Origin of the sequence: Isoptericola sp. NPDC058082, assembly GCF_042885055.1 — a bacterium.
Taxonomy (GTDB): Bacteria; Actinomycetota; Actinomycetes; order Actinomycetales; family Cellulomonadaceae; genus Isoptericola.
This window is the reverse complement of record NZ_JBHVSQ010000015.1, coordinates 45,923-101,381: the sequence shown is the minus strand read 5'-3', so window position 1 is coordinate 101,381 and position 55,459 is coordinate 45,923. Positions and strand designations below refer to the sequence as shown.

Genomic DNA, 55,459 nt, shown 5'->3' with positions numbered 1-55,459 from the left:
TCTTCGTTGGTTGGGTATGGGGAGGGTAGAAGAGGGGGGCGGGGGGGGGGCCAAACCCCCGCTTTGGGCCCCCCCCCCCGCGGTGGTGGGAGGTCAGGCGGGCGACGGCCCGAGCGAGCGGACCAGGCGGCCCATCTCGCTGTACGCCTTGTTGCGGTGGGCGACCAGCGCCTTGACCTGCTCGGGCGTGTAGTCCTTGAGGAGGCCCTTGCCGTTCTTCACGCCCCGGCGGTCGCCGGCGACGGCGTCCTGGATGAGCGCGGGCGTGCTGAGCCGCTCGCCGAACGCCTCCTCGAACGTCCGGAAGCCGCCGGCGTACACGTCGAGGCCCGCCTGGTCGGCGATGGCGAACGGGCCGAAGAAGCCCAGGCGGAAGCCGAACGTCGTGCGGACGACGGTGTCGATGTCCTCGGGCGACGCGATGCCCTCCTCTGCGATCGACATCGCCTCCTTGAGCAGCACGTACTGCAGCCGGTTGAGGACGAAGCCGGGCACGTCGGCGACGATCGCGGCCTCCCGGCCGGCCTTCGCCAGCAGCTCCTTGACCACGGGCACGACGGCCTCGTCGGTCCGCTCCCCCAGCACGAGCTCGACGCCCGGGATGAAGGGGGCCGGGTTCGAGAAGTGCACGGTGAGGAACCGCTCCGGGTTCTTCACGGCGGTCGCGAGCACCCGGGCGGGGATCGTCGACGTGTTCGACCCGATGATCGCGTCCTCGCGGGCCGCCGCGGAGATCCGGCCGAGCACGTCGTGCTTGACGTCGACGGACTCGAACACGACCTCCTCGACGAAGTCGACGTCGGCGACGGCGTCCTCGATCGACGGGGCGGTGCTCAGGTTCGCGCGGATCGTCTCCGTCGCCCCGGCGTCGTACAGCCCGGCGTCCTCGAACTCCTGCGCCTCCGCGAGCAGGCGCGCGAACGCCGCCTGGGTCGCCTCGGCGGAGACGTCGGCGATCGTGACGGGCAGGCCCGCGAGCGCGAGCGACTGCGCGATGCCGCCTCCCATGTAGCCGGCACCGATCACGGCGACGCTGCTGATGCTGGTGACCATCGTTGCTTCCTCTCTCGTGGTCCAGTCTGTGGCGGTCACGGCCGAGCGGCCGAATCCGCAGGTCGCGCGGCCGCGGCCTCGTCGAGCACGTCGCGCAGGGCGGCGACGTCGTGGGCGAAACGCCCCAGGAACACGCCGTCGACGGCGCCCGCGAGCGCGGTGAGCGTGCCCGGTCCGGCCGCCCCGCCGTAGACCACGCGGCCCTCGACGCCGAGCGCGTCGAGCCGCTCGCGCAGCGCGTGCGCGACCGTCACGACGTGCTCGGCGGGTGCCGGCCGCGGGGCGCCGATCGCCCAGACGGGCTCGTACCCGACGACGACGTCCCGCGTCGCCGAGCCGCGCAGCGCGCTCTCGAGCTGGTCGGCGGCGACGGCCGCCGCGTCCTGCGGGGCGACCTGGTGCTCCTCGCCCACGCAGAGCAGCGGGGTGAGTCCCGCCTCGGCGAGGCGGGCGACCTTGGCCCGCACGACGTCGTCGTCCTCGTGGAACGCGGCGCGCCGCTCGGCGTGCCCGACGACGGCGAACCGGCAGCCGAGCTCGGCGAGCAGGGCGGCGGTGACCTCGCCGGTCTGGGCGCCCTGCGCCCCGGGCGCGACGTCCTGCGCGCCCCAGGCCACCCGCGTGCCCGCCAGCAGGCGGGCGGCCGCGGGCAGCAGCGGGAACGACGGCAGGACGGCGAGCTCGACGGCGCCCGCCGCGGCGGCGTCCGCCACCTCGGCGACCTCGGTCAGCCAGCGCTCCGTGTCGGCGGCCCCGAGATAGGCCTTGAGCGAGACGGCGACGAGCGGGCGGCGCGTCATCCGCAGGACCCGGCGGGCTCCGGGACGGCCCCGGTTCCCGCGCCGGACTCGACCTCGCCGATCGCCGCGACCTTGGGCGCGGACGCCGACGTCGGGTCGAACCGGTAGCCCAGCCACTCGCGCAGCAGCCGGCGGGCGAGCTCGATGCCCACGACGCGCTGCCCGAAGCACAGCACCTGGGCGTCGTTGGACAGCACCGCGCGCTCGACCGAGAACGAGTCGTGGGCGGTGACGGCGCGGACGCCCGGCACCTTGTTGGCGGCGATCGCGACGCCGAGCCCCGTGCCGCACACGAGGAGCGCACGGTCGGCCTTCCCCTCGGCGACCAGGCGCGCGGCGGCCGCACCCACGTAGGGGTACGGGGTGTGCTCGTCGCCGCCGACACCGACGTCGGTCACGGAGACCACACGGTCGTCGGCCTCGAGGTCGGCCTTGAGCAGCTCCTTGTAGTCGAACCCGGCGTCGTCCGAGCCGACGACGACCCGCAGGGCCTGCGGCGTCTCCGGGCTCGTCTCCTGGGCCGTTCCCTGTGCCGTTCCCTGGGCCGTCGTCATCGTGCCGCCACCTCCACGTCGTCGAAGCTGACGCCGAGCGCGTCCCCGACCTCCGCGAGGAGGAGCGCGAGCGACGTCGCCCCCGGGTCGGCGACCCCGAGGCTCTTGTCCCCCAGCACGCGCGAGCGACCGCGGCGTGCCGTGATGTCCTTGGTGCTGGCCGCGCCGTCCCGGGCGGCCTGCACGGCCGCCCGCCAGGCGTCGGGCGCCGCCGCACCGTTCCCGTGCGCCGCGGCCAATGCCGCGACGGCGGGGTCGAGGGCGTCCACGAGCGTCTTGTCGCCCGGCCGGGCCCCGCCCACCGCGCAGACCTCGTCGCGTGCGGCGCGCACGCCGTCGACGACGTGGGCGCCCGTCAGCGTCCCGTCGGCGGGCAGCCGGTCGGCGAGGGCGAGCAGGCCGACGCCCCACAGGGCCCCCGACGTGCCGCCCGCGCGGTCGGCCCACCGGTCCGCGGCACGCCGCAGCACGGACGGGGCGTCCGCCCCGGCGGCCAGCGCCTCGTCGGCCGCCTCGACCGCCGCGTCGACGCCGCGGCACATGCCGCGGCCGTGGTCGCCGTCGCCGGCGACCGCGTCGAGCGCGCCGAGCTCGTCCTCCGCACCGTGCAGGACCTCCTGCGCGCGGTGCAGCGCACGGACCACGAGGCGCGCCGCCGCGGCGCCCTCGTCCGAGGTCGCGACCACGAGCGGCGGCTCCGGCTCGGTGGCGACGTCGGGCGCGGCCGTCACCGGCGCCGCGCGCCAGCCCCCGTGCCGGAAGGCGGGCGTCGTGGCCGGCGCGAGCCACAGCGGCTCGAGATCGTCGTCGAGCCACGTGACGGTGAGCGAGCACCCCGCCATGTCGAGGCTCGTGACGAACTCGCCGACGAGCGGCGCCACCAGCGTCACGCCGCGCTCCGTGAGCAGGTCGTGCACCCGGTCCCAGAGCACGAAGAGCTCCTCGTACTTGACCGTGCCGAGCCCGTTGAGGACGACGGCGGCGCGGCCGTCCGCGTCGTCGGGCCGGTCCGCGAGCACGCGGTCGACGAGCTCGGCGGCCAGGTCCGCCGCCGGCGGCACCGCCTCCTCGCCGATCCCGGGCTCGCCGTGGATCCCGAGCCCCCAGCCGGCCGTCCCCTCCGGGAGGCTGAACAGCGGCGCGTCGGCGCCGGGCAGGGTGCAGCCGTCGAAGGCCACGCCGAAGGAGCGGGTGCGCCCGTTGGCCAGCCCCGCGAGGCGGTCGACCTCGGCCAGGTCCGCACCCGACTCCGCGGCGGCGCCCGCGACCTTGAAGACCACTAGGTCCCCGGCCACGCCGCGGCGCTCCTCGGCGCGGTCGGCGGGCGCGGAGGCGACGTCGTCGGTGACGAGGCGCACGGCCACGTCGACGCCCTGCGCGCGCAGCCGGCTCGCCGCGGCGCCGAAGTTGAGGACGTCCCCGGCGTAGTTGCCGAACGACAGCCAGATGCCGGCCCCGGCGTCGGCGGCCCGGCACACGTCGAGCACCTGGCGCGTGGACGGGGAGGCGAAGACCTCGCCGCACACGGCGGCGTCGGCCACGCCATCGCCCACGAGCCCGGCGAAGGCCGGGTAGTGGCCGGAGCCACCGCCGACGACGACGGCGACCTTGCCGGGGCGCGTGCCCTCGGCGCGCGCGACGCCGCCGGGCACGCGGCGCAGGGTGCCGGGGTGGGCCTTGACGAGGCCGCTCAGCGCCTCGCGGGCGAAGTCCTCGGGTCGGTTGTGGACGTACGTCATGGGGTCAGCACCTTTGCTCGTGCGGTGACGGGTGGGCGGCGCGGTGCGCCGGACTGGTCTGCTCAGCGCCCCGCGGAGCGCAGCACGCCGCGGATGTACTCGCGGTTGAGGGCCGCGACGCCGAGGCTGTCCGACCCGTAGTGCTCGCAGACGAACACGCCGTCGAAGCCGAGCTCGAGCGCCTGCCGGATCATCACGCGGTAGTTGACGACGCCCTGCACCAGCGGGGTCGGGTGGGTCGCGTAGGCGCCCGTCGCCAGGTCCACGTCGCGCGTGTAGTTCTTGATGTGCCAGAAGTTCGTGTGCGGCAGCACCTTCTCGAACATCGTCGGGATGTCCTCGATCTCCCGGTGCAGCCGCACGAGGTTGCCCAGGTCGGGGTTGAGCCCCACGTTGTCGCGGTCGACGTCCTCGAGGAACCGCACGGCCAGGTCCGGCGTGCCGATGTAGGTGTCCTCGTACATCTCGAGGCTGACCTGCACCCCCACCGCGGCCGCGTGGTCGGCGAGCTCGCGGATGCGCCGGACGGCCAGGTCGCGGTTCTCGACGTCGCCGAGGTCGTCGTGGTGGCCCTCGGCCAGCCAGAACCACAGCGCCTTCTCCTGGGCCGGCGTGAGCGCCTGCATGAACCCGAAGTTCACGACCTCGGCGCCGAGCGCCGGCGCGCGGTCGATGATCGTGTGGCCGAAGCGCAGGTAGTCCTCGCCACGGGCGGCGTCGACGACGCTGCGGCGCGTCGTGGACACGGACGGGACGGCGAGGCCGACCTCCTTGAGGACCACGAGCAGCTCGGCGAACCGGGCGTCGGTCATCTCCCCGATCGACAGCCACGCGTCGGTGGGGTCGACGTCCGCGAACCCGAGGTCGGCGACCTGCTGGAGCTGCCCGCGCCAGGACTCGGCGGGGGCGTCGACGTTGGGGGTGCCGTCGGCCGCGGTGGAGCCGAAGGACAGCATGTTGGCGGCGATGGGCCAGGTGTCCGCAGTGCGCAAGGAGATCTCCGTCGATCGTCGAATCGTGTTTCCTATAGGAAACACGGCGACGCCCCGAGGTGTCAACCGACTCGATCTCACCCGCCGCGCGCCGCGCACCCCGGGGCATCTGCTTGACGGCGGCGTCCGCAGCCCCTAACTTGGGTGGAAAGCGCATTCCCGCACGCGTCGCCGCCACCGACGAGACGCACCGACGAAGGAGTCCCGAGTGAGCACCACACCCCCGCGCACGCTGCGCATCGCGATGAACGGCGTCACGGGCCGCATGGGCTACCGCCAGCACCTCGTGCGCTCGATCCTGCCGATCCGCGAGCAGGGCGGCGTCGAGCTGCCCGACGGCTCCCGCGTGCAGGTGGAGCCCGTGCTCGTGGGCCGCAACGAGTCCAAGCTGGCCGAGCTGGCCGCGCAGCACGGGGTCGAGGAGTACACGACCGACCTCGACGGGATCATCGCCGACCCGAGCACGGACATCGTGTTCGACGCCTCGATGACGTCGCTGCGCGCCAAGACGCTCACCAAGGCGATGCAGGCAGGCAAGCACGTCTACACCGAGAAGCCGACCGCCGAGACGCTGGCCGAGGCGGTCGAGCTCGCCCGCCTGCGCGAGGAGACCGGCGTCACCGCCGGCGTCGTGCACGACAAGCTGTACCTGCCGGGCCTGGTCAAGCTGCGCCGCCTCGTGGACGAGGGCTTCTTCGGCCGCATCCTGTCGCTGCGGGGCGAGTTCGGCTACTGGGTGTTCGAGGGCGAGCACCAGGCGGCCCAGCGCCCGTCGTGGAACTACCGCAAGGAGGACGGCGGCGGCATGACCACGGACATGTTCTGCCACTGGAACTACGTCCTCGAGGGCATCCTGGGCGCGGTCAAGACCGTCAACGCCCAGACCACCACGCACATCCCGACCCGCTGGGACGAGCAGGGCAAGGAGTACGCCGCCACCGCCGACGACGCCGCGTACGGCATCTTCGAGATCGAGACGCCGGGCGGCGACCCGGTCGTGGCGCAGATCAACTCCTCCTGGGCCGTGCGCGTCTACCGCGACGAGCTCGTCGAGTTCCAGGTGGACGGCACCCACGGCTCCGCCGTCGCGGGGCTGCGCAAGTGCGTCGCGCAGCAGCGCGCCCACACCCCCAAGCCCGTGTGGAACCCGGATCTGCCCGTCACCGAGCCGTTCCGCGACCAGTGGCTCGAGGTGCCCGCCAACGCCGACCTCGACAACGGCTTCAGGCTGCAGTGGGAGGAGTTCCTGCGCGACGTCGTCGCCGGGCGCCCGCACCGCTTCGACCTGCTGTCCGCCGCGCGCGGCGTGCAGCTCGCCGAGCTGGGCCTGCGGTCGTCGGCCGAGGGCCGCCGCCTCGACGTCCCGGAGATCTCCCTGTGACCGCCCCCACCCTCAACCCCGCGCTCGCCCCGGAGCTGGCGCCCAGCGGCGTCACCGTGCGCCTGCCCCGGTTCGACGCCGCGGGTCGCGCCACCGGCACGGAGGTGCGCGAGCTCAACGCGCCGGGCCCGTGGCACGCCCCGGCCGCTCCGATCACGTCGCGCGTGGCCTTCGCCGCGGCGCACGTGGTGCCGCAGGTCGGCGCCGAGAACGTGCCGGGCGCGCCGGCCGTCGTCGACTGGGACGCGACGCTCGCCTACCGGCACGAGATCTGGCGCTTCGGGCTCGGCGTCGCCGACGCCATGGACACCGCCCAGCGCGGGATGGGCCTGGACTGGGCCGCGACGCAGGAGCTCGTGCGCCGGTCGTCGGCCGAGGCCGCGTCCGTCGGCGCGCGCATCGCGTGCGGCGCGGGCACCGACCAGCTCGACCCCGCGTCGGTCGAGCCCGGCGAGGCGGGCCTCGCCGCCGTGACCGACGCGTACCGCGAGCAGGTGCACGTGGTGCAGGACGCCGGGGCGCAGGTCATCGTCATGGCCTCGCGCGCCCTGGCGAAGGTGGCCCGCTCCCCCGAGGACTACGCCCGCGTCTACGACGCCGTGCTGGCCGAGGCCGACAGGCCCGTCGTCCTGCACTGGCTGGGCACGATGTTCGACCCGGCCCTCGCGGGCTACTGGGGTTCCGACGACGTCGCCTCCGCGACCGCCACGTTCCTCGACCTCATCCGGGCCCACCAGGACAAGGTCGACGGCGTCAAGGTGTCGCTGCTCGACGCGCAGCACGAGATCGGGCTGCGCCGGTCGCTGTCCGGCCTCGACGGCTCGCCCGTGCGCCTGTACACCGGCGACGACTTCAACTACCCGGAGCTGATCACGGGTGACGAGCAGGGCCGCTCCGACGCCCTGCTCGGGATCTTCGCGGCGATCTACCCGGCCGCGTCCACCGCGCTGCAGGCGTTCGACGCCGGGGAGGCCGGCGACCCGGACGGCGCGGCACGCGGGCACGCGATCCTCGCCTCGACCGAGAAGCTGGGCCGGCACATCTTCGCGGCGCCGACCTACTACTACAAGACGGGCGTGGCGTTTCTGTCCTGGCTGAACGGCTTCCAGGCCGGCTTCCAGCTCGTGGGCGGTCTGCAGTCGGGCCGCTCGCTGGCGCACCTGGTAGAGCTGGCCCGCCTCGCCGACGGCTGCGGCATGCTGCTCGACCCGGCGCTGGCCGCCCGCCGCCTGGACGCCCTGCTGGTGACGAACGGGGTCTCCGCATGAGCGCCGCGGGAGCCGACCTGAGCCGCTGCTCGCTCAACACCGCCACGGTCAAGCACGCCACGCTCGCCGAGGCGGTCGACGCCGCGGCCTCGGCCGGTCTCGGCGCCGTCGGCCTGTGGCGCCACCAGGTGCAGGAGCACGGCGCGGACAAGGCGGCACGCATCGTGTCGGACGCCGGCCTGCGCGTCTCGTCGCTGTGCCGCGGCGGGTTCCTCACGGCCGCGGACGAGGCGGGCATCGCCGCCGCCCTCGACGACAACAAGCGCGCCATCGAGGAGACGGCGGGCGTCGGCACCCGCGAGCTGGTGTTCGTCGTCGGCGGCCTGCCAGCCCTCAGCGAGCCCGGCCGCGGCCCGCGGCCCGACGCCGGTCCGGGCGACCGCGACGTCGTCGCCGCCCGCGCCCGCGTGGCGGACCGGGTCGCCGAGCTCGCGCCGTTCGCGGCCGAGCACGACGTGCGGATCGTGCTCGAGGCGCTGCACCCGATGTTCGCCGCCGACCGCGCGGTGATCTCCACCCTCGGGCAGGCGCTCGACCTCGCGGCGCCGTTCGCGCCCGAGACCGTGGGCGTCGTCGTCGACACCTACCACGTGTGGTGGGACCCGCGGCTGCGCGAGTCGATCGCGCGGGCCGGGGCGGAGGGCCGGATCACGGGGTACCAGGTCTGCGACTGGAACCTGCCGCTGGCCGCCGACCCGCTCAACTCCCGCGGCCACGTGGGCGACGGGTACGTCGACTTCCCGACGATCTCGCGCTGGGTCGCCGAGGCGGGCTACACCGGGGACGTCGAGACCGAGATCTTCAACGAGGAGATCTGGGCCGAGGACCCGCGCGACACCGCCCGCACGGTCGGCGAGCGGTACGCGCGGCACGTGCTGCCGCACCTCTAGGCCCGCCCTCCAGCACACCGGGCCTTGACACCCCGGTGCGGGTCTGTCGCCGACGCCGGCCCGCCGCACGACGCCCCGTCGCCTCCCTGGGCGGCGGGGCGTCGTCGTGCGCGGCGCAGGATCCGCACCGGTCAGGAATGGAGAAGCGCCGCCGGGGAGCCGCTCCCTAGCCTGGGACCCGACGGTGCGGCACGGCGCCGCACCACCAGCGGGGAGGAACGACATGGCCACGTCCGAGGGACTGAGCGCCGACGAGCGCGCCGCCGTGAAGCAGCGCGCCAAGGAGCTGCGCGAGCAGGAGAAGGCCGGCAGGAACCGTGCCGCGGGCGAGAAGGCGGTGCGGGAGGCGATCGAGCCGCTCGAGGGCACCGACCGGGACATCGCCGAAGGGTTGTGCCGGGTCGTCGCCGAGGTCGCGCCCGACCTCGTGCCGAAGACGTACTACGGCATGCCCGGCTTCGCGGACGCCGCCGGCAAGATGGTCGTGTTCGTGCAGCCCGCCGCGAAGTTCGGGACGCGCTACGCGACGGTCGGCTTCGACCCCGCGGCACACCTCGACGACGGCGACTTCTGGCCGACCTCCTTCGCGGTGCTGGCCTGGACCCCGGCCTTCGAGGAGCGGCTCACCGCGCTGGTGCGCACCGCGGCGGCCTGACCGGGGAGGCGCGGTCGTCCGGGGTCCGACCACTATCTTGCGACGCAAGAGACTGCTACCTTGTGTCGCATGGTACCGACCTCGGACGCCGTCCTCACCCAGCTCCGCAAGGGAGTCGTGGAGTACTGCGTCCTGGCCTGCCTGCGGTCGGGGCCGGCGTACGGCCTCGAGCTCGCCGAGCGCCTCGGCGCCACGAGCACCCTGCTGACCAGCGAGGGCACCCTGTACCCGCTGCTCTCCCGGCTGCGCCAGCAGGGATGGGTCACGACGACGCAGGTCGCGTCCCCGATGGGCCCGCCGCGCCGGTACTACGAGCTCACGGCCGAGGGGCAGGCGGCTCTCGAGACGTTCACCGCCACCTGGGCCCGGTTCACGGAAGACGTCCGCACGACCCTGGAGCCCCGATGACCACGACCCCCGCGTTCCCCCCTCTGGTCGAGGCGTACCTCGCCGACCTCGAGCGCGCTCTCGCCGCGAGCGAGCCCCGCGAGCGTGCCGAGACGCTCGCCGCGGTGCGCGAGCACGCGGCCGAGTCCCTCGCGCTGCACGGCTCCGACGACGCCGGCGCGCGCCGCGTGCTCGACGAGCTGGGCCCGGTGGACGCCATCGCCGCCGTGTCGACCCCGGCCTCCCGCGCCGCCGCGGCACCCGGGGCGGCGACCACCACGCCCGCCGCCGATGTCTGGCTGGTCGTGCTCGCCGTCGCCTCGCTGGCGCTCTTCGTGGTCCCGCCCGTGGCCGCCGCGGCGGTGGTCTGGGCGCTGTTCCGGCTTCGTTCCGGCGCCGGGAACCGTGGCCTGCAGAGGCTCGCGCTCGTCGTGGGCGCCGTCTCCTTCGTCGGGGCCGTGGCGCTCTTCGTGTCGCACGTGCTGGCCGGCTGAGGCCCCCGCCGGACCGCTCCGTCACGTCCAGGCGTTCCCTCCGGCGGAAACCGGTTGCTAGGCTGGGCACAGCACGGCGGGAACCGGTTTCTCACGGTTTCTCGCCGACTGTCCCAGCGACGTGACGGAAGGCGACCATGACCCACTACAGCAACCCGGTCCTCGACGCGGACTGGCCGGACCCCGACGCGGTGCGCGTCGGGGACGACTACTGGCTGATCGCGTCCAGCTTCAACCGTGCCCCCGGGCTGCCCGTGCTGCACTCGCGCGACCTCGTGTCCTGGCGGCACGTGGCGAACGCGCTGCCCGCCCTGCCGCCCGCCGGTCACTACGCGCTCCCCCGGCACGGCTCCGGGGTGTGGGCGCCCAGCCTGCGTCACCACGACGGCCTGTTCTGGATCGTCTACCCCGACCCGGACCACGGGATCTTCGTGCTCACCGCGGCCGACCCGCGCGGCCCGTGGTCCGCGCCGTGGTGCCTGCTCCCGGGCCAGGGCCTCATCGACCCGTGCCCCCTGTGGGACGACGACGGCCGCGCCTACCTCGTGCACGGCTGGGCCAAGAGCCGCGCCGGGGTGAAGAACCGCCTGACGGTGGTCGAGGTGGACCCCGGGCTGCGCCGCGCCGTCGGGCCCGCGCGCACCGTGGTCGACGGCGACGAGCTGCCGGGCTTCCGCACGCTGGAGGGCCCCAAGCTGTACCACCGCGACGGCTGGTACTGGATCTTCGCGCCGGCCGGCGGCGTCGCGACCGGCTACCAGGTCGCCTTCCGCGCGCGGTCGGTGTGGGGCCCGTACGAGCACCGCGTGGTGCTGGCCCAGGGCGACACCCCGGTCAACGGCCCGCACCAGGGCGCGTGGGTGGACACCCCGGACGGCGACGACTGGTTCCTGCACTTCCAGGACCGCGACGTCTTCGGCCGCGTGGTGCACCTGCAGCCGATGCGGTGGGACGACGACGGCTGGCCGGTGCTGGGCGACGCGGGCTCCCCGGTGCTCACGCACCCGACGCCCGTGCCGGGCGCCGAGCCGGGCGAGCCGGTGCGCAGCGACGACTTCGCGCCCCCGGGCCTCGCGCCCCGCTGGCACTGGCAGGCGAACCCCGTCGAGGGTTGGGCCGTGGCCGACGGCGGCGGCACGCTGCGCCTGCCCGCCCAGCCCACGCCCCGGGGCAACCTGCGCGACCAGGGCGCCGTCCTGAGCCAGCAGCTGCCGGGGCAGCCGAGCACGTGGGAGACCCGCGTCGGCCTCGCGGGCGAGGCCCCCGGCACCCGGGCAGGCGTCGTCGTCCTGGGCCGCGAGTACGCCTGGGCGGGACTGGTGCGCACGCCGGGCGGGATCGAGGTGACCGTGCGGCGCGGCGGCACCTACGGCGACGAGGAGGTCCTCGCGCAGGAGCCCGTGCCCGCGGGCGCGACGGGCGTCGTGCTGCGCACCGCCGTCGACGCCGAGGGCCGCGTCACCTGGGCCTGGCGGGACGACGCCCTGCCGGGGCACGACGACGCGGAGTGGCACGAGCCCGCGCCGCCGTGGCAGTCGGTCGTCGGCCACTGGATCGGCGCCGAGGTCGGCCTGTTCGCGAGCGCCCCGCTCGGGGCCGACCTGCGGCCGGGCGACGGCGGCACCTTCGGCCCGGTGCACGTCACCGTGGCCGGGAAGGACGCCTGATGGCCCGCTCGGGCGGCCCCACCATCGACGAGGTGGCGGCCGCGGCCGGGGTGTCGCGGGCCACGGTCTCGCGGGTGATGAACGGCCGGGCCAGCGTCGCGCGGGACATCGCCGAGCGCGTGCGCGTCGCCGCGAAGGACCTGCGCTACCAGCCCAGCCGGGTGGCGCGCAGCCTGTCCCTGGGCCGCACCAACTCCGTCGCGCTGGTCGTGCCCGACCTGGCGAACCCGATGTTCCAGCAGATCCTGCGCGGCACGATGGCGGCGGCCGCGCCGCACGACTACCGCGTCCTGGTGGCCGACACGGCCGAGAACACCGCCGACGAGGCCGAGGTGGCGCTCGAGGCGCGACAGCGGTGCGACGCGCTGGTGCTCGCCGCCCCGCGCACGTCCGAGGACGCGCTGCTGGAGCTCCTGCCGCGGCTCGAGCCGGTGGTCGTGGTCAACCGGCACGTGCCCGGCCTCACCGTGCCGAGCGTGCGCGTCGACTACGCGGCGGGCGTGCGGAGCATGGTGGACCACCTGGTCGCGCTCGGGCACCGCGAGCTCGCGTACGTCGCCGGCCCCCGATCGAGCGCGTCGAACGGGCTGCGGGCCCGCGCCCTCGACGACGCGCGCGAGCGGCACCCGGGCCTGCGCGTCACGACCGTGCCGTGCGGCCCCACCGTGGACGCCGGGTACCGCGCGGCGGACGCCGTGCTGGCGACCGGCGCGACGGGCGTCGTCGCGTTCAACGACCTGGTCGCGTTCGGCCTCCTCGCGCGCCTCAACGAGGCCGGCGTGGCGGTGCCGGGGGACATCTCGATCGGCGGCTTCGACGACATCGAGCTCGCCCGCTACGCGACGCCGTCGCTGACCACGGCCGCGGTGCCGCAGGCCGATCTCGGCCGCCGTGCCTGGGAGCTGCTGCACGCCCGCGTGCTCGGCACGGAGCGCACGCGACTCGGTGCCGAGGGCATCGCCGTGCACGTGACACCGGGGCTGGTGGTGCGGGGCAGCACGGGGCCCGTGCCGCCCGCGCGCCGGCTCGGCGTGACGTCGGCGGACCTCGCGGGGCGCGCGCACGCCCGTGACGACTCGGTCCGGGCCCGGTGGCGGCCCGTCGACGACGACTGGGTGCTCGGCGTCGGCGACGACCGGCCCCTGGGCCGGTACTCGCGCGGTGACGGGATGCCCGGCGTGCACAGCCCACGGCCCTTCCTGCACCCGGTGCACTCGGCGCAGGGCGTGGCGATGACGACGAAGAGCCCGCTGGACCACCGCCACCACTACGGCGTCTCGATGGCGGTGGCCGACGTGGACGGCACCAGCCACTGGGGCGGGCGCACCTACGTGCGCGACCAGGGGCCGACGCTGCTCGCGAACCACGGCCGCCAGGAGGCCGGGCGCACGAAGGTGACCGACGACGGCGCCACCCTGACCCAGCGGCTGCGCTGGCTGGACGAGCGCGGCGGTGTGCAGCTGACGGAGGAGCGGCGCCTCACCGCCGTCGTGCTGCCGGAGGTCGACGCGTGGGCGCTCGGCTGGCACGGCAGCCTGCGCGCGGGCGACGCCGACGTCGAGATCGGCAGCCCGGCGACCAACGGCCGGCCGGGCGCCGGGTACGGCGGCTGGTTCTGGCGCCTCCCGTCGGGCGACGAGGCGTTCGCGCTGAGCCCCGACCGCGGCGGCGACGTGCACGGCTCGCGCAGCCCGTGGGTGGCCGTCGTGCGGCGCACCGGGCCGGCCTGGACCACCCTCGTGCTGGCCCAGGCGTCCGGGGAGCCCGACCCGTGGTTCGCCCGCGTGGGCGACTACGTGGGGCTGGGTCCGGCGCTCGCCTGGGACGCGGTGCGCACGGTGCCTGCGGGGTCGTCGCTCGAGGTCGACGTCGTGGCGGCCGTCGTCGACCGCCGCCTCGACATCACCGGGGCCGGCGATGTCGCGGACCTCGCAGTGGGGCGCGTGGGGGCCGTCACCGCCTGAGCCGGTCGGTGGTCGATCCGGTCGAAACCTCGGTCGGGGCGAGCGGGGCGAGAGTTTCTCCGCGGCGACGCGTTCACGGGCGCCAGGGCGCCCTCCACTTCGGGAGGGATACGTCGCCGCGAAGAAACCCTCGCCCCGCTCTCGTCATCCCTGCCGGCCACGCCTGTGGACGCGGCCGGAGCGGCAAGGACCTCCATTGGTTTCGGTCGCTGAACTATTGACGAAGACGGGCGGTTCGACTACGTTGTGAGAAACCGGTTTCTGAGGCGTTTCCGGTCGCAGAGCGCGCGGGGACGGGGGGCCGACACCGAGGTCGGCCCGCACCACGAGCGGCACCACGGCTCGTCCCGACCCGAAGGGCCACCCGGCCCGAGTCTCACGAGAGGCGCGACGATGCCCTTGACCGCGGACCATCGACCCACCCCGGACCGCACCACCTCCCCCCGCTCGCAGCGTCCTGGCCCGCGAGCCCGCCGGGCCGTGGCGGCACTCGCCGCCCCGGTCCTCGGCCTGACGCTGCTCGCCCCGGTGGCGCACGCGTCGTCCGGCACGGACGCCGAGGCCGCCGGTCGAGCGCTGCTGCACCGCATCGGCGCCCCACCCGCGACGTCCGCGGACGGCCCCGTCTGGTCCCCCACCGCGACGGGCTTCGCGTCCGTCCCGACGGACGAGCTCCCGGACGGCACCACCGGCGGCGCGGGCGGGCGGACCGTCACCGCGCGCGACGCCGCGGGCCTCGCGGCGTACGCGGCGGCCGACGAACCGCTGACGATCCTCGTGCAGGGCACCCTCGAGGTGGAGCCGTTCGGCTCGATGATCGACGTCGCGAGCGACAAGACGATCGTCGGCGCGGCGTCGGGCGGCGAGCTCGTCGGCGGCGGGCTGCGGCTGCTCGAGGTCGAGAACGTCATCATCCGCAACCTGACGTTCCGCGACTCCTACGTCGCGGCCGACTGGGACGGCAAGAGCGCGGACAACGACAACGACGGCATCCGCATCGACACGTCGGACCACGTGTGGGTGGACCACAACGAGTTCGCGCGGCTCGGCGACGGCCAGCTCGACATCCGCAAGGACTCCACCGCGGTGACGGCGTCGTGGAACTCCTTCCACGACCACAACAAGACGCTCGGCGTCGGGTGGACGGACAACGTCGTGACCACGCTGACCCTGCACCACAACCGGTTCTCGAACGTGCACCAGCGCAACGGCAGCATCGACAACGTGGCGCTCGGCCACCTGTACAACAACTGGCTGTCCGGGGCGAGCTCGTACGGCACCACGTCGCGCGGCGGCTCCACGCTGCTGGTCGAGTCGAGCGTCTACGAGAACGCCCGCAACCCGCTCATCCTCAGCGGCGACGCGGCCCGCCTGCACCAGCGCGGCAACCTGTTCCGCGGGAACTGGGGCGAGGAGCCGGCCGAGACCGGGCCCACGTTCGAGGCGTCCGACCACTACGCCTACACGGCCGACGACGCCGAGGACGTCGTGCCCCTGCTGAGCCGGCACGCCGGCACCCGGTCCACGCGCGACGACCGGCTCGGCCGGCGGGTCACGGTGGCGCAGGACGGCACCGGCGACTACCTGTCGGTCCAGGCGGCCGTCGGCGCGGCGTCGCGGTCGCCCCGACCGGTCGAGATCGTCGTCGAGCCGGGCACGTACCGCGAAGTGCTCACCGTCTGGCCGGGCGCCGAGGGGCTCACGATCCGCGGCGCGACGGGCGACCCCGCCGACGTCGTCGTGACGTACGACAAGCCCGCGAGCGACTGGGCCACCGCGACCGTCCTCGCCGACGGCGTGACCCTGCGCGACCTCACGCTCGAGAACGCCTACGACGCCGAGGTGAACGGGCCGAGGGAGACCCTCGCCCTGCGGGACGCCGGCGACGGCACCGTGCTCGACGACGTCCCGCTGGTCGGCGGCGGTCTCTCGACCGACGACCCGCGCCACCCGTGACCGACACCAGAGGAGGAACCATGAGACTCACGACGACCCGCACCGCCGCGCTGCTCGGCGCCCCCGTGCTGGCCCTGACCCTGCTCGCCCCCGCCGCGCACGCGGCACCCGCCGACGTCGACCCGGCCGCGGCCGGCGCCGCCGTCCTCGACCGCATCGGCGCCCCCGGCACGACGACGGCGGACGGCCCTGTCTGGTCGCCCGTGGCGACCGGCTTCGCCTCCACGCCCACCGACGTTCTGCCGCACGGCACCACGGGCGGCGCGGGCGGCGACGCCGTCACCGTGCGCGACGCGGCCGCGCTCGCCGAGGCGGCGGCGTCCGACGAACCCCTGACGATCTACGTCAAGGGCACGATCGAGCCGGCCGAGTTCGGCTCGATGATCGACGTGGCGAGCGACAAGACGATCGTCGGGTTCGCGTCGGGCGCGGAGCTGGTCGGCGTCGGGCTGCGGCTCGACCACGTGGAGAACGTCATCGTGCGCAACCTGCGCTTCCGCGACTCCTACGTGCCGGGCGACTGGGACGGCAAGAGCGCGGACAACGACAACGACGGCATCCGCGTCGACACCTCCAGCCACGTGTGGATCGACCACAACGAGCTCACGCGCCTGGGCGACGGCCTGATCGACGTCCGCAAGGACTCCACGGCGGTCACGCTGTCGTGGAACTACCTGCACGACCACAACAAGACGGTGGGCGTGGGCTGGACCGACAACGTGGTCACCGAGATCACGATGCACCACAACCGGTTCTCGAACACCTACCAGCGCAACGCGAGCATCGACAACGTGGCCGCCGGCCACCTGTACAACAACTGGTTCGACGGGCAGGCGCAGTACGGCACCATGTCGCGCGGTGCGTCGCAGCTCGTCGTCGAGTCGAGCGTGTACTCGAACGGCGAGGACGCGATCGTCGCCAAGGACCCGGCGTCGAAGGTCGACTCGCGCGACAACCGGTTCACGACGATCCGCGGTCGCAAGGACGACACCGGTCCGACGTTCGACCCGGCCGCCCGGTACCAGTACACGCCCGACGACGTCGCCGACGTCACCCGCGTCGTCACGCGCGGCGCGGGCACCCTCGGCGCGCAGGAGAAGGTCCGCCGCACGGTCACCGTGGCGCTCGACGGCACCGGCGACTACGCGTCGATCGGCGCCGCGGTGGGCGCGGCGTCGCGGTCGCCGCACCCGGTGGACGTCGTCGTCGAGCCGGGCGTCTACCGCGAGGTGGTGCGGGTCTGGCCCGGCGCCGACGGGACCACCATCCGCGGCGCCACCGGCGACCCGGAGGACGTGGTGCTCACCTACGACCTCGCCGCCGGCCAGGCCAAGTTCTACGGCGGCACGTTCGGGCACACCGGCTCGCCGGTGCTGTCCGTGCTGGCCGACGACGTCACGCTGCGCGACCTCACCGTCGAGAACGCCTACGACGAGGCCGCGAACGGCGGCAGCCAGGCGCTCGCGCTGCGGACGTCGGGCGACCGCACCGTGCTCGACGGCGTCCGGCTGCTCGGCAACCAGGACACGTACCTGGCCGACCCGGGCTCCGGCGCCGCGGCGGCGCGCACGTACGTCACGGACTCGTACATCGAGGGCGACGTCGACTTCGTCTACGGCGGCGGCACCCTCGTCGTCGAGGACTCGGAGATCCGCTCGCTCGACCGCGGGTCCGCGACGAACAACGGGTACGTGGCGGCTCCGGCGACCGTGCCCGGCGGCAAGGGCTTCCTGTTCACCGGCACCCGGTTCACGTCGGACGCCGCGGCGGGCACCGTCTTCCTCGGCCGCCCGTGGCACCCGAGCAGCAACCCGCTTGTCGACCCGTCCGTCGTCGTGCGCGACTCCTGGCTGGGCGCGCACGTCGGGACGCCCGCCTGGTCGGACATGAGCGGCTGGTCGTGGCGCGACGACTTCATGCGGGAGTACCGCAACGCCGGTCCCGGCGCCGCGCCCGCCGGCGCCGTCGTCGACGGCCGTCCGCAGCTGACCGCCGACGAGGCCGCCGCGCACACCCGCGAGGCGTACCTCTCCGGCGACGACGGGTGGACGCCCTGGCGCTGATCCACCCCCGGTGAGCGCGGTCCGCGGCGCGCGGGCGAGGCCGTCCCGGGCCGTGGGTCGCGCTCACCCACGACGTTCGTCACAGCGCGCGCGGGGGCGGCTTCGGGGCAGTAGGGTCGACGACGGTCCAGGCCGCCACCCGCGGCCTTCGGAAGGCCCCCATCCCCCGTGGCCACAGGAGGCTGCATGGTTCCGGACGTGCGCCGGTGACGCCGGTCGAGGCCGTCCCCGTCGGGCGGCTCGACGTCGTCGGGACGTGGACCGTGCGCACCGTCGACGACCTCGCGGACGTGCGCTCCGCGCTCGAGTCGCGCCTCCCGTGCGACTGCCGGGCGGCGCAGCGGGGGCCCGCGCCCGACGTCGGCGGGCTGTCCGGGCGTCAGCGCATGGTGCTGGTCGCGAGCGAGCTGGTGGCGAACGCGCTCGAGCACGCCAGACCACCGGTGGTCGCACGGCTGCTGTGCGACGGCGACGTCGCCGTGGTGGACGTCGTGGACCGCAGCCCGGACGCGCCGCCCGTCGTCCCGCACGACCGCGAGCCGGGCGAGGGCGGCCACGGCCTGCGCCTCGCGAAGACGATCGCCGACGAGGTCGGCTGGTACCGCACGGACCATGGCGAGAAGCACGTGTGGGCGCGGTTCACGACCGCGGACGTGGCCGTCGCCGCCCCGCGGGGCCCGGTGCCGCAGCACCTGGCAGCCCACGGCGCGGCGGCGGGCACGTCGTCCGTCGGGGCCTACCGCGGGGCGTAGCGCTCGGGCGTGAACGCCGCGGCGACGAGCGCACGCAGGTCCTCCAGGCCTCCGTCCACCAGACCGCGGGCGCGGGCCTGCACCAGCAGGTTGCCGATGGCGGTGGCCTCGACGGGCCCGGCCACCACGGGCAGCCCGGCGCGGTCCGCCGTCGCCTGGCACAGCAGGGTGTTCTGCGCGCCGCCGCCCACCACGTGGATGGTCGACACGGTGCGCCCGGCGAGCTTCGCCGCCGTCGTGACGGCGTCCGCGAACGCCTGCGCCAGGCTCTCGACGATGCTGCGCACGTACTCCCCGCGCGTCGCCGGCACGGGCTGGCCGTGCTCGCGGCACCAGTCGGCGATGCGCCCCGGGACGTCGCCCGGAGGCAGGAAGCGCGGGTCGTCGACGTCGAACACCGCGACGGGGGCGGTGACGTGCGCCGCCTCGGCGAGCAGCTCCTGCAGGGTGCTGGAGCGCTGCGCCGCCGTGGACTCCCGCTCCCAGGTGCGGATCGACTCGCTGAGCAGCCACAGCCCCATGACGTTGTGCAGGAACCGCGTGCGGCCGTCGACGCCGCCCTCGTTGGTGAAGCCGGCGAGCCGGGCGTCCTCGGTCAGCACCGGCGCGTCGAGCTCGAGGCCGACCAGGCCCCAGGTGCCGCACGAGACGTACGCGACGTCCCGGTCGGTCGCGGGGACGGCGACGACGGCGGAGGCCGTGTCGTGCGAGCCCACGGCCGTCACCTCGAGCACCCGGCCCACCAGCTGCGCGACGTCGGGCGAGAGCACGCCCAGCGACGCCCCCGGGTCGACCAGGGGCGGCAGGATCCCGGCCGGGACCCCGACCAGCTCGGCGAGGCCCGTGTCCCACTCCCCCGTGCGCGCGTCGAGCAGCCCGGTGGTGGAGGCGTTGGTGCGCTCCGCGACCTCGGCGCCGGTGAGCCAGTGCGCGAGCAGGTCGGGCACCAGCAGCAGCCGGTCGGCCAGGTCGAGCAGCGGCCCCTCCGTGGCGAGCTGGAACACGGTGTTGAACGGGAGGTGCTGGAGCCCGTTGCGCGTGTACAGCGCCGCGGCGTCGACGCGGGCGTGCACGCGCTCCACGCCGGCCGCCGTCCGCGCGTCGCGGTAGTGGTACGGCACGCCGAGCAGGCGCCCGCCGCGCAGCAGCCCGTAGTCCACGGCCCACGAGTCGATCCCGACGCCGAGGATCTCGCCGGGCGCCTCGCGCTCGGCCGCGGCCAGGCCGTCGAGGACCTGGCGGTACAGCTCCAGCAGGTTCCAGTGCAGGCCGTCGGGCGTGCGGACCGGGTCGTTGGGGAACCGCGCCACGTGCTGCAGCCGCAGCCCCTCCCGCCCGCCGAAGCGGCCCAGGATGACGCGCCCGCTGGTGGCGCCCAGGTCGACGGCGGCGAGCGTGCCCGCCGCCGTCGACCCGGGCCCCGCCGGTGCCGCGGGTGTCGCCGTCATCGCAGGAACGCCTGCGCCACGCCGGCGTCGACGGGCACGTGCAGGCCGGTGGTGTGCGAGAAGTCGGACGTGCACAGCGCGTAGACGGCGTTCGCGACGTGCTCGGGCAGCACCTCGCGCTTGAGCAGCGTGCGCTGGGCGTAGAACTTGCCCAGGTCCTGCTCCTCGATGCCGTACGTCTTGGCACGGTTGGCGCCCCAGCCGGAGGCGAAGATCCCCGAGCCGCGCACGACGCCGTCCGGGTTGATGCCGTTGACCTTGATGCCGTGCTCGCCGAGCTCGGCGGCCAGCAGCCGCACCTGGTGCGCCTGGTCGGCCTTGGTGGCCGAGTAGGCGATGTTGTTCGGGCCCGCGAACACGGAGTTCTTCGACGAGATGTAGACGATGTCACCGCCGAGCTTCTGGTCCACGAGGATGCGCGCGGCGTTCTTGGCCACGAGGAACGAGCCCTTGGCCATGACGTCGTGCTGCAGGTCCCAGTCCGCCTCGGTGGTGTCGAAGAGCGACTTGCTCAGCGACAGGCCGGCGTTGTTCACGACGATGTCCACGCCGCCGAAGGCGAGGACGGCCTCGGCCAGCGCGGCCTGGACCGCGGCCTCGTCGGCGACGTTCGCCGCCAGGCCGATCGCGACGTCGGTCGAGCCGAGCTCGGCGGCCGCGGCCTGCGCCTTGGCGAGGTCCAGGTCGGCGAGGACGACGCACGCGCCCTCCGCGGCGAGGCGGGTCGCGATGGCCTTGCCGATGCCCGACGCGGCGCCGGTGACGAACGCGATGCGCGTCGCGAGCGGCTTGGGCTTCGGCTTGCGCTGGAGCTTCGCCTCCTCGAGGGCCCAGTACTCGATGCGGAACTTCTCCGACTCGTCGATCGGGGCGTAGGTCGAGAGGGCCTCCGCGCCGCGCATGACGTTGACGGCGTTGACGTAGAACTCCCCCGCGACGCGCGCGGTCTGCTTGTCGGCGCCGTAGGAGAACATGCCGACGCCGGGCACCAGCACGATCGCCGGGTCCGCGCCGCGCATCGCGGGCGGCTCCTCGCCGCGGGCGCGGGCCTCGGCGGCGCCGCGCTCGTAGTACGCGGTGTAGTCGGCGCGGTACGCCTCGTGCAGCTCGGGCAGGCGCTCCACGATCTCCTCGACCGTGGCGGTGGCCGGCAGGTCCACGACCAGCGGCTTCACCTTGGTGCGCAGGAAGTGGTCGGGGCAGCTCGTGCCCAGCTCAGCCAGGCGCGCGTGCTCGGTGCTCGCCAGGAAGTCGAGCACGACGTCCGCGTCGGTGAAGTGGCCCACCTGCGGCCTGTCGTGCGACGCGACGGCGCGCAGGTGCGGGGCGAGCGCGGCGGCCTTGGCCCGGCGCTCGTCGTCGGGCAGGGCGTCGTAGCCGTCGAGCGCCGGGCCGAAGGGCTCCGGCGCGCCGTGCTCGGCGATGTACGCCGCCGCGGTCTCGATGATCCACAGCGAGTTCGCCTCGGACTCCTCGGCCGTCTCGCCCCAGGCCGTGATGCCGTGCCCGCCGAGCACCGTGCCGATCGCGTCGGGGTGCGCCACCTTGATCTCGGCGATGTCGAGGCCGAGCTGGAAGCCGGGACGGCGCCACGGCACCCACACGACCTTGCCCCCGAAGATCTTCTGCGTCAGCTCGGGGCCGTCGGCCGCGGTCGCGATCGCGATGCCCGCGTCCGGGTGCAGGTGGTCCACGTGCGCGGCGTCGACGAGGCCGTGCATGGCCGTGTCGATGCTGGGGGCGGCGCCGCCCTTGCCGTGCAGGCAGTAGTCGAACGCGGCGACCATCTCGTCCTCGCGCTCCACGCCCGGGTACACCTCGGTGAGGGCGCGCAGGCGGTCGAGCCGCAGGACGGCGAGGCCCTTCGCGGTGAGGGTGCCGAGGTCGCCGCCGGAGCCCTTGACCCACAGCAGCTCGACGTCCTGCCCGGTGACCGGGTCCTTCTCGATCCCCTTGGCGGACGTGTTGCCGCCGGCGTAGTTCGTGTTGCGCGGGTCGGCGCCCAGGCGGTTCGACCGCGCGACGAGGGCCTCCACGGTCGGGTTGACGGTCTGCTTCGTCATCGGTGCTCCGGTGGTCGGTCCGTCGGCCGACGGACGGGGGTGGGTGCGGTGAGGGGTACGGGGGTCAGCGCTCGTGCGCGGTGCCGACGAGGGCTTCCGTGGTGAGCCAGGCGGCGATCCGCGCGAGGCTGCGCGCGAAGCCGGGCTCGGCGGGCCGGTTGAGGTGGCCGTGGGTCGTGCCGTCCTCGCGGCTCACGAAGACGTCCACCCCGGCGGCCGCGAGCTCCGCGGCGTAGGCCTCGCCGCCCGAGCGCAGGGCGTCGAGGTCGGAGTTGACGATCAGCGTGGGCGGCAGGCCGCGCAGGTCCTGGCCGCCCGGGAAGGCGTACGGCGACGTCGCCGGGCCGTCGTGACCCAGGTAGTTGCCGTTCATCGCGCGCACGGCGGCGGGCGGGAAGTTCTTCTCCGGCGGCAGCGCCGCGATCTTGGCGGCCAGCTCGGCGCTGGGCGCGGGCAGGACCTGGTGCGTCACCGGGTAGGCGAGCACGACGCTGCGCGGCGTCGGGACCACGCCGTCGTGCCCGACCACGCCGCCGAGGGTGCTGAGCGGGACCGCGCCGTCGCGCAGCCGCAGGGACGCCCCCGCGGCGAGGTCGCCGCCGGCGCTCGCGCCGCCCAGCGACCACCGCCCGGCGGGGACGCCGAGGTCGGACGCCCCGCCCCCCGCGGCCCACGCGAACGCGGACACGACCTCCTCGGACGGCACCGGGAACCGGACGCCGTCCGTGCCGGGCGTCGCGCCCGCGTCGCGGTAATCGATCGCCGACACCAGGCGGTACTCCACGCTCACGACGGCGATCCCCGCCGCGGCGAGCGCGCGCGCGACGCCGTCGGCCTCGGGCATGTCGAGGTCGCCGTGCGCGAACGCGCCGCCGTGCGCCCACACCAGGCCCGCGACGGGCGTGCCCGCCGGCCGGTAGACCCGCACGCGCAGGTCGCCGTGCGGCCCCGCGAGCACGCGGTCGGCGACCGCGGCGTCGTGGTCCGGCGGAGCGTCCGCCGTGATGCCCGCCGCCGTCGTCGTCATGCTCAGGCGCCCCAGCCGGCCTGCTGGCCGCCGACCCGCTCGGCCGCGATCTGCCCCAGGTAGCCGGACGCCGCGAACGCCTTCATGGGCTCGGGGTCGAGGCCCTGCTCGGCGCGCAGGTCGGCGAGGAGGCCGCGCACGTCCGTGTTGTAGGCGTCCATGAGCGCGCCGTTGGCGCCGAGCACGTCGCCGGAGCGCTGCGCGGCGTCGAGGGCCTCGGCGTCGACGAGCAGTGCCTTGGCCGTGGCTTCCTGCACGTTCATCACGGAGCGGATCTGGCCGGGGATCTTCTCCTCGATGTTGTGGCATTGGTCGAGCATGAAGTTCACCCCCGACTCCGGGCGCAGCGCGTCCGCCTGCACGATCTCGTGCATGATCCGGAAGAGCTGGAACGGGTCCGCGGCGCCGGCCATGAGGTCGTCGTCGGCGTAGAAGCGCGAGTTGAAGTCGAACGCCCCGAGCCGGCCCTGGCGCAGCAGCTGCGCCACGATGAACTCGATGTTGGTACCGGGCGCGTGGTGGCCCGTGTCGAGCACGACGTTCGCCTTCTCGCCGAGCGCGAGGCAGTGCAGCAGGGACGTGCCCCAGTCCGGCACGTCCGTGTGGTAGAACGCCGGCTCGAAGAACTTGTACTCGAGCACCATGCGGTGGTCGTCGTCGAGCTCGGCGTAGATCTCGGCGAGCGACTCGGCGAGCCGGTCCTGGCGGGCGCGGATCGAGTCCTGGCCGGGGTAGTTGGTGCCGTCGGGCAGCCAGACCTTCAGCTCCTTGGACCCCGTGGCGCGCATGACGTCGATGCACTGCACGTGGTGGGCGATCGCCTTGGCGCGCACCGCCGGGTCGGAGTGCGTGAGGGAACCGAGCTTGTAGTCGTCGTCCTGGAACAGGTTCGAGTTGATCATCCCGATGGTCACGCCGTGCTCCTTGGCGTGCCGGGCCAGGTCGGAGAAGTCGTCGACCAGGTCCCACGGGACGTGCAGCGACACGCGCGGCGCGATGCCCGTGTAGCGGTGCACCTGGGCGGCGTCCGCGATCTTCTCGTACGGGTCGCGGGGGGTCCCGGGCGTGCCGAAGACCTTGAACCGGGTACCCGAGTTGCCGAACGCCCACGAGGGCAGCTCGATGGTCTGCTCGCCGAGGGCCTTGCGCAGCCGTGCGTCGAGCACGGGCGTCGTCGCCGTCATGTCTCCTCCTCGTCCGCGCTCCCTCGCGCGGTGCTGGTGCGGCCGGCGGGGCGACCGCGCTTTGAATCGTTTCATAGCCTAGGTGCGTGACGGGGCTGCGTCAACCGTCCGTCCGGTGACTTCTCAGTCCCAGCGCGCGGCATCTCCCGCGCACAGCCTGACAACTCGGGGGCGCCGGGGAGCTGTCAGGACCAGCGAGCGCCATACCCCGCGGAGGACCTGACAGGTCGCGGACAGTCAGTCGGCGCGGCGGGCGGCGTCGAGCTGCGACTCGAGGTGGAACACCTCCTCGAGCTGGACGAACCCCTCGTCGGGGCGCCCCTCGGCGGGCTCGAAGAAGTCCTTCATGGCGGCCTGCCAGCGCTCGTTCACCTCGCGGGCGGCCATGTCCCGCTGCGCGCGCTCGTAGTCGTCGGTGCGCAGGACGCCGACGAGCAGCCCGTCGGCCCCGAGGAACAGGCGGTAGTCGTGCCATCCGGTCTCGGCGAGGGCCTCGAGCATCTCGGGCCAGACGGCGGCGTGGGCGGCCTTGTACTCCTCGAGGCGGTCGCGCCGTACGCGGGACACGAAACAGACGTGCGTCGTTGCGCCGTCATCGATGAAACGGTTCATACCATGAACCTAGCAAGAGGAGACGACGCCGGGCACCCACCGGCCCGGCGCCCAGGTACCTCTACGCTGGAGCCCAGGCGCGACGACGCGTCCCGATCCGAGGAGCAGCCCATGACGACGACCGCCCCCCGCCGCCGCGCGTCCATCAGCGACGTCGCGCGCCAGGCCAAGGTGTCGGTCGGCACGGTCTCGAACGTGCTCAACCGCCCGGACCGCGTCTCGCCGGCCACCCGCGAACGGGTGCTCGCCGCCATCGACGACCTCGCGTTCGTGCCCAACGGCTCCGCCCGCCAGCTCCGCGCCGGCACCATCACGACCGCGGGCGCCATCGTGCTCGACGTGTCCAACCCCTTCTTCACCGACGTGGCGCGCGGCATCGAGGACCGCCTCGAGGAGGCGGACTACACCCTCATGCTCGCCAGCTCGGACGAGAAGCCGGAACGCGAGGCCCGCTACCTGCGCCTCTTCGAGGAGCACGGCGTGCAGGGCGTCATGGTCGTGCCGGCCACGCAGGACCTCGAGCACCTGGAGACCCTGCGCGCCCGGGGGCTGCGCGTGGTGCTGCTCGACCGCCCGTCGCCGGTCGACACGCTGTCGTCGGTGGCCGTCGACGACCGCGCGGGCGCCGCCGCCGCCGCGCGCCACCTCGTCGACCTCGGGCACGAGCGGATCGCCTTCCTCAACGGCCCGCACACCATCCGCCAGTGCGCCGACCGCAGCGCCGGCCTGCACGACGCGCTCGTGGAGCTGGGCCTCGACCCGGCCGAGGCGCTGGTGGAGATCCCGATCGCCACCCTCAACGCCGACGGCGGGCAGGCCGGCACCGAGCAGGTGCTCGCGCTCGCCGAGCGCCCGACGGCCACCATGTGCGTCAACGACCTCACCGCCCTCGGCGCCCTGCGCACGCTGCGCGCCGCCGACGTCCCCGTGCCGTCCGGCATGGCGGTGGTGGGGTATGACGACGTCACGTTCGCCGGGGAGCTGGCCACGCCGCTCACCTCGGTGCGCCAGCCGACCCACCAGCTCGGCCACCGCGCGGCGGACCTGCTGCTGGACCCGGACGACACGGTCGAGCAGGTGACGTTCCAGCCCGAGCTCGTCGTCCGCGAGTCCACGACCGGCGTCGGCTGACCTGCCCTCCCGCCGAACAGGCGGTCGTGCACACGGGATACGGCGCGCTTTGCGTGCGCGACCGCCTGTTCGACATCCGGACACCGACCGGCAAGCGCTTCCCCGTTGAATCGATACATGACAGACTCGGGCCATGCGACGACGCACGACACCGGAGTCCACCCCGACCCCCCACCCCTGGAACGCCGGCCTCGACGGCCTCGGCTTCGGCGGCGACTACAACCCCGAGCAGTGGCCGCAGGACGTGCGCCTCGAGGACCTCGAGCTCATGCGCGAGGCGGGCGTCACCATCCTCAGCGTGGCGATCTTCTCCTGGGCCAGGATCGAGCCGCGCGAGGGCGAGCTGGACTGGGCCTGGCTCGACGAGACGATGGACCGGCTGCACGCCGCCGGCATCCGGGTCGCGCTCGCGACCGCCACCGCGTCGCCGCCGCCGTGGCTCACCCGCGAGCACCCCGAGATCCTTCCCCGCACCGCCGACGGGACCGTGCTGCAGCAGGGCGGCCGCCAGGCCTACGCCGTCACCCACCCCGTGCACCGCGACTACGCGCTGCGCATGACGACCCGCATCGCCGAGCGCTACCGCGACCACCCGGCGCTCGCCGTCTGGCACGTGGACAACGAGATCGGCTGCCACGTGTCGCGCGACTACTCCGACTCCGCCGCGGCGGCGTTCCGGGACTGGCTGCGCGCGCGCTACGGCACGGTCGACACCCTCAACGAGGCGTGGGGCACGGCCTTCTGGTCGCAGCGCTACGGGTCGTTCGACGACGTGCTGCCGCCGCTGGTCGCGCCGACGTTCGCCAACCCGACGCAGCAGCTCGACTTCCACCGGTTCTCCTCCGACGCGCTGCTCGACTACTACCTCGACCTGCGGGACACCCTGCGCGAGATCACGCCGGACGTGCCCGTCACGACCAACCTCATGGCGACGGCCCACTGCCGGGGCATGGACTACTTCCGGTGGGGGCCGGAGCTCGACGTCGTCGCGAACGACCACTACACGTACCCCGCGGACCCCGAGCGGCACGTGGACCTCGCGTTCTCCGCCGACCTCACGCGCGGCGTCGCGGGCGGCGCGCCGTGGATCCTCATGGAGCACTCCACGTCGGCCGTGAACTGGCAGCCGCGCAACACGCCCAAGACGCCGGGCGAGATGCTGCGCAACTCCCTGCAGCACGTGGCCCGCGGCGCGGACGCGGTGATGTTCTTCCAGTGGCGCCAGTCGCGTGCCGGCGCCGAGAAGTACCACTCGGCGATGGTGCCCCACGCCGGCCGGGACTCCGACGTGTGGCGCGACGTCGTGACGCTGGGCCGCGCGCTGCGGGCCCTGGGCGAGGTGCGCGGCTCGCGGGTGCGGTCGCGCGCGGCCGTCGTCGTGGACTACCCGTCGTGGTGGGGGTCGGAGCTCGACTCGCACCCCACGCAGGACCTGCGCTACATGGACCAGGTGCAGGCCTGGTACCGGGCGCTGTGGCGGCTCGGCGTCACGACCGACCTCGTGCCGCCGGGCGCCGACCTCGACGGCTACGACCTGGTCGTGCTGCCCACCACGTACGTCGTCACGGACGCCGACGCCGCGAACGTCGCCGCGGCCGCCGCGCGCGGGGCGACCGTCGTCGTCACCTACTTCTCCGGCATCGTCGACGAGCACGACCACGTGCGCCTCGGCGGCTACCCGGGCGCGTTCCGCGACCTGCTCGGCGTGCGCACCGAGGAGTTCCACCCGCTGCAGGAGCCCGAGTCGGTCCGCGTGGTCGGCAAGGCGGTGGGCGGCGAGGCCACGGCCGACCTGTGGACCGAGAAGACGCACGTCGCCGACGGCACGGAGGTGGTCGCGTCCTACGACGACGGCGCCCTCGCCGGGCGGGCGGCGGTCACCCGCCGCGAGGTCGGGGCCGGGCGGGCGTGGTACGTCGCGACGCGGCTCGACGACGCGGGCCTGGGTGCGCTCGCCGAGCGGCTCGTGGCCGAGGCCGGCGTGGGTCCGGACGTCGTCGCGCCGGCGGGCGTGGAGGTCGTGCGCCGGTGGGCCGACGACGGCACGACCGACGACGCGACGTCGTGGCTCTTCGCGATCAACCACACGGACGCGGACGCCACGCTCGGCACCCCGGACGCCCCGGTGACGGGCACGGAGCTGCTGAGCGGCGACACGGTCGAGGGCAGCCTCGCCGTGCCCGCGGGCGCGGTGCGCGTGGTGCGGGTCGGCCGATGACGGTCCCGCACCAGCGACGGCCTGGGGACGGGCCGGTGGGGCCGTACGCGTTCGTGTTCTGGAACGACGACCTGGACGACGACGTGGTGCTCACGCAGCTCCGGGAGATCGCGGACGCGGGGTTCGTCGGTGTCACCCTCAGCGCGCGCGTGGGGCTGAGCCGGCGGGTGGGGTACCTGACGGACGAGTTCCTGCGGCTGGTGCGCGTCGCGGTCGACGAGTGCGCGCGGCTGGGGCTCGCGGTGATGCTCTACGACGAGGCGTCGTACCCGTCCGGCTCGGCGAACGGCGCCGTCGTGGCGCGCGACCCGGCGTTCGCCGCCCGGTGCCTGGTGCCGGTGACCCGTGACGTCGAAGTGCCGGTCGGCGCGCCCGGCGACGAGCCCGCGGACGCCGGGTACTGGCGTCCCGCGCTGGGCCGCGACCTCGACGTGCGGCTGCTCGCCGTCGTCGCGCGGCCCGTGGACGACGCGGGCGGCGTCGTCGGCGACGACGCCGTGCTGCTCCCGGCGCGCGCGCCGGGGTTGGTGCGCCTGGACCTGCCGCCGGGCTCGTGGCGGGTCACGGCGGTGTTCGACGCCGCCAGCGGCGGCACGATCCGCGGGGCGCACGCGGAGCAGGACGACGGCTCCGCGCTCGCTCCCCCGGCGGCGGACCTGCTGAGCCCGGACGCCGTCGCGGCGTTCCTGGAGCTGACGCACGACGCCTACGCCGCCGCGCTCGGGGAGCACCTGGGCACGACAGTGGTCGCGATGTTCACCGACGAGCCGTTCCTGCTGGGCCGCGGCCACCGGCGGCTCGCCCGCCCGTACACGCCCGGGCTGGAGGCGGAGGTGGCGGCGAGGCTCGACGACGGCTCGGGCGTCGAGGTGGCCGAGGTGCTGCGCCGGCTGCCGGAGCTGTGGGACGGCGACGGCACCCGCCCGGGCGGCACGGACCCGGACGCCACCGGGTTCGTGCGCGACTGGGACGACGCCGTGCGGGCGCGGCTGCACCGCGTCTACTACGACGCTCAGGCGGCATGGTGCGCCGCGCACGGCCTCGCGCTGACGGGGCACCCGGCCGAGCCGGACGACCTGGCCACCGCCGCGCGCCTGCACTGGCCCGGGCAGGACACCGTGTGGCGCTGGGTGCTGCCGCGCGCATCGGGTGGGGACGGCACCGCCCTCGAGGGCCCGGAGAGCACGGCGCCGAAGGTGGCCGCGAGCGCCGCACGGGCCCGCGGCGGGGTGCCGGCGGTGACGGAGGTGCTCGGCGCGTACGGCTGGCGGCTGAGCCTCGACGAGGCGCGCTGGCTGCTGGACTGGTACCTGTCGCGCGGCGTGACGACGCCCGTGCTGCACGCGTTCTTCTCCTCCGTGCGCGGCGGGCGCGCGTTCGAGAGCGAGCCCGACCTGGGTCGGTGGAACTCGTGGTGGCCGCACCTGCCGCCGTTCGTCGGGTACGTGCGGCGCATCGCGGAGCTGCTCGACGCCGCACCCCCGGTGTGGCCGGTCGGCCTGCTGAGCCGCCCCGACACCGCGCCGTCCGGCCCGGTCGTGCGCGCGCTGCTGGAGGCGCAGGTCGACTTCGGGTACGTCGACCGCGACGAGGGCGCGCACGCCGGGTACGCCGTCCTGCTCGACGCCGACGACGGCGTCCCGGACGTCCCCGCCCTCAAGGAGCGGCTGCGCGCGGCCGGCGCCCCCGTCGTGGACGCGGAGCCCGCGGCCCCGGACCTGCGCGCCGTCGTCCTCGGCGGACCCCCGGACGACCGGCCGGCGGGGTACGTCGTCTTCCACGAGGGCGAGGAGCCGGTCCGCACCTGGCTCCGCCTGCCGTCCGTCCCCGACGACGCGTGCTGGTGGGACCCGTTCACCGACACCCGGCACCCCGTGGAGCGCGACGACCACGGCCGCGTGCTGCTCGACCTGGAGCGCCGCCGCACGCTGGCCCTCGTCCCCTCGGCCGGGCACCCGGTCCCTCCGGCCGGTGCGGCGTCGGGACGCCGCGTCGAGGTCACCGGCTGGCGAGGCACGGTCGAGCGCGTGCTCGGCGACCCGGACACGGTCGTGGAGGACCCGTCCGCCGTCGTGCCCGCGCAGGTGGAGCTCGGCGACTGGACCCGGGTTCCTGCCCTGCGCCGGCTCTCCGGGTCCGTGCGCTACACGGCCGAGGTGGACGTGCCGGACGGCGCGGACGCCGCGCGGCTGGACCTCGGCGTCGTGGGCGAGGCCGCCACCGTGCGCGTGGACGGCGGCGTCGTCGGGCACGCGATGTCCGCGCCGTACGTCGTGGACCTCGGCGTCCTCGCCCCGGGCACCCGCACCCTCGACGTGCTGGTGAGCAACAGCGCCGCGAACTACTACGAGGGAGACCGGCGCCCGTCGGGTCTCCTCGGACCGGTCACGCTGACCTGGTGACCTCCCGCTCGCACAATTCTCTGGCGGCGTGGGGCGGCGGTGCGTAGGGTGCAGCGCGATGGGAACTCTGTGAGCACACCGACGCCGACGCGTCGAGCAGGTCGGACGACACTGCTCCGCGTCGGCGTTCGCACGCCCGCCGTCCTCCACGGTCGCCGACGCCGGCGACGGAAGGAGTCCCGCCCGTGGACCCGTCACAGCTCACCCTCACCGACATCACCCTGCGCTACGCCGACCGCGTGGTGCTCGACCGCCTGTCCCTGACCGTCTCGCCCGGCGAGCGCGTCGGGGTGGTCGGCGACAACGGCTCCGGCAAGAGCACGCTGCTCGCCGTCGTCGCGGGCGTGCTGGAGCCGCAGAACGGCACGCGCGTCGTGCGCGCCCCGGGCGGCCTGGGACACCTGCCCCAGACGCTCGATCTTCCGCCCGCGAGCACCGTGGGCCAGGCGATCGACCACGTGCTGGCGGACGTGCGCGCGCTCGCGGCGGCGGTCGCCGCGCTCGAGGACAGGCTCGGGTCGCTCGACGGCGCCGCGCTGGACGACGCGCTGCGCCGCTACGCGGAGCTGACCGCCCGCTTCGACGCCCGCGACGGGCGGGGTGCGGACCGCCGCGTCGACGTCGCGCTGCACCGCCTCGGGCTGCCCGCGCTGGACCGTGGCCGGCTGCTCGGCACCCTGTCCGGCGGCGAGCGTTCCCGTCTCGCGCTGGCGGCCACGCTCGCGGCCGACCCGGAGCTGCTCCTGCTCGACGAGCCGACCAACGACCTCGACGACGACGCCCTCGACTGGCTCACGGACCGGCTGCGGTCGCACGACGGCACCGTCGTCGCCGTCACCCACGACCGCGCGTTCCTGGCCGACCTCACGACGACGCTCGTCGAGGTCGACGCCGGGCGCGCCCGCCGCTACGGCGCCGGGTGGGCGGGCTACCTCGCGGCGAAGGAGGCCGAGCGCGATCAGCTCCGGCTCGCGTACGAGCGGTGGCAGGCCGACGTCGCGCGTCAGCGGCACCTTCTCGACGCCAACGTCGAGGCGATGGAGCAGATCCCGCGCAAGCTCCCCATGGCGTCGTTCGGCTCCGGCGCGTTCCGGTCCCGGGCGCGCACCCACGGCGCCACCGGCCGCGTCCGCAACGCCAAGGAGCGGCTGCGGCGGCTGTCCGACGATCCCGCCGAGCGGCCCGCCGACCGCGCCGAGTTCCGGACGGACGTCGCCACTGCGTCCCCGGACGCGGGCCACGACGACGCCTCGGCGGTCGAGCTCGTCGGCGTCGAGGTGCGCGGCCGGCTCTCGGTCCCCCGCCTCACGGTGGCGGCAGGCGAGCACGTGCTCGTGACCGGCCCGAACGGCGCGGGCAAGAGCACCCTGCTGGGGGTGGTCGCGGGAGAGGTCGTGCCGGACGCCGGGGTGGCGCGCGCCGTGGGCGTCGTCGGGCACCTGCGGCAGACGGTCGCGTCCGCCTCGGACGACGGCCGCACGGTGCTGCACGCGTTCGCCGCCGGGCGCCCCGGCGACCTGGAGGAGCACGCGGAGGCGCTGCTCGCGTCGGGCCTGTTCCGCCCCGACGACCTGCCCCGTCCGGTGCGGGAGCTGTCCCAGGGGCAGCGCTCGCGGCTCGAGCTCGCCCGGGTGGTCACCACCACGACGGACGTGCTGCTCGTGGACGAGCCGACCAACCACCTCTCCCCCGCGCTCGTCGAGGAGCTGGAGCGGGCCTTCGCGGACTTCGACGGCACCCTCGTGCTCGTCTCCCACGACCGGACGATGCGCGAGCGCTTCCGCGGCCGGCGGATCGTGCTCGACCGCGGCGCGATCGTCGCGGACACGTCCGCCACCACGCCGAGGTAGTTCAGATCCTGCCGAGGTAGTTCGTGACACGGTGTCACGAACTACCTCGGCAGGATCTGGACTACTTCGGCGCGATGCGCGCCACCTCGCGACGCGGGCTCACGGGGTCACAGGGCCCGCCAGCGCAGCTCGAGGGTGCGGGCCTGCGGGCGGAGCATCGCCGTCGGCCAGACGTCGGGCCCGCAGGCACGCGAGCCCAGGCCGTGCTGGGCGGCGTCCACGTAGAGGTGGTGCCGCTCCGGCACGGGGAGCTCGTGCGGGTGGGCGGCCCCGGAGAGCTCGTGGGCCGAGTGCCGGGCGAGCGTGAACCCGGGCAGACGGCCGCGCGCGTCGCGACCGAGCGTCAGGCGCAACCACGGGCTGCCGCCGCGCGTCAGCTCCAGGTCGCGCACCTCGGACCGGTGGCCGGACTCCTGCGGACGCGCGTACCGCACCGACAGGTCGTCGATCCCGGCGCGGTGACGCCCCACCACGACCGACGAGCGCACGTCCGGGTACGAGTCGTGCGGGCCCAGCCCGAACCACCCGGCGCCGTCGACGTCGGCCGGCAGCCCCACGTGCACGCCGATCCGCGGCCACACGTCGTCCCACCGGTCGTCGGGCGTCATGACGACGCGCAGCACGGCCTCGACGACGCCGTCCGCGACCCGCTCGGCGGTCCACGTCTCCTCGACGTCGACCGTCCGGCGGCTCTGGGCCGCGGACACGCGCCGCAGCACCCGCAGCCGGTCAGCCGACTCCTCCACGGCGACCGTGCGGTGCGTGAGCCGGTCCAGGCCCTGCCGGCGCCAGCGGTCGGCCGCCGACGGCGCGGGCGTGCCGCGCCACGGGAGGGTGGTGGGGTCGTCGGCGTCGTAGCTCCCCATCGCGGCGCCCCGGTCGTTGTCCGTGGGCGCGCGCCACAGCTCGACACGCGGCGCGGTCACGTCCGCCCCGGCCAGGGCCACCAGCTCCGGGCCGCGGAACGCGACGGGCGCCTCCGCGAGCGCCACGGCCGGACGGCGGCGCTCCCGGACGGCAGCCGGCGCCGGCAGCGCCCACTGGTCGCGCGCGACGACGTGCCCGGCGGCGGCCCACGCCGCGCCGTCACGCAGAGCCAGCTCGACGGTGAGGTACGCCTCGGCGCCGGGGCTCGCCTCCGGCAGCGACGCCGGGTCGAGCAGCCCGACGACGGCCCGCTCCCCCGCCGCGACGGACGCACCGTCGCCGTCCGCCACCGGGGCCTCGCCGGAGGCGACCACCTCGCCGTCGTGCTCCACGCGCCAGCGCAGCACGAGGTCGGCGGTGTCCGCGGTGTGCCGGCGGTTCCAGATCTCCACCACCCCGGACGCCGGGCCAGCGGACGGCCGCACGACGACCGGCCGCTCGACGTGCCAGAACTCCGTCAGGCCGGGGCTGGGGGTGTCGTCGGACAGCACCATGCCGTCCATGACGAAGTTGCCGTCGTGCACGACCTCGCCGAAGTCGCCGCCGTACGCGAAGAACTCGACGCCGTCGGGGGTGGTGGTGCGCAGGCCGTGGTCGCGCCACTCCCAGACGAACCCGCCGTGCAGCCGCGGGTGGGTGTCGACGAGCTCGCGGTACTGGTCGAGGGCACCGGGGCCGTTGCCCATCGCGTGCGCGTACTCGCACAGCAGGAACGGCTTGGACCGCTGCCGGGCCGAGTCGGCGATGCTGCACCCGAGCACGGGCGAGAGGTCGTCGTCGCTCCCGATGGACGCCGTCTCGGGCACGGTCGAGTACATCCGCGAGTAGACGTCGGTGTACTCGCCGGCGTAGTCGCCCTCGTAGTGCACGGGCCGCGACGGGTCGCGGTGGTGCACCCACTCCGCCATCGCGGCGAGGTTGCTCCCGGTGCCGGACTCGTTGCCGAGCGACCAGAGCACGACGCTGGGGTGGTTCTTGTCGCGCTCGACGGTGCGCCGCACCCGGTCGAGGTAGGCGTCGCGCCAGGCCGGGTCGTCGCTGGGGTTGCCCACCCAGCCGCCGGCCTCGAAGCCGTGCGTCTCCAGGTCGGTCTCGAGGATCACCCACAGCCCCAGCTCGTCGGCGAGGTCGAGGACGCGCGGGTGCGGCGGGTAGTGGCTGGTGCGGATCGCGTTGACGTTGTGCTGCTTCATCCGGGCCAGGTCGGCGCGGGCGTGCTCCTCGTCGAAGACGCGGCCGCGGTCGGGGTGCGTCTCGTGCCGGTTCATCCCGGAGAACACCACGCGTCGCCCGTTGACGAGGAACAGGTCGCCGACGATCTCGACGCGCCGGAAGCCGACCCGCAGGGCGACGGTCTCGCCCGACGACGCCACGGTCGCGTCGTAGAGGCGCGGCACCTCGGCCGACCACGGCTCGACGGCGCCGACGGCGACGGGCGCGACGTCCTCGGGCGCCGCCCACGCGACGTCGACCCCGAGCTCCGGCACCCGCAGCCGCACCGGGAACGCGGCCGCGTCGGCCCGCACCTCCGGCACGAGGAGGCCCTCGCCGGACGCGGGGTCGTAGTCCGCGTCCAGCCACACGTCGTCGAGCGCCCCGACGGGCCGGTACAGCAGCGTGACGTCGCGGAAGATGCCGGGCAGCCACCACTGGTCCTGGTCCTCGAGGTAGCTCGCGGCGGACCACTGCACCACCCGCACCGCGACCGTGTTGGCGCCGGGGCGCACGGCGTCGGTGACGTCGTACTCGTGCGCCAGCCGGCTGCCGGACGCCGAGCCCACCTCCTCGCCGTTCACCCACACCGTGAAGAACGACTCGACGCCGTCGAACCGCAGCAGCACGCGGCCGCCCTCGGTCCACGACGCCGGGACGTCGACCTCGCGGCGGTAGTCGCCGGTCGGGTTCTCGTCCGGCACGTGCGGCGGGTCCACCGGGAACGGGAACTGCACGTTGGTGTAGATCGGGCGGCCGTGCGCGCCGTCGCCCTCCAGCACCCAGTGCGCGGGCACGGGGAGCTCGCCCCAGCCCGCGTCGGGCGACGTCGCGTAGCCCGGCTGCGCGAAGGCGTCGGGGGCCTCGCCGTCGGGCAGGACGCCGACGTCCAGGACACCCTGTGCGCCCGGGGAGCCGGGGACGCACGGCAGGAGGCGGAAGCCCCACGTGCCGTCGAGGGAGAGGCGCGGCGCGTCCCCGGCGGGCGCGGACCGCGGCGGCTCGACGCGTCCCGACCAGGGTGCCGTGGACTCGTGCGGGAGCGGGGAGAGCGGGGTCATGCGGCCCATCATGCTTTGACAGCACCTTCCGTCAGGCCGCCGCGCCAGAACCGCTGCAGCACGATCATGGCGACGGCGAGCGGGATCACCGAGAGCAGGACGCCCCCGGTGGTGAGCTCGTAGAACTCGGGCAGCCGGTCGGTCTGGCTGTTCCAGTTGTTGAGCCCGAGGGTGATCGGGTACAGGTCCTGGTCGCTGAGCATCACGAGCGGCAGGAAGTAGTTGTTCCAGATGCCGACGATCTGGAACAGGAACACCGTCACGAGGGCGGGCGTCATGATCCGCAGCCCCAGGGTGTGGAAGATGCGCAGCTCCCCCGCGCCGTCGATCCGGGCGGCCTCCACGAGGGAGGTGTCCACGGTGGCGTCCGCGTAGATGCGGCACAGGAAGAACCCGAACGGCGACACCAGCGACGGGATCAGCACGCTCCAGTACGTGTTGGCGAGCCCGAGCTGGCTGAACAGCAGGAACAGCGGCAGGGCGGTGGCCGTGCCGGGCACGAGGACGCCGCCGAGCACGAGCCCGAAGATGAGGTTGCGGCCCCTGAACCGGTACTTGGCCAGGGCGTACCCGCCCGCCGCCGCCAGGTAGGTGGCGATCAGGCCACCCACCCCGGCGTACAGCACGGAGTTGGCGAACCAGCGGAGGAAGACGCCGCCGCCGTAGGTGAGCACGGCGGCGAGGTTGTCGAACAGCGCGAACGTGTTCCCGAACCAGAAGCCGTTGGTGCCGAACAGGTCGTCCGTCGTCTTCGACGCCGCGACGACCACCCAGTACACGGGCACCAGGAAGTAGATCGCGACGACGGCGAGGACGGCGGTGACGAGGATCGTCGTCGCCGGGCGCCGGCCGCGGCGGCCGGGGGTCGCCGGGGGGACGTCCGGGGTGTCGGTACGGCGCGGCGCGGTGGAGACGGCGGCGGTCATCGCGAGCTCCTGTTCGTCAGCCGGAGGAAGAGGAAGGACAGCGCGAACGCCACGAGCGCGATGAGCACGGACTGGGCGGCGGCGACGTTGTAGTCGTTGTAGGCGAAGGCGGTCGTGTACGCGGACAGGTTCGGCGTGTACTGCGAGTCGATCGCGGGCGACACGGTCATGAGGAGCTGCGGCTCGGCGAAGAGCTGCAGCGTGCCGATGATGGAGAAGACGGTGGTGAGCACCAGCGCCGGGCGGATCAGCGGCAGCTGGATGCTCCACGCCGTGCGCCAGGGACCGGCGCCGTCCACGCGCGCCGCCTCGTACATCTCCGGCGGGATCGCCTTGAGCTGGGCCACGATGATGAGCATGTTGTAGCCCGCGTACGTCCAGGTCACGATGTTCGCGATCGACCACAGCACCGTCCCCGCGCCGAGGAAGTCGGGCGTGAACCCGAACAGCGTCTCGGTGAGGTCGATGATCGGGCTGAGGCCGGGCACGTAGAGGAACGACCAGAGGATGGTCGCGATGACGCCCGGGATGCCGTACGGCATGAAGTACGTGGCGCGGAAGAAGCCGGGCCAGCGCGCCGATGCCGACTCGAGCAGCAGCGCCAGGACCGTCGCCGCGACGATCATCACCGGCACCTGCACGACGCCGAACAGCAGCATCCGCCAGATCGACGCGACGAAGTTCCCGTCCTCCAGGGCGATCCGGTAGTTCTCGAACCAGGCGAACCCGGTGGTGACGCCCTGCTCGCCGAACAGCCCCGCGCGGGTGACGGTGGTAAAGCTCTGCCCGATCGCCACGATGATCGGCAGCACGAACGTCAGCAGGAACAGCAGGAGGAACGGCCCCACCAGGATCCAGGGCGCGCGCCCGACGGCGGTGCTCGCCTTCTTCGCGGTCATCGCTCCGCCCTCCGGATCGTCAGGCCCTTCTGTCGGAACACCTCGATGGTCCGCTCCTCGGCGGCGACCACGGCGTCCACGAGCGTGCCGCCCGTGGCCTTGCCCCGGAACCCGTCGCCGAGGATGTTGAACGTCTGCTGCGTGATGGGCCACCACTGCCAGTCGGGGTTCTGGTCCTGCGTGGCCGGCTGGAAGACCTCGGTGTTGTAGCGCTGCCCGCCGAAGAACTCGCTGGGTTCCTCGCGCGCCGCGCCGATGTAGTCGCGCGCCGGCGACCACCCGATCCCGGAGTGCTCGATCATCGCGTCGATGCCCTCCGGGTCGGTGTTCATCCAGACGGCGAACTCCATCGCCTCCTTCGGGTGCTTGCTGTTCGCCAGCACGGCCGACGTCGAGCCGCCGATGAACGACGACCCGTAGCCGTGGCCCCAGCGCGGCGCCGGCGCCACGCGCCACTTCCCCTCCGCGCCGCTCACGCTCTGCAGCAGCGCGTCGCCCCAGCTCGCGCTCACCAGCGACGCGATCTGGTCGTGCGCGGCGGCGGCGTACCAGCCGGGGGTGTACGGGTTGGCCGCCGTGGTCACCAGGCCGTCGTCGATGACCTGGTCGAAGAAGCGCGCGACGTCGAGCGTCACCTCGCCGGCCATGTCGATGACCCAGCCGTCCTCGGCGCTGCGCAGCCACGTGGCGCCGGCCTGCATGGCGTGCGCCGTGAACACCGACGTGTCGTCGAGCGGGAAGGAGTCGATGTAGGCGCCGATCTCGCGGAACGCGGGGGCCACCTCGGCCCACTGGGTCCACGTGGTGGGGACGTCGGCGCCCACCTGCTCGTACAGGTCGGGCCGGTAGTACATCCCCACGGGGCCGGAGTCCTGCGGGATGCCGTAGACGCCGCCAGCGAAGCTCACCTGGCTCCACAGCGTCTCGTCGAACTTGTCCGCGTGCTCGGAGACGCCGTACCGCTCCAGGTCCACCAGCCCGTTGACCAGCATGAACTCCGGCACGGTGCGCATCTCCACCTGCGCCAGGTCGGGCCCGCCCCCGGCCGCGAGGGCCGAGTACATCTTCTGGTACCCGCCGTCGTTGCCGCCCGGGATCCAGGACACCTGGACCTGGACGTCCGGGTGCTGGGCGTTCCAGACGTCGGCGACCTTCTGCAGGTCCTTGAGCCACGCCCAGTACGTGAGCGTGACCTTCTCCCCCGTCGCGGCCGGCACCACCGGCTGGGCGTTGACCGACGTCGTGCCGGGCGTCGCGCACCCGGCGAGCACCGCCGACGCTCCCCCGGCGAGCCCCCAACCGAGGAGCTCCCGTCTCGTGAACTGTCGCATCCGTCCCCACTTCGTCGTGACGTCGGCGGGGCAGGTGCCCCGGGCTCGTGTGAGCGTGGTCACGTTAACAGCGGGTCGGACGCCCGGGTCAAACCCGTCTCAGGGCGTGTCCCGGAGCCACGCCCCGCGTGTCAGACGGCGGTGGGGACGTCCTTGACGGGCGGCCAGGGGGTGCCCGTGCCGGCCATGGACGCGTGGAACGGGTCGCCCTCGACGATCTCGCCGGCGCGGACGGTGGCGTCCGTGAACGCGGACTTGTAGATCGCCGCCGCGAGCTCGAGGGTGGCGCGGGTGTCCGCGACCGTGACGGGCGGAGTCCGCCCCTCGGCCAGCGCCAGGTACGTGGGCACGAGCTGCGCCAGGTGGCCGCTCGCGCCGCCGTCGACGGACGTCCCCGACGACGCCGCGTCGGCGGCCCACGCCTCGGCGACGTCCTCCCGCCCCGCCACGGGGGTGACGGTCCAGCTCGTGTCGTCGTAGCCGTACAGGTGCTCCAGCTCGACGGTCGCGGCCTCCGTGTCGAAGCGCAGGCGCGACGTCTGGCGCGGCGAGACCGCGGAGTTCGTGATCGTCGCCATCGTGCCGCCCGCGAACCGCACCAGTGCCGTCGAGACGTCCTCGGTGTCGGTGTGCCGCGCGAGCCTGCCGGCCATCGCCCGCACCTCGGTCCACGGGCCGAGCACGGCCAGCAGCAGGTCGAACTGGTGGATGCCGTGGCCCATCGTGGTGCCACCGCCCTCGGTGTCGAACCGGCCCCGCCACGGCACCTCGAAGTACTCCGGCGTCCGGAACCAGAGCGTGTCGCACTGCGCGACGTACGCCGCACCGAGCGTCCCGTCGTCGAGCAGCCGGCGCAGCCGCTGGATCCCCGCGCCGAACCGGTGCTGCACGATCTGGGTGAACCGCCCCGGCAGACCGGCGTCGATCGCCTGCCGCTCCGCCGCCGCCAGGGCGTCGGCCTCCGCCAGCGACAGGACCGCCGGCTTCTCCACGACGACGTGCGCTCCGGCCCGCAGCGCCGCCAGCGCCGCCTGCAGGTGCACCGACGGCGGCGTGCAGATGTGCACGACGTCGACCTGGCCGGCGTCGAGCAGCGTCTGCAGGTCGGTGCCGTGGTGCGGCACGCCGTGCTCGGCCGCGAACGCGGCGGCGCGGCCCGCGTCGACGTCGACGACGTGCGTGACCTCCGCGCCGTCGGGCCCGCCGTGCGCGGCCAGCGCGCGGACGGCGTCGACGTGCGCGCCGGCGATCGCGCCGGCGCCGAGGATGGTGACCTTCATGGCTGCTTCTCTCTGCCGAAGTAGTTCCCGGCCGGCCGAGGTAGTCCCGTTCTCGCCGAGGTAGTTCATGACAAGGTGCCATGAACTACCTCGGCGATAACGGAACTACCTCGGCAGGAGTGGGACTACCTCAGCGACGGGACGGGGACCTGCGACCAGTCGGTGTCGGAGGCCAGGTAGAACCCCGGGTACGACGGCTGGTTGTAGGTGGTCTGCTGCCGGGCCACCTCGGCCCGGTACTGCGGGTCGTGCAGCAGGGTGTACATCTTCGTGGTGCTCACCTCGGTGGACGTGTAGATCCGCAGCGCGGACGAGTCCGCGGTGCGCACCAGCACCTCCTCGCGCCAGTCGCCCAGCACGTCGGCGACGAGCGACGGGTTGCCCTTGGTGTCGTTGTTCGTCAGCGTGCCGTCCAGCGTGCGGCGCACGGTGCCGTCGCCGTCCACGATCCGCGGGGTCTCCTCGCGCGAGCCGGTGACGATCTGGGTGGTGCCGTCGGCGGCCCAGCGGACGGTCTGGTTGGTGCCCGGCGTGGTGGCGCGCAGCTGCTCCCCCGTGGCGCTGAGCAGCCCGGACGCGTCGGTGCCGTCCGGCATGGACGCCCAGACCTCGATGCCGGGGGTGGGGTCGACGTCGCCGGTCAGGCAACGTCCCGTGTCCCTGCCTGAGAACGCGCCGAACAGCGCCTCGCCCGTGGCCGCGTCGCGCAGCACCGAGCCGTAGGGCACGCCCGCCCCGCCCTCGTGGCACGTCCAGATCTCCAGGCCCGGGCGGGCCGGGTCGATGTCGGTGACGTGCATGGCGTCGCCGTGCCCGAGGTTCGCCGTCGCCCCCGGGTTCGACGAGCCCTCGGGGAGCGTGTCGGACGACGAGTACAGCAGCGTGCCGTCGTCGTCGAGCGTCGCCGCCCCGTAGACGATCTCCTGCTTGCCGTCGCCGTCCACGTCCGCCGCGGACAGGGAGTGGAAGCCCTGGCCCCACAGCTGCGTCAGCTCGTTGTCGGGGTCCGGCTGCACGCCCTTGTTGTCGCTGTCCAGGAACGGGTTGTTCATCGGCTTGAACCCGGAGTCGGCGGTCCAGCGCGTGCTGATCCGCTTGCCGTCCCAGTCGTAGGCCACGATCGCGGCGCGCGTGTAGTAGCCGCGGGCGAAGATCGCCGACGGGTGCTCGCCGTCCAGGTACGCGACGCCGGACAGGAACCGGTCGACCCGGTTGCCGGGCTCGATCCGTGTCCACTCGTAGTCGCCCCAGCGCAGGCCGTCGTCGGTGCGGCCGGGCTCGTAGTCCACGGTGTCCAGGGGCTTGCCGGAGCGGCCGTCGAAGACGGTGAGGTACTCGGGCCCGCTGACGACGAAGCCGTCGAACGTGCGCAGGTCGTTGCGGTCGGAGCGGGCGGGCGCCCACTCGTCGACGTAGTAGTCGACCAGCTCGCGCGCGTCGGCCTCGGACAGCGGGTAGTCGTACCGCGGCTCGATGCCGAGCGCCGCCTCGATCGTCGCGGGCCACTGGCCGCTCGCCACCTCGGGCTCGTCGGTCCAGCCCTGGAACAGCTCCACGAGGTGGTCCGCGTAGTCCGCCGCGCTCCAGCGGTAGTCGTCATCGTTCGTGACGCCGGCCTTGCGGTCGGCCTTCGAGATCGGCACGTACCGCTCGTTCGCGGGCTTCCCGTGCCGGTAGGTCGTGACCTTGGTACCCGGTGCTGTCTTCATCATGACCTCGGCGGTCCCGTCGCCGTCGAAGTCGTACACCGGGAACTGCGTGTAGTGCGCGCCCGAGCGGACGTTCACGCCCATGTCGATCCGCCACAGCTGCGTGCCGTCCAGCTCGTACGCGTCGAAGTACGTGTTGCCCGTGTACCCCTTCTGCGACACGTCCTTGGCGCGCGACGGGTACCACTTCACGACGATCTCCAGCGCGCCGTCCCCGTCCAGGTCAGCCACCGACGCGTCGTTGGCCGAGTACGTGATCGACTCTCCCAGCGGCGTCACGTCGTCGGCCGGCTTGTTCAGCGGGACGTCGAGGAAGTCGTCCGACCACGCGGTCACCGCCGCGCTGCGCGTGCCCACCCGCTCCCGGCCGTGCTTGTCCTGCGTCACCGGCGCGACGGCGTAGCGCGAGGTCGCGCTGCCGCCCGCGGCCTTCGTGTCGACGTAGTTCGTGGAGTCCGTGACCGTGGCGACCCGCTTCCCGTCGCGGAAGACCGCGAAGGCCGGCCCGGCCATGCCCGTGTCCGTGTGCCCGGTGACCTCGTCACCCAGCAGCCGCCAGGACAGGAAGACTCCTTCGCTGGTCGAGGCGGCGACGAGCCCCCGGTCGAGGTGCTCCAGCTGGACGCCGGTCGGCCGGGGGTGGCCCCTGTCGTGCGCCGGTGTCGCGGCGGCGGAGACGCCGCCGACGGCGAGCACCCCCGCCGTCAGCGCGGCGACGGCACCCGCGGTGGTTCTGGTCGTTCGCATGGGTCGTTCCTCTCTGCATCGTTGCAACTCGGGATCGGACACCACCGGCCCGCCGTCGGGAACCGTGCGGTCCCCGACGGCGGCCGGAAGATCGTCAGGCCGGGCGGCCGCCGCGTCGGGTCTCGACGCCCACCACCGCGAGGGCGAGCAGGCCGCCCACCACCAGCACGAGCGGCGGCAGCATCCAGACGAAGACGACGCACAGCCCCGCCGCCACGGCGAGCAGCACCGACCCCGTGAGGTCGTCCTGGGTGCGTCGCGCGCCCGCCGCCAGCGCCTCGCGCGCGGTCAGTCCGGGGCCGTCACCGGAGACGGCGGGCTCCGACCAGGCGCCCGCCGCCCGGGCCAGCACGACGACGACGGCAGCCGCGGCGACCGCGACCACCACCGCGACGACGCTCGCGCCGGGCAGCACGTCCGCCCGCGCGAGCTGCCAGTCCAGGGCGAGCAGCAGGGCGACCGCGACGGCGGCGAGGCCGAGCGGCCACAGGGCCCGCACGGCCGCCCACCAGTCGCGGGCGAACCGGGCCACGCCGATGTCGTGGCCGGTCACCTGGCGGCGGACGTGCGCCACGCCCGCCGCCAGGGACGGCACCGCGGTGACCAGCAGCAGGCTGCCGAGCGCGACGAGCACGCCGGCCAGCACCACCTCGGCGAAGAGGCCGAGGGCGGCACCCGTCTTGGTCTCGCCGCCGCTCGTGGGGCGCTTCGCGCGCCCCCGACGCTCGCGACCTGAACCTGCCGCCATGTCCACCCCTTCCGTCGCCGTCCTCGTGCCGTGCCCCATCGTCAGCCCTTGAGGCCTTGGGTGGCGACGCCGTCGACGATGTAGCGCTGGAAGAGGATGAAGAAGATCATCACGGGCAGCAGGGCCAGGACGGCCATGGCCATCTGTGCGCCGTAGTCGGACACGCTGGTCTGGTCGACGTACAACCGCAGCGCGATGGGCAGGGGGTACAGGTCGGGCTTCTTGAGGTAGAGCAGCGGGCCGAGGAAGTCGTTCCAGGACCAGATGAACGCGAAGATCGAGCTGGTGATGATGGCGGGGCGCATCAGGGGCAGCATGATCGAGCCGAAGATGCGCCCGTGGCCGGCGCCGTCGATGCGGGCTGCCTCGTCCAGCTCGCGGGGCAGGTTGCGCATGAACTGGACCATGAGGAACACGAAGAACGCTTCCCCGGCGAGGAACTTCGGCGCGAGCAGGGGGATGAACGTGTTCACCATGCCGAGCTCGTTGAACATGATGTATTGCGGGATGATCACGACGTGGAACGGCAGCAGCAGCGTGCCGATCATGATCGCGAAGAAGATGCCCCGGCCGGGGAAGTCGATCCGCGCGAACGCGTACGCCGCCACGGTCGAGGACAGGATCACCCCGACCACGGACGCGACGGCGAGGATCATGGAGTTGCCGAAGAAGGTCCAGAACCCGACCCCGCCGATCCCGGACAACGCCGTGGCGAAGTTGGACAGCGACAGGTTGTCCGACCAGAGGCTGATGTTCCCGATGATCTCGTTGGACGGCTTGAACGAGCTCATGAGCATCCACGCGGCCGGGTAGAGCACCACGATCGTGCAGATGACCATGAAGGCGTGGAACCCGACCGACCGGACACCCCGACGACGGCGCGCGGCCTGACGCAGGCTCGTGTCGACCGGCCCGGCGGGCCGGTTGCCATTCCCGGTTGGGCTGGGGACGCCCGCAGCGGCTGCCTGAGCACTGAGCGGGGGCGTGACGATATGCGTGTCGCTCATCGGTTGTCTCCGGAGTAGTGGACCCAGGCGTTGGACGTCTTGAACAAGATCGCGGTGATCACGCCGACCACGACGACCAGGACCCAGGCCATGGCCGAGGCGTATCCCATGTCGAACTGCGCGAAGCCCTTGATGTACAGGTACAGCGTGTAGAACAGGGTCGAGTCCGCCGGACCACCCGTGCCACCAGAGATGATGAACGCCGACCCGAACACCTGGAACGCGCCGATCGTCTCCAGCAGCAGGTTGAAGAACAGCACCGGGGACAGCATCGGGATCGTGATCCGCCAGAACTTCCGGACCGGGCCCGCGCCATCCACGGACGCGGCCTCGTACAGCTCGGCCGGGATCTGCTTCAACCCCGCGAGGAAGATGACCATCGGGGCGCCGAACGTCCACACCGCGAGCAGCACGAACATCGGCATCGTCTTGGACGGGTCACCCACCCAACCCCCGGCCGGCAGCCCGAACAGCTGCTGGATCCGGTCCACGATGCCGTCATCGATGAACATCGCCTTCCACACGATCGCGATCGACACCGAAGCACCGATCAGGCTCGGGGCGTAGAAGATCGACCGGTACGCGCCCTGACCCCGGTGCTTCATGTTCAGCACCATCGCGACCAACAACGCCGCCGCGAGCTTGATCGGCGTGCCGACCAGCACATAGATCGCCGTCACCTTCGCCGACGTCCAGAACCTGGGGTCCTCGAACAACTTCACGAAGTTGTCGATCCCGACCCACGACGGCGGCCGGAACAAGTCATAGTCCGTGAACGCCAGATACAACGACGCCACCATCGGGAACGCCGTCAACACCACGAAACCCACCAACCACGGCGACAAGAACGCGAACCCCGCACCAGCCTCACGCCGGCGCTTGGCCCGCCCCCGCTCGGGGGACGCGTTCTGCGCCCCCCGAGCGGTGTCGAGCGTGGTCGTGCCCGAGGTCACCGCAGTCACGACTGCTTCACCGCGCCGTCGGCGAAGGAGAACCACTGCGTGACGAACTCGTCGACCGTGATGTTCCCGTACCCGAGCTCCTCACCGAGGCGCTTGAACTCCGCCTCGATCTCGCCGAAGCCCTCGACGGGCACGGGCGCGGCCTCGGTGACGACGTCCGCCACCTGCTCCTCGTACTGCACGACCTGCTCGTCCACCGAGCCCGGCTCGACGTCCATCGCGTCGATCTGCGCCTGGACGGCGGGGACGCCCTTCGAGGTGCCGAAGATCTTGCCGACCTCCGGCTCGTTGATGAGGAAGTCGATGAGCGCCGCGGCAGCCTCCGGCTGCTGGGTCTGCGCGGACGCGGAGAGCAGCATCGACGGCTTCCAGAACTGGGCCGGGCCGTTCTCGCCCGACGGGATCGGCAGCATCTGGATGTCCTCGCCCGACTCGGCCACGTAGCCGGCCAGGAAGTTGTCCCAGGTGGACTCGGAGGCGACCTCGTTGACGTGGAAACCGCCGAGGGGCTCGAGCTGCTTGTTCTTCTTGATCGGGTAGATCGCCTCGGAGTCGCGCAGACCCTGGCCCAGGTTCAGCCACTCGGTCATCTGCGCCTCGTCGAAGTTCAGCTTGCCGTCCTCGCTGAAGGGCTCGACACCCTGCTGGATGAGCCACTGCAGGAAGAACCAGAACGTCGCGGTGAAGTCGCCGCCGCCGTAGAGAGCCGGGTCCTCGCCGGCGCCCGCGTCGGTGACCTTCTGGATCCACGCGCTGTAGTCGTCCCAGGTGTACCCCTCGGCGAGCGGCTCGACGCCCACCTTCTTGAGCAGGTCGGCGTTGTAGAACGTGGCGAGCGTGTTGGTGCTCGTCGGGACGCCGTACTGCGCCCCGTCGATCTGACCGGAGGAGAGCAGCGAGTCGTCCACACCCTCGGTGTCGAGGTTCACGCCCACCTGGCCGCCCAGGTCGAGGAGCTGCCCCGTGGCGCCGTACTGGCGCAGGTAGGACAGATCCATCTGGATGACGTCGGGCAGCGCGCCGCCCGCGGCCTCCGTGGCGCGAGAGGTCCAGTAGCCGTCCCAGTCCTGGAACTGGGTCTGCACGGTGATGTTGGGGTGCTCCTCCTCGAAGAGGTCCACCGCCTTCTCGTACATCTCCGCGCGGGCCGGCTCGCCCCACCAGGCGAGCGAGATGGTGATGTCCTCGTCGGTGCTCACCTTCTCCGCGGAGCCCGGCTCCGCAGGGTCGGCGCCGCCTCCGCAGGCGGTGAGGGTGAGGGCGACGGCGACCGCCGCCGCGGCCGCGCCGGCGGCCTTCCGCGTGATCCTCATGTGAGCCTCCTCGCTCGTCGATCGTCCACGATCGTCGGCGGCGAGGACGCCCCGTTGACCCCTCGCACGGCTGCCGACTGAATCGATAAAACAGGATTCGGTAAGCGTTGTCCAGCCCCGAGGTGCTCCGAGTCACATCACGATCTCGCAACGAGCCCGGACGTGTTCCCGCGGCGACGGTCCGCCACCCGTCGGCGGAAGGGCCGCCGATCCGGGGACGTGTGATCGCTCACATCCGGCGGGCAGCCTACGTCGCGGCACCGGCGTCGGACGAACCCGCAGGCGACGGGCGTCCGTCCGCACGCGAGGCGGCAGCGGCTCCCCCGGACCCCTGCCGCCTCGTGCGGGTGTCGCGCGTCAGACCTCCGCGAGCCGGGGCACCTGGGCCAGCACCGCGTCGACGAGCCCGGCGTCCGTGCCGGCCTCCTCGGGCAGCAGGCCCGGGAGCGCGAGCAGCGCCCGCGCGACGGCGGACGGCGACGCACCCGCCGCATCGCCGTCCCCGGCGTCGGCCACCACGTCGGCGAGCTCTTGCGCCCGCGGGTCGTCGACCAGCCGGCCCGCGGCCGCCTCCCGGCGCACCACCTCGCTCCACGCCGCGAGCGCGAACGCCGCGCCCGCCGGGACCGCGCCCGCCGCCAGCCGGTCCGCGACGATGCCGCCCCACCGGAACGGGATCTTCTGGGTGCCGTCCATCGACACCTGCACCGTGGTGTGGCCCGTGGCCGGGTTGGCGAACCGCTCCAGCAGCGACTCCGCGTACGCGCGCAGGTCGGCGCCGTCGGGCGGGGTGAGCGTCGGCAGCGCGTCGTCGAGCATGAACCCGCGGGCGCGCTCGCGCAGCGCGGGGTCGGTCACGGCCTCCGCGAGCGTCGCGTGACCTGCCAGCCGGCCCGCGTACGCGAGCAGCGAGTGCGTGCCGTTGAGCAGCCGCAGCTTGGCCTGCTCCCACGGTGCGACGTCGTCGGTGAACGTCGCGCCCGCCTGCTCCCAGGCGGGACGCGGCCCGGCGAACCGGTCCTCGATCACCCACTGGCGGAACGGCTCGCCGACGACGAGACCCTCGTCGCGCGCACCGAGCTCGCGCTCCACCGCGTCGCGCTGCGCGGGCGTCGTCGCGGGCACGATCCGGTCCACCATCGAGCAGGGGAACGCGACGTCCGCCGCCAGCCACGACCGCAGCCCGGCGCCCTGCTCGCCCGGCAGCGCCGCGTCCACCGCCTCGGTCACGAGCCGTTCCAGGACGTGCCCGTTGTCGACCATGTTGTCGCAGGTCAGCACGGTGACCGGGCGCCGCTCCCCCGCGGCCCGCGCGGCGCGCCACCGGGCCGCGAGCCCGCGCACGAGCAGGCCGACCGCCGTCGCGCCCGGGACGGTGGCGTCACCCGCGGCGAGGGCATCCAGGTCCGGGCGCACCCGCTCGACGTCGAGCCCGCCGTCCGCGCCGCGGGCGTAGCCCTTCTCCGTGACGGTGAGCGTCACGACGTGCGTCGTGGGCGCCGCGATCGTCTCCAGCACCCGCGCGGTCTCCTCGGCCGGCCAGGCGACGTCGAGCACCGCTCCGACCAGGTCCAGCCGGGTCTCGTGCGTGCCCGCGGTGAGGACCGAGTAGGCGCCACCCTGCGGCCGCAGCTGGTCGCGCACGGAGGCCGACCGCTGCGTGACGCCGAGGATCCCCCACCGGCGGTCGTCCGTGGCGCGGGCGGCCAGCTCCGTGAACACCGCCTGGTGCGCCCGGTGGAACGCCCCGATCCCCAGGTGCACGATGCCCACCTGGTCGGGGGTCACCGGCGCCTCGAGGTGGGCGGGCAGGTGGGAGCGGTGCAGGCGGTCGGTCATGGTTCCTCCGTCGTCCGGCGGCGTCGCCGGGAAGATGCGTCCAGGGCTTGCAGGTCGTCGGTCAGGGGGTGTCGGGGGCGGGCCGCGGTGCCGCGGCGCGCGGAGGTGCGGTCGACCCGCGGACGACGAGCTCGACGGGGAGCGTCACGTCGCCCTGCAGGGCGCCGTCGTCCTTGCCCGGGCGCAGGACCAGCCGGTCGACGGCCACCCGGCCCGAGTCGCGCAGGTCGGTCCGCAGGGTGGTGAGGGGCGGGGACAGCAGCTCCGCGACGTACGCGTCGTCGCAGCCGACGACGGACAGGTCGCCGGGCACGTCGAGGCCGCGCACCCGCAGCCGCTCGACCAGGCCGACGGCCACGAGGTCGTTGAAGGTCACGACCGCCGTGGCACGGGTGCCGACGACGAGGTCCGCCGCCGCGTGCCCGCCGGCGACCTGCGGCCGGTGCGGCCCGAGCTCCACGAGCTCGACGTCCCCCAGCCGCGCGGCGGCCGCGCGCAGGCCGGCGCGGCGGCGTCCGTCCGACCACGAGCGGGCCGGCCCGCCCACGTAGGCGACCTTGGCGTGCCCGAGGGCCCGCAGGTGCTCGAGCGTGCGCAGCATGCCCGCCTCGTGGTCGGCGACGACGGACGGCAGCCCGTCGACGTGGTGGTTGACCAGCACCACCGGCCGCCCCGCGAGCGCCTCGACGGTGCGCTCGACCGCGCGCGGGGAGCACAGGATGATCCCGTCGGTCTGCGGGGCCAGGCCCGAGACGGCCTCGGTCTCGAGCTCGGGGTCCTCGTCGGAGTCGACGACGAACAGGCCGACGCCCCGTTCCCGCGCCTGGGCCTGGGCGCCCTTGGCGATCGCCGCGAAGTAGGGGTTCGCGAGGTCGGGCACCACGAGCCCGAGCGCTCCGGAGCGGCCCGCACGGAGCACGCTCGCGGCCCGGTTGGGCCGGTAGCCGAGCTCGCGCGCCGCGGCCGTCACCCGGTCGCGCGTCGGCGCGGCGACCCGCTGCGGGTCGGTCAGGGCGCGCGAGACCGTCGAGATCGACACACCGGCCGCCCGCGCGACGTCGTGCACCGTGACCACGACCACCGTCTCCTCGTGCCCGCCGCACGCACCCGGACGATGCGAACGTTTGCCAGATCGTCGCACATCTCGCCACGCCATGTCTCCCCCTGACGCCGGCTGCCCAAGGGATTCCATGCCCGGCGATCGGCAGGCTACGATGCAAACGTTCGCATCCGATCTCGACGTTGAGGAGCCCCTGTGAGCGAGCGCTGGACCCTGCACCCCGACCGGGCACTGCCCGCCGACCCCGGATCCCGGGCACTGGCCCGCGAGATCTACGCCGCGGTGCGGGACCTGCCGATCGTCTCGATGCACGGCCACGTGCCCGTCGAGTGGTTCGCCGACGACGCGCCGTTCGGCGACCCGGCCCAGCTCGTCGTCGTGCCCGACCACTACCTCACGCGGATGCTGGTCTCCCAGGGCGAGACGCTCCCCCGCCTCGGCGTCGGCTCCACGGACGACGAGGCCGTCGAGACCGACCCCCGGGAGATCTGGCGCCGGTTCTGCGCCGGGTGGAAGCACTTCCGCGGCACCCCCACCCGCTACTGGCTGGAGCACGTGCTCGTCGAGATCCTCGGCGTCACGCAGCGCCCCTCGGCCGAGACGGCCGACGCCCTGTACGACCAGGTGGCCGCTCGCCTCGCCGAGCAGGAGTTCCGCCCCCGCGCGCTGCTCGACGCCTTCAACATCGAGGTCATCGCCACGACCGACCCCGCCTGGGCGACGCTCGACGCGCACGGGAAGCTCGCCGCCGACGGCTACGGCGACCGCGTGCTGCCGACCTTCCGGCCCGACCCGCTGCTGCACGTCGACCGCGCGACCTGGCGCGACGACGTCGCGCGGCTCGGCGAGGCGGCCGGCGTCGACGTCACGTCCTACGACCGCTACCTCGAGGCCCTGCGCGCGCAGCGCGAGCGTTTCGTCGCCGCGGGCGCGCGGGCCACCGACCACGGCCACCTGTACGCCGACACGACGCCGCTGGACGACGCCGAGGCGCGCCGCATCCTCGACGCCGCGCTGGCCGGCACGGTGACGGCCGCGGAGGCGCAGGCGTTCAGCGGGCACATGCTGTTCCAGATGGCCGCGATGTCGGCCGAGGACGGCCTCGTGATGCAGCTGCACCCGGGCGTCCTGCGCGACCACGCCAGCGCCCCGTTCGCCGCCTTCGGCCCGGACAAGGGCTACGACATCCCGGTGGTCACCGAGTTCACGCGCTCGCTGCGCCCCGTGCTGGACGCCTTCGGCCACCACCCGGGCTTCCGCCTGATCGCGTTCACGGTGGACGAGGACGTGTACTCGCGCGAGCTCGCGCCGCTGGCCGGCGTCTACCCCGCGCTGCGGCTCGGCGCGCCGTGGTGGTTCCTCGACGCCCCCGACGCGATGCGGAGGTTCCGCGAGGCGGCCACCGAGACGGCGGGGTTCAGCAACATGAGCGGCTTCGTGGACGACACCCGCGCGTTCTGCTCCATCCCCGCGCGGCACGACCTGGCCCGGCGCGTCGACGCCGGCTACCTGGCCCGCCTGGTGGCGGAGCACCGCCTCGACCTGGACGAGGCGGTCGACGTGGCCACCGACCTGACCTACCGCCTGCCGCAGGCGGCCTACTCCCGCCCCTGACCGGTGCGAGCACGAGATCGGCCCACCGTCGTTCGTCGAGCCGGGCCGGTCTCGCGCTCGCACGGTGATCGCGGCGACGGACGAGAGCAAGGAGTCACGCAGTGAAGATGGGTTTCCGCTGGTACGGCGAGGGCAACGACACGGTCACGCTGGACCACGTCCGGCAGATCCCCGGCGTGGAGACGATCGTGTGGAGCCTGCACCACAAGCAGGCCGGTGAGGTGTGGGAGCAGGAGGAGATCGACGCCGAGGTGGCGCGCATCTCCGGGCTCTCCGACGAGGCCCGGGCCCGCGGCGTGACCCGCACGCTCGACGCCGAGGTGGTCGAGTCGGTCAACGTGCACGAGTCGATCAAGCTGGGGCGCACCGTCCTCGGGCTGAGCCGTGACGAGGCGATCGAGAACTACGTGACCACGATCCGGCGGCTGGGCCGGGCCGGCGTCAAGGTGGTCTGCTACAACTTCATGCCCGTCTTCGACTGGCTGCGCACGGACCTGTGGCACCCGCTGCCCGACGGCTCGACCGCGCTGTTCTTCGAGAAGGCGGTCGTGGACGAGATGACGCCCGAGGGCCTCATCGCCGACATGGAGGCCGGGTCGCACGGCCTCACGCTGCCCGGCTGGGAGCCCGAGCGGCTCGCGGGCTTCACCGAGCTCAACGCCGCGTACGAGGGCGTCACGCACGAGGACATGTACACGCACTACCGGTACTTCCTCGACGCGGTGGTCCCGGCGGCGGAGGAGGCGGGGATCAAGCTGGGCGTGCACCCGGACGACCCGCCGTTCGACGTCTTCGGCTGGCCCCGCGTGGTCTCCACCCCGGAGGACCTCCAGCGCGTGCTGGACCTGCACCCGAGCCCGAACCACGGCCTCACGCTGTGCCTCGGGAGCTTCTCGGCGAACCCGGCCCAGGCGCCGATCGCGGCCGACACCGTGCGCCGCTTCATGGACCGCATCCACTTCACGCACGTGCGGAACATCAAGCATTTCCCGAACGGCGACTTCACCGAGGTGGCGCACCGCGCCTGCGAGGGCGACGTCGACACCACCGGCATCATGAAGGCCTACGCCGAGGCGGGGTACACGGGCTACGTGCGCCCCGACCACGGCCGCCACCTGTGGGACGAGAACACCACGAACAAGCCGCGGCCCGGGTACGGGCTGTACGACCGCGCGATGGGCATCCAGTACCTGCTCGGCGCGTGGGACGCGTTCCGCTACACCCGCTGACCCTGCCCCGCTGGTCGAGCGGGTCGAAACCGACCGAGAGGCCCCTCATGCCCGACGAGAAGGCGTCGCCGGCGCCGTCCGAAATCGTTGTCGAACCCGCCTGGCACGCGGCCTGGCTGCCCGACGCCGCGCTGGCCGCCGTCGGCCGCCGCCGGGTCGCCGTCGTCGGCCCGGCGGAGGACGACGTCCTCGTCACCGTGCTCCGCGAGGCGGAGCGTGCGACCGCCGCGCACGGCGGCGACGTCGTCGGCCCCGACGGCGGCCCCGACCTCCTGCTCGACGTGCGAACGGGAGGCGACGGGTTCCGCCTCGTGCGCGACGGCGGCCGGGTCACCGTGTCCGCGCCGACGGCGACGGCGCTGCTGCACGGCTGGTTCCACGTGGTGCGGCTCGGCGAGGCGGCATTCTCCGGCCCTGACGCCGACGAGCGGCACGCGCCCGCGTTCGCGCTCCGCGTGCTGGACCACTGGGACAACGTCGGCGTGCACCCCGTGATGGGGCAGGTCGAGCGCGGCTACGCGGGCGGCTCGATCTTCTACGCCGACGGCCGGGTGCGCGACGACCTGTCCCGCGTGACCGCCTACGCGCGCCTGCTCGCCGCGACCGGGATCGACCGCGTCTGCATCAACAACGTCAACGTGCACGCGCGCGAGGCACGGCTGCTCACGGACGACCTGCCGGAGGTCGCGCGGGCCGCCGCCGCCCTGCGGCCGTACGGCGTGCGCACCCACCTCGCGGTGAGCTTCGCCGCGCCGATGACGCTCGGCGGGCTGCCGACGTCGGACCCCCTCGACGACGACGTCCGCGCCTGGTGGCGCGCCGCCGCCGACCGCGTGTGGGCCACGATCCCCGACTTCGGCGGGTTCGTCGTCAAGGCCGACTCGGAGGGCCAGCCCGGCCCGTTCGCGTACGGGCGCGACCACGCCGACGGCGCGAACCTGCTGGCCGACGCGGTCGCACCGCACGGCGGCGTCGTGCACTGGCGGGCGTTCGTCTACGACCACACGCAGGACTGGCGCGACCGCTCCACCGACCGCGCCCGCGCCGCGTACGACCACTTCGCCCCGCTCGACGGGCGGTTCGCGGACAACGTGGTGGTGCAGGTCAAGCACGGCCCGATCGACTTCCAGACGCGCGAGGCGGTCTCACCGGTCCTCGCGGGGATGCCCGCCACCCGGCTGGCCCTCGAGCTGCAGGTGACGCAGGAGTACACGGGCCAGCAGCGGCACGTGTGCTACCTCGCGCCGTGGTGGAGCGAGAACCTCGGCTTCCGGCCCTGGGGAGAGGGCGGTGCCGCGGTGCGCGACGTCGTCGCCGGCCGCGGACCTGGCGCCTCGGCCGCGGCGGCGGCCACCGGGAGCGGCGGCATCGCCGCGGTCTCGAACGTCGGCGACGACGTCTTCTGGACCGGCCACCCGCTGGCCCAGGCGAACCTGTACGCCTTCGGCCGCCTGGCCTGGGACCCGACGCTCGACCCGGCGGCGGTCCTGGACGAGTGGATCGGCCTGACGTTCGCCGGCCAGGACGGCGCAGTCGAGCCGCGCGTCCGCGAGGTGCTGCACGCCGTCCTGGACGCTTCGTGGCGCACCTACGAGTCGTACACCGCACCGCTGGGCGTCGGGTTCATGGTGCGGCCCGGCCACCACTACGGCCCGGACGTGGACGGCTACGAGTACACGCCGTGGGGCACGTACCACTTCGCCGACCGCGACGGCATCGGGGTGGACCGCACCCGGGCCACCGGCACCGGGTTCACGGGCCAGTACCCGGCGCCCTGGCGGGACGTCTACGAGGACCTCGCGACCTGCCCCGACGAGCTGCTGCTGTTCTTCCACCACGTGCCGTACACGCACGTGCTGCACAGCGGGGTCACGGTGGTCCAGCACGTCTACGACACCCACTTCGCGGGCGTCGAGCGGGTGCGCGAGGCGATCGCGGCCTGGGAGTCGCTCGACGGGAGGGTCCCGTCCGACGTCGACGCCCGCGTGCGCGAGCGCCTCGCCGAGCAGCTGCGGTCGGCCGTCGAGTGGCGCGACCAGCTGAACACGTACTTCTTCCGCAAGTCCGGGATCCCCGACACCCACGGACGCACGATCTTCTGAGCGCCCGCACCGTACGGACGTGTCGTGCGGACGTGCGCTTGACCCTCCCCTCGGGGGAGGGTCGAGGGTGCTGCGCAGGAGGTGAGACCCACGACGTCCTTCACGATCACCGAGGTGGCCCGGCTGTCGGGCACCACGCTCAAGACGCTCTACCACTACGACCGGATCGGCCTGCTCGTGCCCGCTCGGGACGCGCGGAACGACTACCGGACGTACTCCGAGGGCGACCTGGAGCGCCTGCAGCAGATCCTGTTCTTCCGGGAGCTCGACGTGCCGCTGAGCGCGATCGCGGAGGCCCTGTCGGGTCGCGCTTCCCGGCTCGAGTGCCTGCGCGACCAGCGCGCCATGCTCCGCGCTCGCGGAGCACGGCTCGCCCAGGTGCTGGCGACGCTCGAGCGGGCCATCGCACACGAGACACAGGGAGACCCCATGCCCACCGACGACATGTTCACCGGGCTCGACCGCGCCGGGTGGCAGGACGCCCTCGCGGAGCAGGACGCGCACCTGCGCGACACGTACGGCGTCGAGCTCGGCACGGCCGACGTCGACGCCGACCGGATGAACGCGGCCGCCGCCGAGGCGACGGCGTTCATGACCTTCATGGCCGACGCCCTGCGCACCGGCCTGCGCGCCGACGACGAGTCCGTCACCACGGAGATCCGCCGGCATCTGACGGTCCTCGACGCCGTGCACCCGACGGACGCGGAGGCGTTCGCCGGCCAGGCGAGGTTCTTCGTCGCCGACGACTTCCACCGCCGGATGCTGGAGCAGCAGCAGACCGGCCTGGCCTACTACCTGCTGCAAGCGGCGGAGGAGTTCCACGCCCGCGCTTAGGCGGCACGGCCGCGGGGGGGGGGGGGGGGTTTCCTCTGTGTGTGTGGGTTGGCCTCCGTGGTGTAGCGCTGAGGGGGTGGAGCAGAGGGGGGGGGGGACCCCCCCCCTT

Annotated in this window: 41 protein-coding genes; 19 read left to right on the top strand and 22 right to left on the bottom strand. The window is 73.9% G+C overall.

The features are described from left to right. Nucleotides 1–93: 93 nt before the first annotated feature. The 5 genes from ACFVS0_RS17745 to ACFVS0_RS17725 all read right to left on the bottom strand — a co-directional run bounded on the left by ACFVS0_RS17745 (nucleotide 94) and on the right by ACFVS0_RS17725 (nucleotide 5,138). The gene (locus tag ACFVS0_RS17745) at nucleotides 94–1,053 is read right to left on the bottom strand and encodes a 3-hydroxyacyl-CoA dehydrogenase family protein (RefSeq protein WP_430588685.1); all 960 of its coding nucleotides are present in this window, start codon (nucleotides 1,051–1,053) and stop codon (nucleotides 94–96) included. A 35-nt stretch (nucleotides 1,054–1,088) separates the two neighbouring features. After that, nucleotides 1,089–1,853: a triose-phosphate isomerase family protein gene (locus ACFVS0_RS17740; protein ID WP_430588684.1), complete on the bottom strand. Its 765-nt coding sequence runs from the start codon at nucleotides 1,851–1,853 to the stop codon at nucleotides 1,089–1,091. Then, nucleotides 1,850–2,407 (bottom strand): ribose-5-phosphate isomerase, encoded by a 558-nt coding sequence (locus tag ACFVS0_RS17735; RefSeq protein WP_430550700.1) that lies wholly within the window; start codon nucleotides 2,405–2,407, stop codon nucleotides 1,850–1,852. Before ACFVS0_RS17735 ends, ACFVS0_RS17740 begins: the two co-directional genes overlap by 4 nt. Continuing rightward, nucleotides 2,404–4,146: a dihydroxyacetone kinase family protein gene (locus tag ACFVS0_RS17730; RefSeq protein ID WP_430588683.1), complete on the bottom strand. Its 1,743-nt coding sequence runs from the start codon at nucleotides 4,144–4,146 to the stop codon at nucleotides 2,404–2,406. The genes ACFVS0_RS17735 and ACFVS0_RS17730 overlap by 4 nt, the downstream gene beginning before the upstream one ends. A gap of 62 nt (nucleotides 4,147–4,208) precedes the next feature. Continuing rightward, complete coding sequence (locus tag ACFVS0_RS17725) at nucleotides 4,209–5,138, bottom strand: sugar phosphate isomerase/epimerase family protein (protein WP_430588682.1); 930 nt, start codon at nucleotides 5,136–5,138, stop codon at nucleotides 4,209–4,211. Between the two features lie 244 nt (nucleotides 5,139–5,382). Here ACFVS0_RS17725 and ACFVS0_RS17720 point away from each other — a divergent pair, with 244 nt between their 5' ends. From ACFVS0_RS17720 to ACFVS0_RS17670, 11 genes are all read left to right on the top strand, one after another. Next, nucleotides 5,383–6,519: a Gfo/Idh/MocA family protein gene (locus ACFVS0_RS17720; RefSeq protein ID WP_430588690.1), complete on the top strand. Its 1,137-nt coding sequence runs from the start codon at nucleotides 5,383–5,385 to the stop codon at nucleotides 6,517–6,519. Nucleotides 6,520–6,575: 56 nt separating this feature from the next. Further along, nucleotides 6,576–7,787, top strand: a complete 1,212-nt coding sequence (locus tag ACFVS0_RS17715; protein ID WP_430588689.1) for a dihydrodipicolinate synthase family protein — start codon at nucleotides 6,576–6,578, stop codon at nucleotides 7,785–7,787. Further along, nucleotides 7,784–8,677, top strand: a complete 894-nt coding sequence (locus tag ACFVS0_RS17710; protein ID WP_430588681.1) for a sugar phosphate isomerase/epimerase family protein — start codon at nucleotides 7,784–7,786, stop codon at nucleotides 8,675–8,677. The genes ACFVS0_RS17715 and ACFVS0_RS17710 overlap by 4 nt, the downstream gene beginning before the upstream one ends. Before the next feature lie 223 nt (nucleotides 8,678–8,900). Then, the gene (locus ACFVS0_RS17705) at nucleotides 8,901–9,332 is read left to right on the top strand and encodes a hypothetical protein (RefSeq protein ID WP_430588680.1); all 432 of its coding nucleotides are present in this window, start codon (nucleotides 8,901–8,903) and stop codon (nucleotides 9,330–9,332) included. 69 nt (nucleotides 9,333–9,401) lie between these two features. Further along, complete coding sequence (locus ACFVS0_RS17700; RefSeq protein WP_430563177.1) at nucleotides 9,402–9,740, top strand: PadR family transcriptional regulator; 339 nt, start codon at nucleotides 9,402–9,404, stop codon at nucleotides 9,738–9,740. Further along, nucleotides 9,737–10,213, top strand: a complete 477-nt coding sequence (locus tag ACFVS0_RS17695) for an HAAS signaling domain-containing protein (RefSeq protein ID WP_430588679.1) — start codon at nucleotides 9,737–9,739, stop codon at nucleotides 10,211–10,213. The genes ACFVS0_RS17700 and ACFVS0_RS17695 overlap by 4 nt, the downstream gene beginning before the upstream one ends. Nucleotides 10,214–10,350: 137 nt before the next feature. Next, entirely contained in the window at nucleotides 10,351–11,880 is a 1,530-nt protein-coding gene (locus ACFVS0_RS17690; RefSeq protein WP_430588678.1) for a family 43 glycosylhydrolase, read from the top strand. After that, the gene (locus ACFVS0_RS17685) at nucleotides 11,880–13,844 is read left to right on the top strand and encodes a DUF6807 family protein (RefSeq protein ID WP_430588677.1); all 1,965 of its coding nucleotides are present in this window, start codon (nucleotides 11,880–11,882) and stop codon (nucleotides 13,842–13,844) included. Before ACFVS0_RS17690 ends, ACFVS0_RS17685 begins: the two co-directional genes overlap by 1 nt. Before the next feature lie 480 nt (nucleotides 13,845–14,324). Further along, on the top strand, nucleotides 14,325–15,800 hold the full coding sequence (locus tag ACFVS0_RS17680) for a pectinesterase family protein (protein ID WP_430588676.1): 1,476 nt from the start codon (nucleotides 14,325–14,327) through the stop codon (nucleotides 15,798–15,800). Nucleotides 15,801–15,820: 20 nt separating this feature from the next. Beyond that, nucleotides 15,821–17,863, top strand: coding sequence for a pectinesterase family protein (locus tag ACFVS0_RS17675; protein ID WP_430588675.1), 2,043 nt, complete (start codon nucleotides 15,821–15,823; stop codon nucleotides 17,861–17,863). 206 nt (nucleotides 17,864–18,069) lie between these two features. Next, complete coding sequence (locus ACFVS0_RS17670) at nucleotides 18,070–18,615, top strand: ATP-binding protein (RefSeq protein ID WP_430588674.1); 546 nt, start codon at nucleotides 18,070–18,072, stop codon at nucleotides 18,613–18,615. On the opposite strand, the gene ACFVS0_RS17665 is transcribed toward ACFVS0_RS17670, so the two are convergent. The 5 genes from ACFVS0_RS17665 to ACFVS0_RS17645 all read right to left on the bottom strand — a co-directional run bounded on the left by ACFVS0_RS17665 (nucleotide 18,600) and on the right by ACFVS0_RS17645 (nucleotide 24,949). Next, nucleotides 18,600–20,063 (bottom strand): rhamnulokinase family protein, encoded by a 1,464-nt coding sequence (locus ACFVS0_RS17665; RefSeq protein WP_430588673.1) that lies wholly within the window; start codon nucleotides 20,061–20,063, stop codon nucleotides 18,600–18,602. The genes ACFVS0_RS17670 and ACFVS0_RS17665 overlap by 16 nt on opposite strands. Continuing rightward, nucleotides 20,060–22,126, bottom strand: a complete 2,067-nt coding sequence (locus ACFVS0_RS17660; RefSeq protein ID WP_430588672.1) for a bifunctional aldolase/short-chain dehydrogenase — start codon at nucleotides 22,124–22,126, stop codon at nucleotides 20,060–20,062. The genes ACFVS0_RS17665 and ACFVS0_RS17660 overlap by 4 nt, the downstream gene beginning before the upstream one ends. Nucleotides 22,127–22,190: 64 nt before the next feature. Next, entirely contained in the window at nucleotides 22,191–23,153 is a 963-nt protein-coding gene (locus ACFVS0_RS17655; RefSeq protein ID WP_430588671.1) for an alpha/beta hydrolase fold domain-containing protein, read from the bottom strand. Nucleotides 23,154–23,155: 2 nt separating this feature from the next. After that, nucleotides 23,156–24,337: an L-rhamnose isomerase gene (gene rhaI, locus ACFVS0_RS17650; RefSeq protein WP_430588670.1), complete on the bottom strand. Its 1,182-nt coding sequence runs from the start codon at nucleotides 24,335–24,337 to the stop codon at nucleotides 23,156–23,158. A gap of 237 nt (nucleotides 24,338–24,574) precedes the next feature. Then, nucleotides 24,575–24,949: an L-rhamnose mutarotase gene (locus ACFVS0_RS17645; protein WP_429736157.1), complete on the bottom strand. Its 375-nt coding sequence runs from the start codon at nucleotides 24,947–24,949 to the stop codon at nucleotides 24,575–24,577. 111 nt (nucleotides 24,950–25,060) lie between these two features. Here ACFVS0_RS17645 and ACFVS0_RS17640 point away from each other — a divergent pair, with 111 nt between their 5' ends. The 4 genes from ACFVS0_RS17640 to abc-f all read left to right on the top strand — a co-directional run bounded on the left by ACFVS0_RS17640 (nucleotide 25,061) and on the right by abc-f (nucleotide 32,550). Then, nucleotides 25,061–26,080, top strand: a complete 1,020-nt coding sequence (locus ACFVS0_RS17640) for a LacI family DNA-binding transcriptional regulator (protein WP_430550716.1) — start codon at nucleotides 25,061–25,063, stop codon at nucleotides 26,078–26,080. A 133-nt stretch (nucleotides 26,081–26,213) separates the two neighbouring features. Next, nucleotides 26,214–28,298: a beta-galactosidase gene (locus ACFVS0_RS17635; RefSeq protein WP_430588669.1), complete on the top strand. Its 2,085-nt coding sequence runs from the start codon at nucleotides 26,214–26,216 to the stop codon at nucleotides 28,296–28,298. Continuing rightward, on the top strand, nucleotides 28,295–30,700 hold the full coding sequence (locus ACFVS0_RS17630; RefSeq protein WP_430588668.1) for a hypothetical protein: 2,406 nt from the start codon (nucleotides 28,295–28,297) through the stop codon (nucleotides 30,698–30,700). The genes ACFVS0_RS17635 and ACFVS0_RS17630 overlap by 4 nt, the downstream gene beginning before the upstream one ends. Nucleotides 30,701–30,885: 185 nt before the next feature. Beyond that, the gene (gene abc-f / locus ACFVS0_RS17625; protein WP_430588667.1) at nucleotides 30,886–32,550 is read left to right on the top strand and encodes a ribosomal protection-like ABC-F family protein; all 1,665 of its coding nucleotides are present in this window, start codon (nucleotides 30,886–30,888) and stop codon (nucleotides 32,548–32,550) included. A 107-nt stretch (nucleotides 32,551–32,657) separates the two neighbouring features. On the opposite strand, the gene ACFVS0_RS17620 is transcribed toward abc-f, so the two are convergent. The 12 genes from ACFVS0_RS17620 to ACFVS0_RS17565 all read right to left on the bottom strand — a co-directional run bounded on the left by ACFVS0_RS17620 (nucleotide 32,658) and on the right by ACFVS0_RS17565 (nucleotide 49,586). After that, entirely contained in the window at nucleotides 32,658–35,750 is a 3,093-nt protein-coding gene (locus ACFVS0_RS17620; protein ID WP_430588666.1) for a glycoside hydrolase family 2 TIM barrel-domain containing protein, read from the bottom strand. Nucleotides 35,751–35,758: 8 nt separating this feature from the next. After that, nucleotides 35,759–36,676 (bottom strand): carbohydrate ABC transporter permease, encoded by a 918-nt coding sequence (locus ACFVS0_RS17615; protein ID WP_430550732.1) that lies wholly within the window; start codon nucleotides 36,674–36,676, stop codon nucleotides 35,759–35,761. Beyond that, the gene (locus ACFVS0_RS17610; protein WP_430548093.1) at nucleotides 36,673–37,575 is read right to left on the bottom strand and encodes a carbohydrate ABC transporter permease; all 903 of its coding nucleotides are present in this window, start codon (nucleotides 37,573–37,575) and stop codon (nucleotides 36,673–36,675) included. Before ACFVS0_RS17610 ends, ACFVS0_RS17615 begins: the two co-directional genes overlap by 4 nt. Further along, nucleotides 37,572–38,906 carry an extracellular solute-binding protein gene (locus ACFVS0_RS17605; RefSeq protein ID WP_430588665.1) on the bottom strand — a complete coding sequence of 445 codons (1,335 nt, stop codon included), beginning with the start codon at nucleotides 38,904–38,906 and terminating at the stop codon, nucleotides 37,572–37,574. Before ACFVS0_RS17605 ends, ACFVS0_RS17610 begins: the two co-directional genes overlap by 4 nt. Nucleotides 38,907–39,037: 131 nt before the next feature. Next, complete coding sequence (locus ACFVS0_RS17600) at nucleotides 39,038–40,186, bottom strand: Gfo/Idh/MocA family protein (RefSeq protein WP_430588664.1); 1,149 nt, start codon at nucleotides 40,184–40,186, stop codon at nucleotides 39,038–39,040. A gap of 125 nt (nucleotides 40,187–40,311) precedes the next feature. Beyond that, the gene (locus ACFVS0_RS17595; protein ID WP_430588663.1) at nucleotides 40,312–42,642 is read right to left on the bottom strand and encodes a rhamnogalacturonan lyase; all 2,331 of its coding nucleotides are present in this window, start codon (nucleotides 42,640–42,642) and stop codon (nucleotides 40,312–40,314) included. 94 nt (nucleotides 42,643–42,736) lie between these two features. Next, a complete protein-coding gene (locus ACFVS0_RS17590) occupies nucleotides 42,737–43,390 on the bottom strand; it encodes a hypothetical protein (RefSeq protein WP_430550736.1) in 654 nt (217 codons plus the stop codon). 41 nt (nucleotides 43,391–43,431) lie between these two features. Then, complete coding sequence (locus ACFVS0_RS17585) at nucleotides 43,432–44,397, bottom strand: carbohydrate ABC transporter permease (protein WP_430588662.1); 966 nt, start codon at nucleotides 44,395–44,397, stop codon at nucleotides 43,432–43,434. Then, entirely contained in the window at nucleotides 44,394–45,242 is an 849-nt protein-coding gene (locus ACFVS0_RS17580; protein WP_430588688.1) for a carbohydrate ABC transporter permease, read from the bottom strand. The genes ACFVS0_RS17585 and ACFVS0_RS17580 overlap by 4 nt, the downstream gene beginning before the upstream one ends. Nucleotides 45,243–45,355: 113 nt before the next feature. Next, nucleotides 45,356–46,672 carry an ABC transporter substrate-binding protein gene (locus tag ACFVS0_RS17575; RefSeq protein ID WP_430586439.1) on the bottom strand — a complete coding sequence of 439 codons (1,317 nt, stop codon included), beginning with the start codon at nucleotides 46,670–46,672 and terminating at the stop codon, nucleotides 45,356–45,358. Nucleotides 46,673–47,029: 357 nt separating this feature from the next. Beyond that, nucleotides 47,030–48,511 carry a mannitol dehydrogenase family protein gene (locus tag ACFVS0_RS17570; protein ID WP_430588661.1) on the bottom strand — a complete coding sequence of 494 codons (1,482 nt, stop codon included), beginning with the start codon at nucleotides 48,509–48,511 and terminating at the stop codon, nucleotides 47,030–47,032. A gap of 61 nt (nucleotides 48,512–48,572) precedes the next feature. Further along, nucleotides 48,573–49,586 carry a LacI family DNA-binding transcriptional regulator gene (locus ACFVS0_RS17565; protein ID WP_430550740.1) on the bottom strand — a complete coding sequence of 338 codons (1,014 nt, stop codon included), beginning with the start codon at nucleotides 49,584–49,586 and terminating at the stop codon, nucleotides 48,573–48,575. A 180-nt stretch (nucleotides 49,587–49,766) separates the two neighbouring features. Between ACFVS0_RS17565 and uxaC the strand changes: the two genes are divergently transcribed. The 4 genes from uxaC to ACFVS0_RS17545 all read left to right on the top strand — a co-directional run bounded on the left by uxaC (nucleotide 49,767) and on the right by ACFVS0_RS17545 (nucleotide 55,350). Further along, on the top strand, nucleotides 49,767–51,185 hold the full coding sequence (uxaC, locus tag ACFVS0_RS17560; RefSeq protein ID WP_430588660.1) for a glucuronate isomerase: 1,419 nt from the start codon (nucleotides 49,767–49,769) through the stop codon (nucleotides 51,183–51,185). Nucleotides 51,186–51,292: 107 nt separating this feature from the next. Beyond that, complete coding sequence (gene uxuA, locus ACFVS0_RS17555) at nucleotides 51,293–52,414, top strand: mannonate dehydratase (RefSeq protein WP_430550778.1); 1,122 nt, start codon at nucleotides 51,293–51,295, stop codon at nucleotides 52,412–52,414. Nucleotides 52,415–52,461: 47 nt separating this feature from the next. Beyond that, nucleotides 52,462–54,516, top strand: a complete 2,055-nt coding sequence (locus ACFVS0_RS17550) for an alpha-glucuronidase (protein ID WP_430588659.1) — start codon at nucleotides 52,462–52,464, stop codon at nucleotides 54,514–54,516. Nucleotides 54,517–54,597: 81 nt separating this feature from the next. After that, nucleotides 54,598–55,350 (top strand): MerR family transcriptional regulator, encoded by a 753-nt coding sequence (locus tag ACFVS0_RS17545; protein ID WP_430588658.1) that lies wholly within the window; start codon nucleotides 54,598–54,600, stop codon nucleotides 55,348–55,350. Nucleotides 55,351–55,459: the final 109 nt, after the last annotated feature.

Coding starts and splice junctions, on each gene's coding strand:
- ACFVS0_RS17740 (WP_430588684.1), bottom strand. CDS start 1,853: ATGACGCGCCGCCCGCTCGTCGCCGTCTCGCTCAAGGCCTATCTCGGG.
- uxuA (WP_430550778.1), top strand. CDS start 51,293: ATGGGTTTCCGCTGGTACGGCGAGGGCAACGACACGGTCACGCTGGAC.
- ACFVS0_RS17595 (WP_430588663.1), bottom strand. CDS start 42,642: ATGCGAACGACCAGAACCACCGCGGGTGCCGTCGCCGCGCTGACGGCG.
- ACFVS0_RS17745 (WP_430588685.1), bottom strand. CDS start 1,053: ATGGTCACCAGCATCAGCAGCGTCGCCGTGATCGGTGCCGGCTACATG.
- ACFVS0_RS17615 (WP_430550732.1), bottom strand. CDS start 36,676: ATGACCGCCGCCGTCTCCACCGCGCCGCGCCGTACCGACACCCCGGAC.
- ACFVS0_RS17645 (WP_429736157.1), bottom strand. CDS start 24,949: ATGAACCGTTTCATCGATGACGGCGCAACGACGCACGTCTGTTTCGTG.
- ACFVS0_RS17575 (WP_430586439.1), bottom strand. CDS start 46,672: ATGAGGATCACGCGGAAGGCCGCCGGCGCGGCCGCGGCGGCGGTCGCC.
- ACFVS0_RS17620 (WP_430588666.1), bottom strand. CDS start 35,750: ATGACCCCGCTCTCCCCGCTCCCGCACGAGTCCACGGCACCCTGGTCG.
- ACFVS0_RS17730 (WP_430588683.1), bottom strand. CDS start 4,146: ATGACGTACGTCCACAACCGACCCGAGGACTTCGCCCGCGAGGCGCTG.
- ACFVS0_RS17605 (WP_430588665.1), bottom strand. CDS start 38,906: ATGCGACAGTTCACGAGACGGGAGCTCCTCGGTTGGGGGCTCGCCGGG.
- ACFVS0_RS17710 (WP_430588681.1), top strand. CDS start 7,784: ATGAGCGCCGCGGGAGCCGACCTGAGCCGCTGCTCGCTCAACACCGCC.
- ACFVS0_RS17630 (WP_430588668.1), top strand. CDS start 28,295: ATGACGGTCCCGCACCAGCGACGGCCTGGGGACGGGCCGGTGGGGCCG.
- ACFVS0_RS17655 (WP_430588671.1), bottom strand. CDS start 23,153: ATGACGACGACGGCGGCGGGCATCACGGCGGACGCTCCGCCGGACCAC.
- ACFVS0_RS17600 (WP_430588664.1), bottom strand. CDS start 40,186: ATGAAGGTCACCATCCTCGGCGCCGGCGCGATCGCCGGCGCGCACGTC.
- ACFVS0_RS17690 (WP_430588678.1), top strand. CDS start 10,351: ATGACCCACTACAGCAACCCGGTCCTCGACGCGGACTGGCCGGACCCC.
- ACFVS0_RS17585 (WP_430588662.1), bottom strand. CDS start 44,397: ATGAGCGACACGCATATCGTCACGCCCCCGCTCAGTGCTCAGGCAGCC.
- ACFVS0_RS17635 (WP_430588669.1), top strand. CDS start 26,214: ATGCGACGACGCACGACACCGGAGTCCACCCCGACCCCCCACCCCTGG.
- ACFVS0_RS17610 (WP_430548093.1), bottom strand. CDS start 37,575: ATGACCGCGAAGAAGGCGAGCACCGCCGTCGGGCGCGCGCCCTGGATC.
- ACFVS0_RS17705 (WP_430588680.1), top strand. CDS start 8,901: ATGGCCACGTCCGAGGGACTGAGCGCCGACGAGCGCGCCGCCGTGAAG.
- ACFVS0_RS17550 (WP_430588659.1), top strand. CDS start 52,462: ATGCCCGACGAGAAGGCGTCGCCGGCGCCGTCCGAAATCGTTGTCGAA.
- ACFVS0_RS17590 (WP_430550736.1), bottom strand. CDS start 43,390: ATGGCGGCAGGTTCAGGTCGCGAGCGTCGGGGGCGCGCGAAGCGCCCC.
- ACFVS0_RS17675 (WP_430588675.1), top strand. CDS start 15,821: ATGAGACTCACGACGACCCGCACCGCCGCGCTGCTCGGCGCCCCCGTG.
- ACFVS0_RS17665 (WP_430588673.1), bottom strand. CDS start 20,063: ATGACGGCGACACCCGCGGCACCGGCGGGGCCCGGGTCGACGGCGGCG.
- ACFVS0_RS17735 (WP_430550700.1), bottom strand. CDS start 2,407: ATGACGACGGCCCAGGGAACGGCACAGGGAACGGCCCAGGAGACGAGC.
- ACFVS0_RS17700 (WP_430563177.1), top strand. CDS start 9,402: ATGGTACCGACCTCGGACGCCGTCCTCACCCAGCTCCGCAAGGGAGTC.
- ACFVS0_RS17720 (WP_430588690.1), top strand. CDS start 5,383: ATGAACGGCGTCACGGGCCGCATGGGCTACCGCCAGCACCTCGTGCGC.
- ACFVS0_RS17685 (WP_430588677.1), top strand. CDS start 11,880: ATGGCCCGCTCGGGCGGCCCCACCATCGACGAGGTGGCGGCCGCGGCC.
- ACFVS0_RS17695 (WP_430588679.1), top strand. CDS start 9,737: ATGACCACGACCCCCGCGTTCCCCCCTCTGGTCGAGGCGTACCTCGCC.
- rhaI (WP_430588670.1), bottom strand. CDS start 24,337: ATGACGGCGACGACGCCCGTGCTCGACGCACGGCTGCGCAAGGCCCTC.
- ACFVS0_RS17570 (WP_430588661.1), bottom strand. CDS start 48,511: ATGACCGACCGCCTGCACCGCTCCCACCTGCCCGCCCACCTCGAGGCG.
- ACFVS0_RS17640 (WP_430550716.1), top strand. CDS start 25,061: ATGACGACGACCGCCCCCCGCCGCCGCGCGTCCATCAGCGACGTCGCG.
- ACFVS0_RS17660 (WP_430588672.1), bottom strand. CDS start 22,126: ATGACGAAGCAGACCGTCAACCCGACCGTGGAGGCCCTCGTCGCGCGG.